This window comes from Streptomyces sp. NPDC048197 (assembly GCF_043202395.1).
Taxonomy (GTDB): domain Bacteria; phylum Actinomycetota; class Actinomycetes; order Streptomycetales; family Streptomycetaceae; genus Streptomyces; species Streptomyces siderophoricus.
Map to the genome: position 1 here is coordinate 172135 of NZ_JBIDAJ010000002.1, position 57671 is coordinate 229805.

Sequence of the window (57671 nt, forward strand, 5' to 3'; positions counted from 1 at the left end):
GGCGTACTCGCGGAACGGGAACTGGAGGACAGCGCCGCGAGCGGCACCTACCAGACTCCGGCCCAACTGGCCGATTTGGCCGCCCGGTTGCTCCCGCGCTCTGTACGCAGGGTCCTGGACCCGGCGTGCGGAAGCGGCACTTTGCTGGAGGCCGCGGCCCGGCACGGCGCGACCGAGCTCTACGGTCAGGACGCCCTCGCCGTCCAGGCCCAGCGCAGCGCGGTCAGCCTGCTGCTGGCGACCCCCCATGCAGAGATCACCGTCCGGGACAGCGACAGCCTGCGTGCCGACGCGTTCCCCGGTCTCACGGTCGGCGCGGTGCTGTGCAATCCGCCCTACGGTGACCGCGACTGGGGCCACGACGAACTGGCCTACGACCCGCGCTGGGCGTACGGCGTCCCCGCGCGCGCAGAATCGGAACTCGCCTGGATCCAGCACGCACTCGCCCACCTCACCCCGGGCGGCTGGGCGGTGCTGATCCTCCCGCCCGCCACCGCTACTCGCGCCTCAGGGCGCCGGGTCCGGGCGGAGCTGCTGCGCAGCGGCGCTCTACGGGCCGTGGTCGCACTGCCGGTCGGGGCCGCCCCGCCGCTACATGTGGGGTTGCAGCTCTGGGTATTGCAACGACCGGAACCGGGCGGTGCGGAACGAAAGTCCGTGCTGTTCATCGACACGGCCGGCGCATCGGAGGGGACCGCCGGGGGCAGCGAGCCCGGCCGCCCGGCGGTCGCGACCCGCACCGGCTCCGCCCGCACCCCCCTGAACTGGACCGCACTCAGCGCACGGACGCTCACCCACTGGGAAGCCTTCGCCACTGCGCCGGACGCCTTCACCGGCGAACCCGCCGTTGCCCGCGCAGTGCCCGTTGTCGACCTGCTGGACGACCTCGTCGACCTCACCCCCGCCCGCCAGGTCCGCAGCTCGCGCACGGACATCGACCCCGCCGAACTGGCCGCCCGCGCGGATACCGGGCGCCGCGAACTGACCGTGGCAGCCCAGTCACTCGTGCGAGCCGCGGGCCCCACCGGCTGGGTCGCGGCGGGTTCCTCGGTCAAGGAGTGGCGTACGGCGACCGCGTCGGACCTCGCACGGGGCGGCGCGCTGACCCTGCTGCGTACGGTGCCGGACCCGAAGACACCGCGAGCCGACGGCGGAGCCGCGTCTTCCCCTGCCACCTCCGTTCTTACGGGGACCGACATCGCCAGCGGCTCGGCCCCGTCGGGCGACCCGGCCGAGCTGCGTGCCGAGGCTGCACCCGCCATCGCCGCGGGCGACGTCCTCGTACGGGCGATCGCAGGCGGCCCCGGCCCGATGGCCCGCGTCGCGGACGAGCGGGACGTCGGCGCGCTCCTCGGCCCCAACGTCCACCTCCTCCGCCCCGACCCCACTCGCCTGGACCCCTGGTTCCTGGCTGGATTCCTCGACTCCGAAGACAACATCGCGGGCGCGTCGACCGGCAGCACGGTGCTGCACGTCGCGCCGGGGCGCCTGCGCATCCCCCTCATGCCCCTCGAAGAACAGCGCCGCTACGGCAGGGCGTTCCGGCACGTACACGCCCTGCGCGCCGAGGCCCGGAAGGCGACGCGGCTCGCGGAGGAGATGGCCGGCCTCCTGGCGGGCGGCCTCACGGGGGGCGCGCTGATCCCGCCACCGCCCCCTCCGGGCTCGTCGACCGCCGATTCGTCCTGATCGCCACCTGAGCGCCCGCCGATAGACCACACTTGTCCGCACCCGCACTCGATGCGCGGAACGGCACGGAAGGAAACCGGGGAACCCTTGAACAGCAGTAAGCACACGGAACTGGCGAATCATGCCTGGTCCGTCGCCGACCTCCTGCGCGGCGACTACAAGCAGTCCGACTACGGCAAGGTCATCCTGCCGTTCACCGTCCTGCGCCGACTGGAATGCGTCCTGGAGCCGACCCGTCAGAAGGTCGCCGAGGAGGCCGCCCGCTTCGAGGGCCAGGACATCGACACGGACCACTTCCTGCGCCGCGCCTCGGGACACTCCTTCTACAACAAGAGCGATCTCACCCTGAAGAAGATCGCCGCCGACCCGCAGAACGCGGCGCAGCTCCTTCAGATCTACGTGGCGGGCTTCTCCGACAACGCCCGTGAGGTCCTCGACAAGTACGAGTTCACCCAGCAGATCAAGAAGCTGGCCGGCGCCGACCTGCTCTACAAGGTCATCGGCAAGTTCACCGACCTCGACCTGCACCCCGAGAACGTGTCCAACCACAACATGGGCTACATCTTCGAGGAGTTGATCCGTCGGTTCGCGGAACAGTCCAACGAGACGGCAGGTGAGCACTTCACCCCGCGCGAGGTCATCCAGCTGATGGTCAACCTGCTGATCGCGCCCGACGGCGACGCGCTCAGCCTGCCCGGTGTGGTCCGCACGGTGATGGACCCGGCGTGCGGCACGGGCGGCATGCTCAGCGCGGCCGAGGAACACATCAAGGCGTACAACGGTGACGCCACGGTGGAGGTGTACGGGCAGGAACTCAACCCCGAGTCCTGGGCGATCTGCCGTTCCGACCTGATGATCAAGGGCCAGGACCCGGAGAACATCGCCTACGGCAACTCCTTCTCCGACGACGGCCACCAGCGCGAGAGGTTCGACTACCTCCTGGCCAACCCGCCGTTCGGCGTGGAGTGGAAGAAGGTCAAGGAAGCGGTCGAGTACGAGCACAACCACCTGGGCGAAGCCGGCCGCTTCGCCGCGGGCCTGCCGCGCATCAACGACGGCTCGCTTCTCTTCCTCCAGCACATGATCTCGAAGATGAAGCCGGTGGACGTGAACGGGCGGGGTGGCTCCCGCATCGCGATCGTCTTCAACGGCTCCCCGTTGTTCACGGGCGCGGCCGGCTCGGGTGAGTCCGAGATCCGTCGCTGGATCCTGGAGAACGACTGGCTGGAGGCGATCGTCGCCCTGCCGGACCAGCTCTTCTACAACACCGGTATTTCCACGTACTTCTGGATTCTGACGAACCGTAAGTCCGCGGACCACAAGGGGAAGGTCGTGCTGCTGGACGCGCGCGACCAGTGGCAGAAGATGCGCAAGTCGCTCGGCGACAAGCGCAAGGAACTCGGCAAGCAGCACATCGCGGACGTGACGCGACTGTACGAGGAAGCGATTGGTGCGGCGGCCGACCCGGACCACCCGTTCCACGGGAAGGTCAAGGTCTTCGACAACGAGGCGTTTGGCTACCAGCGCATCACAGTGGAACGGCCGTTGAAGCTGCGCTTCGAGGTCACGGAGGAGACGCTGGCTGCGTTGGCGGCAGCCAAGCCGGTACAGAGGCTGGCGGACGCGGACGCCTTCGTTGGCGCGGTGCGTACGCTGCTGGGCTCGTCGTGGGCGACGAAGTCCGAGGCGCTGATCGCGCTGAAGGACGCGGTGGTGGGGGCCGGGTTGCTCTGGCCGACCGGTGCGCCGTTCGCGAAGGCGGTACGGGACACGGTGGGCGTCCGGGATCCGGAGGGCGAGGTGCAGCTCGTGAAGGGCCAGCCGGAGCCGGACGCCGAGTTGCGGGACTACGAGAACGTGCCGTTGGGGGAGGACGTCGAGGAGTACCTGAAGCGGGAGGTGCTGCCGCACGTGCCGGATGCGTGGATCGACCACACGAAGACGAAGGTGGGGTACGAGATCCCGTTCACGCGGCACTTCTATGTATACGAGCCGCCGCGGCCGTTGGCGGAGATCGATGCGGAGCTTAAGGCTCTGGAGGCGGAGATCCAGGAGTTGCTGGGTGAGGTGACGAAATGAGCACTGGAGCTCTGGCCGGAATCGCCGCTCCGGCCGGCTGGAAATGGCGCGACCTCTGGTCAGTAGCGCCACGGGTCAAGGAGATGGGGAGCCCGGAATTGCCGCCCCTATCTGTTTATCTGGAGGCCGGTGTTGTTCCACGCAACTCACGCAGCGATAATCACAACCAGCTCGGTGAGGACCTCTCTCGATATCTCGTGGTTCAGCCCAATGACATCGTGTTCAATAAGCTCCGCACTTGGCAGGGTGGCTTTGGGATGTCGAAATTCGAAGGAATCGTGAGCCCTGCCTACTTTGTATGCCGCCCTGCCGGCCAATCAACCTCTCGATTTCTGCACTACCTGCTTCGCTCCAATCCTTATCTGGCTGAGCTGAAGCGTATCTCTAAATGGATGCCTCCGTCTCAGTTCGACATTCCCTGGGACATGCTCCGTAAGCTTCCGCTGCTACTGCCTCCGACGGATGAGCAGCGCCGCGTCGCAGACTTCCTCGATGCCGAGACTGCCCGCATTGACCGCAGCATTGCGGCGGCTATCAAAGGGCGCAATCTGCTCGACGAACGCCGCTGGGGAACAGTGCATGCTTTGAGTGCCGGAGTTGAGACCCCGGGGCCACGTCTCCACACGGGACTCGGATGGATCAAAGAGATCCCCGAGCACTGGAGATTGGTGCCGCTGAAATTCGTAGCGTCACTGGGGAGTGGGCACACTCCGAGCAGAAGAAAGCCTGAGTATTGGGAGAGTTGTACCATCCCGTGGATCTCACTGTTTGATGTGGGCCGCATGCGCGATGTCCGTCAGACAGAGCTTGTCACCACTCAGCAAACGATCAGTGAACTGGGTGTGGCGAACTCATCTGCTAACTTGCACCCGGCGGGGACTGTCGTACTGTCCCGAACGGCATCTGTTGGTTTCTCGACAATCATGGGCGTCGATATGGCCGTGAGTCAGCACTTCGTCACGTGGACCTGCGGCAAGAGGATCGTCCCGATGTATCTCTTGATGCTCCTTCGATCCATGCGCCAGTATTTCGAGAGTGTCCAGGTGGGGACCACGAACGTGACGGTATTTATGCCTGATCTCTATGCGATCAAGATTCCCCTACCTCCGGTTCCGGAGCAGCATCAAATCGTCAAAAGGATTCAAGAGGAAACCAGCAGGATTGACGTCCTAGCTGAACGCTTCGACCGGCAATTGGTCCTACTCAAAGAACGCCGCCAAGCCCTAATCACCGCAGCCGTAACCGGCCAGTTCGACGTATCCACCGCCAGCGGACGCAACGTAACGGACGGAGTCACTGTATGAGCCCCATCCACAACGAGTCCGCATTCGGCTCCGCCATAGTCGCCGCCATGACCGCGCCCGAGCGAGGGTGGCGCGAGGCGCGGCCCCAGGACTACACGGCTGATCTCGGGCTCGACACCAACGAGCTGTTCGAGTTCATCAAGAACTCCCAGCACGATGAGTGGTACGAGCTCTGCACCGTCTACGGCAACGTCGACGAGGCTGAGCGCGGCTTCGCCAGGCGCCTCGACAAGGCCATCGGTGATGACGGCCTGCTGCACGTCCTTCGTAACGGCGTCAAGGACCGCGGCGTCCGCATCCGCCTCGCCTACTTCAAGCCCAACCTTGTGCCCGATGACTCCGTACTCAAGGGCTATCGCGCCAACCGCCTCACCGTCGTCCGCGAACTCCGCTACGCCACCAAGCAAGCGGACTGGGGCAACGAGCTCGACCTGACGCTCTTCCTCAACGGCATCCCCATCGCCACCGCGGAGTTGAAGAACCCCCTCACGGGGCAGGGTGCCGAGCAGGCCAAGGAGCAGTACCGGACCGACCGCGACCCTACCGAGTTGATCTTCACGCGCCGCGTTATCGCGAACTTCGCCGTCGACCCGGACGTGGTCTTCGTCGCCACCCAGCTCAAGGGGAAGAACACGCGCTTCCTTCCCTTCAACACCGGCTCCAAGGGGCCAGGTCTCCCCGGTGGCGCCGGCAACCCCGCCCCTACCGGCTTCGGCCAGTACGCGACCTCCTACCTCTGGGAGCAGGTCTGGGAGCGGGAAAACTGGCTCGACCTGCTCCAGCGGTTCGTTCATCAGCAGAAGACCAAGACCGAGAAGACGACGATCTTCCCGCGCTTTCACCAGTGGGACGTGGTCAAGAAGCTGACCGCCCATGCCGCCACCCACGGAGCCGGGCAGGACTACCTGATCATGGCCTCGGCCGGTTCGGGCAAGTCGAACACCATCGGTTGGCTCGCCCATCGCCTCTCCGACCTCCACGCGGACACCGACCCGCGCGCCCTCGACACCAAGGCGCTGGCCGCGGGTCTCATCAAGCCCGGTGAACCCGTCTTCGACAAGGTCATTGTCATCACCGACCGCCGGAACCTGGACGCCCAGCTCCGCGAGACCGTCGGCAGCTTCTCGCAGACCGACGGTCTGGTCGTGAAGATCGACGAGAAGAGCGGTGCCAAGAGCGAGCAGCTCGCCCGCGCCCTGTCCCGCCACACGGGCAAGATCGTCACCGTCACCCTGCACTCCTTCCCGGCGCTCCTCGACTACATCCAGCGCAACCCGACGGAGATCAAGGGCACCACCTTCGCGATCATCCTCGACGAGGCCCACTCCTCCCAGTCCGGCGACGCCGCCACGGCCGTCCGCGCGGCCCTGCGGGATCTCGGCCTGGACTCGGACTCGGAGGACCCTGGTGCGACCACCCTCACCGTCACCGAGCAGCTGATGAAGAAGGCGGAGGACCGGTCCAAGGCGGCCAACCTCTCCTACTTCGCCTTCACCGCCACCCCCAAGGCCAAGACCCTCGAACTCTTCGGCACCCCCGAGCAGATCGACGGCAAGACCACCTACCGGCCCTTCCACACGTACTCCATGCGCCAGGCCATCGAGGAAGGCTTCATCCTCGACCCCCTGCGCAACTACGTCACGTACAACACGTACTGGAAGCTGGTGAACAAGAACCCCGACGAGAAGGAAGTCGACCCCTCCAAGGCGAACCCGCTTCTCGCCCGGCACGCGCTCACCCACGACTCGACCGTCTCCCAGCACGCCCAGGTGATCGTCGAGCACTTCGTCAGCCACACCCGCGGACGCCTCGGCGGACGCGCCAAGGCGATGGTGGTGACCGCGTCCCGCCAGTCCGCCGCCCAGATGGCACGGGCCATCAAGAGCTACATCAAGGACCGGGACTACGACACCAAGTTCCCGGACCTCGGCGTCCTGGTCGCGTTCTCCGGATCGCTCACCATCGACGGTGAGGAGACCACCGAGACGAAGGAGAACGGTGGGCTCGCCGAGAGCGCGCTCCCGAAGGCGTTCGGCTACACCCGCGCCGACGACAGGGCCGTGAAGGCCGGAGCGAAGGGCAAGCAGGAGTACAAGATCCTGGTGGTCGCCGAGAAGTACCAGACGGGCTTCGACCAGCCGCTGTTGACCACGATGTACGTCAACAAGAAGCTGACCGGTATCTCCGCCGTGCAGACCCTCTCCCGGCTGAACCGCACCGCCGAGCGCAAGGCACAGGCCGACCTCGCCGTCCTGGACTTCGCCAACGAGGCCGAGGACATCAAGGACGCCTTCCGCCCGTACTTCGAGGAAGCACAGACCCTCCCCTCGGACCCCAACCTCCTCTACACCGCGCAGAGTCGGGTCATGTCCGCGCCGATCATCTCGGAAGCGGACATGGACGAGTTCGCCACCGCCTTCTTCGAGGCGAAGCAGAAGGCCGCAGGATCGCAGGCCCGGTGGGAGAAGCTGCACGCCGAGCTGTACCGCATCCTCTCCCCGGCCGTCGTGCGTTACGAGGCACTGCGAGATGACGACGAGGACGAGGATCACGTCCAGACGGCCGAGGACTTCCGCGCCGATCTGCACGACTACGTGCGCAAGTACGGCTTCCTCGCCCAGATCGTGCCCTACCGCGATGCCGACCTGGAGCGACTGCACCTCTACGGCCGCTACCTCCTTACCCGACTGAGGGGCCGTACCGACGGAGGAGTGGACATAGGCGACGTGGACCTCAGCCACCTGCGGGTGGAGAAGACCGGCGAACACGATGTGTCGCTGACGGCCGAAGGCCCGGCCCTCATGCAGGGGTTCGGTGAGGGCACGGGCGGCGCCAAGGAGGCGGAGAAGTCTCTCCTGTCGGAGCTGATCGAGAAGTTCAACGCCAAGTTCGGCACGGACTTCACCGAGGAAGATCTTGCCAAGCCGTTCAATGAGGCCAAGGCCGACGCCAAGGTGAAGGCCGCGGCCCTCGTCAACGACGAGGACAACTTCGGCAAGGTCTTCGACAAGGTCTTCGCCGACAAGATGGCCGACCACATCGACACCATCGCCGGCATGGGCCGCCAGTACTTCGGCGCCGACCGGAGCTTCAAGTCCAACCTCGACCGCAGCGCACGCCGCGCGGCATGGCGCATGATCCGCCGTGAGGCGGGCGTGGACGACGAGGACTGAGACGGAGGCGGGGCCCGCGTACGCCACTGAGGTGTACGCGGGCCCCGCCCGTTTGCTACGCCTGCGTACCGGAAGCCATTTTGATGAACCCAGCCCACGCCTCGCGCCCTACGATCAGCACGGGCCCTTCGAGTCGCCTTTTGGAGTCTCGAACGTTCACGGAGTCGGCAGTGGCGGCCACCTCAACGCACTGACCGCCCTCGGCACCGCTGTAGCTGCTCTTGAACCAAGCGAGTTCCGGCCGCGCAGGCGAGGTCTCTCCGGTGTTCATAGCTCTCCCAGCAACTTCTCGATAAACCGCAGTGACTCTCGTGGAGCGAGAGCCTGGCTCCGGATGATCCCATAGCGGGCAGCCGCCAGCCGTGTCTCGTCGCGATCAGTCAACAGGCGGCTGCGGCCCTGTACTTCGGTGTACATGAGCTGTTCGCCGCCCTTGCGAGTGATCACGGTGAACGGTCCATCCACTCCCGCATTGTCCTCGCGGTCGAGCGGCATCACCTGAAGCTCCACGTTCCGGTTCTGGCCAACCAGCAGGAGCTGTTCCAACTGGCCGCGAAGGACAGACTTGCCACCGAGCGCTTTGCGGAGGACGGACTCCTCCAACACAAAGCTCAGCAGAGGGGCCGGCCATCGATGGAAGATGTCGTGTCGCGCGAGCCGAGCTGCCACGCGCAACTCGATGGTCTCCTCGTCCAGAAGCGGCCGACGCATCCTGAGCAGCGCCCGCGTGTACTCCTCGGTTTGCAACAGCCCATTGACCACGTTCGTGTCGTAGACACATAGTTCGACCGCCTCCGCCTCCAGCCGAGCCATGTCCCGGAAGAACGCCGGATACTGCGCCCGCGCCACCTCCTCCTTCAACGCGATCAGCACACCTCCCGCGCCCAGCACCTCGTCCGCCTGGTCGATGAACCGCGGCGGGGGGATACGCCGCCCTTGCTCGAACGAGGCGATCGGCTGGGCCGCGTACACCACCAGCTTCCCGAACTCCGCCCGTTCGAGCCCCGCTCGCACCCGCAGTAACTTCAACTGGCGCCCGAACGCCGTCACTACACCCGAACCGGGTTCGTCCTCAGGGCGCTGCCCCACCAGCTCCCGCTCGCCCTGGTCCTCGTATTCCATCGCCGCCGCCTCTCCCCGCCACGTACAGCACGCCTGCCGCCCGCGTACAAGAGCATGGCGACGGCGCGTCACTCATGGTCACGCTACGCCACCACGCCTCACCGTGGAGACATGACGAGCAACCCCGTGGGCGACACCCAGACCGCGCAACTCAGCCACGCCAGCCACCATTTCGAGATGAGGTTCAGCTCCACTCCGCGGGGCGCCCGCCTTGCCCGTCGCCTCTGCGCCGAGCGTCTGCACGCCTGGGGTATCCCCTACGCCACCGAGGCGCACGACACGCTCGCCCTGCTTGTCGCCGAGCTCGCCGCGAACGCCGTCCGCCACGGGCGCGTGCCCGGCCGGGACTTCCTTCTGCGGCTCACCGCCCACGCCGAGACCGTACGCGTGGAGGTGATCGACACCCGCGGCGAACGGCTCCTGGAGCCGACGGCAGGCCCTCCGGCACTCGACCGCCCCGGCGGACGCGGCCTGCTGCTCGTCGAGTGCCTCGCCGATCGCTGGGGCTGGTCCCCTCGTGCCGGTGGCGCGCCCGGTAAGACCGTGTGGGCCGAGTACGACTGGCCGCGGGCTGGTGCGGTGAGGGGCGTATCTCAGCCATAACTGCCGAACTCCGCGCACTTTCTGGACGGAAGATCGTCCCGCCCGCAAGACTTGTTCTCGGCCATGTCGAGCCGGCCGACGCCACCACCGTGTACGCGTGCCGGCGCAAAGACGCGACGGGGGCGGGCAAGGTGCCGCAGCAGAAGATCGCCGGACGTTACGAACTCCTGGAGGAGCTCAGTCACGGCGGCATGGGGGACGTGTGGCGCGGCTATGACGCCGTGCTCGACCGGCCCGTGGCCGTGAAGCTGATACGGCAGCAGGCCATCAGCTCACCGCAGCTCGCTGAGGAGTTCGCCAAGCGGTTCCGGCGGGAGGCGCGGATCACCGCCCGGATCCAGCACGCGGGCGTGCCGCAGGTGTACGACGCGGTGCTCGACGACTCGCTGGAGCGGCTGTTCCTCGTCATGGAACTGGTCGACGGGGTGCCGCTGTCCGCGTACGTCCAACCCGGCCGTCCCCTCCCGGTGGCCTGGGCGGCGGCCGTCGTCGCGCAGGTGGCGACCGTCCTCTCGCACGCCCACGTGGTGCCGGCGATCCACCGCGACCTCAAACCCGGCAACATCCTCGTCGCCCGCGACGGGACGGTGAAGGTCCTCGACTTCGGGATCGCGGCGATCCTGCGGACCGACGTGACCAAGCTGACCGCCACCGGTACGCCGATCGGGACCTACCAGTACATGTCGCCGGAGCAGGTGCGCGGCGGGCGGATCACCCCGCAGACCGATCTGTACGCGCTGGGCTGCATCCTGCACGAACTGCTCAGTGGGCAGCTCCTGTTCAGCGCGGACAGCGAGTACGTGCTCATGTACCAGCACGTCAACGCCGCCCCCACCCCGCTGCGCGAGCTGCGGGCGGACGTCCCGCCCGCACTGGAGGAACTCGTCCTCCACCTGCTGCGCAAGGCGCTGGAGTCGCGGCCCGCCGATATCCAGGACGTGTACGAGCGCCTGCGCCCCTTCCTGCCACCGCCCGGCGCGGCACCCGCACCGGCCGGGGCCGGACCGACCGGCGTACCCGACCCGACCGGGCTCTTCCGCAACCCGTACGCGCCGCGCTCCCGAGCCCAGACCGGGCCGCGCGTCCCCGGCACGGACGGGCAGTCGCCCGCACCCCTCGCTCCCGCCGCGGTGCTGGGTGCGTTCCGGGAGGAGATCAAGGAGGCGTACGCGCACTCGGATGCCCTCCTCGAAGAGGAGCGGTTCGCGCAGGCCGCCGAGGTGCTCGGCGAGATCATTGAACCGGCCGCCCGCGCACTCGGCTCCGAGAGCCGGCAGGTCCTGGAGCTCCGGACCCAGCGGGCCGCGATCCGACTGCTGGGCGGTGACTACCGCGCCGCACTGCCCGAGTTCGACGCGCTCGCCGACGCCTACGGCCGCATCCACGGCCCCACCAGCGAACACGCCCGCGCCTGCCGGGCCCAGGCCGCGCGCTGCCGCGCCGAACTGGGCCAGGTCACGGAGGCTCTCGCTGCGTTGCAGGGCATTCTCTGTGTTGTGCGCTCCGTCGACGGTGACGTGAGCGAAGAAGCCGTCGAACTGCGCCGCGACATCGGGATGCTGATGCTCGCTCAGGGGCGGGCGGCTGACGCCTGGCACATCCTGGAGCCGCTGCACGAGGACCTGTGCGTGGTCTACAGGCCGGACGACGAGCTGACCGCCGAGATCGCGGAGGCGCTGGCGTTGATCCGGCTGGACCTCGACGGGTCGGCTTCCTGAAAGGCGCCGCGCAGCACGCGGCGCCCGTGGGACGATCTTGACCGGGGCCGGTCGTTCCACAGCACAACCGACGGCCCGGGGAGGGCGGGAAGCCATGACCACTGCGCACGCCGGAAAGGGCAAGCAGGAGGTGATCCTGCAGGTCCGTCAGGTGAAACAAGCCCTGAAAACCGTCTACCTGGATTCGGGTCTCATCGACGGGAGTGACCTGGCCGGGAAGACGGATGAGGACTTTGAGAAGCGCATGCTCTCGCGGGCCCTGACCGCCCAAGCCGTCCGGATCGTCACCGGATTCAGCCCGCAGGAAGCGGCGCTCACGGTGATCGACGGCATCGCGGACAAGGGCATCGACGCCATTGCGGTGGTGGATGGGCCGGACCCGCACGTCTATCTCGTCCAGGCCAAATGGAGCAAGGACGGCAAAGCCAAGGGCGAGCGGGAGACCGTCTGGGAGCTGCTCGCGGGGTTGCGGCTGATCGACGACGAGGACTTCGCCGCGTTCAACCCGCGCGGCAGGCAGCTGGCCGAGTACGCCAAGGCTGTCATGGCGAAGGGACCGACCAAGATCACCCAGGTCGTCGTGCTGATGCGGGCCGACGAGGTGAGTGAGGGCTTCCGTCACGCGCTGATCGACGGCGAGAAGGAGTTCAACCGCCACGGAAAGGTTTTGGGCCACCGGATCATCCTGGGGCCCGAGGTCTGGGAATCCGTACGGAAGGACCTGGCACCCAACCCTGTCGAGCTGACGGCCGACCTGTTCCCGTGGTTCACGATCAGCCTCCCGTACGAGTCGTACCAAGGTGTGATCGAGGCCGAGCAGGTGGCCCGATGGATGGAGCACGGCGCGAACCTGTTCAACCTGAACATCCGCAATCCGCTCGGCCGAACCCCGATCAACAACGAACTGATCAGCACCCTCACCGAAGAGCCCGCCAGTTTCTGGTACTACAACAACGGCGTCACCGTCCTGTGCGAGTCGGTGGAACGGGTACATCAGGCCCTCCGGAATCCCCAGGCCCGCCCGATCACCCTGACCCTGCACAACGCCAGCGTCGTGAACGGCGCCCAGACGGTGCGGTCGGTGGCCGAGGCCGTAGCCGCGGATGACGCGGCGGCGGATGCCCAGGTGGGCGTCCGGATCATCGTCACGGGCAAGGCCGAGGAGTTCGCCAAGCGGACCACCCAGGCCACCAACCGCCAGAACCGGGTGGAAGCACGGGACTTCATTGCCCTGGACCCTGTACAGGCTGCCATTTTGGAGGACATGCGGGCCGAACTCGGTCTGGAATACAGCGTCCGCCGCAGTGAACTGGATCCGACCGAGGACACCGGCTGTTCCGTGGTCGAAGCGGCGTGTGCGATGGCCTGCGCCCACCCCGACAGCCAGTACGCGGCCAGGATGGCCACCACCCTGGATGTGCTGTGGGAACGCGGCTCCCAGGGCATCTACGACGTGCTGTTCCGACCGCAACCCAGCGCCTATCTCCTCTGGAACTCAGTTCAGATACTCCGGGAGGTCCGCCGTACGCTGCATGCCGTGCGTTCGGGGTACGAGGGCCGGGGTGCCGCGCTCACCGAGCACGGCCTCTATCTGCTCACCCATCTCGTCTTCCGTCACCTCGATACCGAGTCGATCGACGAGCCGGACCCGAAGCAGGAGTGGGCGACTGCTGCTGTGCAGCAGGTGCCCGCTCTGGTCAAGGAGCTGCTGCCCGCGGTTGCCGGGGCGATCGACGAGCTCTACGGCGAACGTTCGCAGATCCGGGCCGTATGTGCGGACGTCGCCCGCTGCCGTGAGGTCGCCGGCCGCGTACTGCGCGCCGATGCGGACTCGGAGAGCCTGGCCGCACAGGACAAGTACCGCCGGGTTCCCGCACAGCGCAAACCCCGCCGCCCCAACGCGGTGCACGTCCTCGTCGACAAGGGGACACTCGAGGAGGGCGCCCCGCTTGTCCTGTCCACCGCTTATCCGCTCGAGGCCGAGGCTCTGAAGGACTGGTTGGCCCAGGACGACAAACGGGGCCGGGCCAGCTGGACCCCGCACCGCACCAAGCCGATCCTGTGGGCCGCCGACGGAAAGCAGTACTCACCGTCCGGTCTGATCACCCGGATGTGGGAACTCGCCGAATGGGAAAAGCGGCCTGTGGCCAACCAGGGCACCGCCCGGTGGGTCACCGAAACCGGCGAGACCCTCGCCGATCTCGCCTGGCGGGTCCTCGGCGAACTGGAAGAGCCGGACGAGGACGAGCCGGTGCACACACCACGCGACTGACGAATGCCCGACGGGGCGCGGCCGCGGCGCCCCTTGGAACCGCTTGAGGAGAACCGCTCGCCATGCCCCGACTCGCCTTCGACATCTCCTTCTGCGCTCAGCTCGGCAAGCTCCAGGGGTCGGTGAAACAAGGTGTCTTCGACGCCTGGGAGAAATTCCAGGACCTCACCCTGGAGCAGTTGTTCAAGGATCCGGGGTTGAAGCTGGAGTCCCTCAAGCGGGCCCGTGATCCTCACATTCGGACCATCCGCATCGACCAGGGCACCCGTGGTGTCCTCCTGGCTCCCGAAAGCGGAGACACATACGTCCTGTTGAGGGTGATGCCGCACGACAAGGCCATCGCCTGGGCGGTCAAGCAGAAGGCGAGCATCAACACGGTCACTCAGGCCGTCGAGATCCGCGACATCGCCATGCTCGACGAACTCACCCCGGCCTACGAACGCATCGCGCCCGCCCGTGAGGAGCGACTGTTCGCCAAGTTCTCCGATGGTGACCTGGCAGCACTCGGGGTCGACGGCACCACTCTCCGCCAGGCCCGCGTCCTGACGACGCCGGAGCAGCTGGAGGTGTTCGCGCCGTTCTTCCCACAGGACCAACGGGAGGTACTGGAGTATCTGGCCGCCGGATTCACCGTGGAAGACGTGTGGCGCGACGTGGTCGCCGTCAACCTGGCCGACCGGACTGCAGAGCCGGTCGATACCACCGATTACGAGACCGCCATCCACCGCTCCCGTACCCGGATCGCCCTCGTCACCGCCTCCGACGAGCTCCGCGACATCCTCGACAAGCCCTTCGCCGCCTGGCGCGTCTTTCTGCACCCTTCCCAGCAGAAAGTGGCCTACCGGGCTTCGTACTCCGGGCCGGCCCAGGTCACCGGAGGACCCGGCACGGGCAAAACCGTGGTTGCGTTGCACCGCGTACGCCATCTGCTGCGGCACCTGCGCGAGGGCGACCGAATCCTGCTGACCACGTACACCAACGCGCTCGTCGCCGCACTCCGCTCCGGACTCGCCGACCTCGTCGAGGACGAGGCGCTGCGCGACCGGGTCGACATCATGACCGTTGATGCGTTCGCGGGCCGTGTCGTCTCGACCTTGCGTCGGCCGCTGCGCAGCGACGAGGAGCAGGGCCGTTGGGAGCAGGCCGCTCACGCCACCGGGTTCACCGGCACCGCCCAGTTCCTTGCCCAGGAGTACAAGCACGTCATCCTGGCGCAGAACCTGCGTACCTGCGAGGAGTACGAGGTCGCCGAGCGGAAGGGGCGAGGGAACGCCCTGTCCGTCCGCGTTCGTCCCTTGGTGTGGCGCACCGTGGAGGAGTTCACGGGCCGCCTCGCCGCGGACGGTCTGCGCACGTACCTCGGGACCTGTGCCGAGGCGGCGGACCTGCTGGACGGATCCGGTCCACGCTACCGGCACATCGTCGTCGACGAGGCCCAGGACCTGCATCCCGCGCAATGGCGGCTGTTGCGGGCCGCCGCCCCCGGCCGGCCCGACGACTTGTTCATCGCAGGAGACCCGCACCAGCGCATCTATGACTCGAAGGTGTCACTGAAGACCATCGGCATCAAAGTCACCGGCCGCTCGACGAAGATGCGCAAGAACTACCGCTCCACGCACGAGATCCTCAGCTGGTCCACCGCTCTTCTTCACGGCCGTCCGTTCGAGGAGCTGGCGGACGGCAGCCGCCATGAAACGCTGCTCGGCTATCGCTCGGCGTTGCACGGCCAAGGGCCGGAGACCTATGCGGCTCAGTCCCAGAGCGCAGAGCTGGATGCACTGGTCACGCGGGTGCGCAGCTGGCTGGACAGCGGCATTCCGTGCGCTGAGATCGGTGTGAGCGCTCGTTTCAACAAGACCTGTGAGCAGGCGGCCGAAGCTCTTACGGCCGCCGGTGTCCCCGCCGTCCGCCTGCGTGGGGACGTGGAGGTTGCCACAGACGCCGTCAATGTCGGCACCATGCACGCCTTCAAGGGTCTCGAATACCGGTGTGTCGCCGTCATCGGGGTGCACGACGGAGCCCTGCCGTTCCCCAAAGCGGTGACTCCGTCGGACGTCGACCGTCTGCAGCACGAGGCCGACTTGCTGGCGGAACGTTGCCTGTTGTTCGTGGCTTGCACCAGGGCCCGGGACGGGCTCTATGTGTCGTGGTCCGGCAGGCCGAGTCGGTTTCTTCTGGAAGCGGTTCTGTAGTCAGGTCGCCTCGTGCACCAGCGCCGGATTCGGCCACCGGTCTGTGTCCGTGCGGGCCTCTGCCCGATTATGGACGCTGGCGTCGCGGTGGACCGGTGGTCAGAGTGGCCACGCGTGGCCCCTTACGTTCATTTGACGCTCCGAGAACCCCGACAGCCTGCCCGACGGACCTCGAAAGGCCATCTGAACTGCAGGTTTCTCGACCCGGCGATGTGGGGCGTGATCCCTATGACGCGTCATGTGGAGTGTGTGGTGATTTTGGAGCGGGGGCTAAGGGGGTCTGACACCCAGCCCGCTGGTTTGTGCGGTTGCTTGCCGACCGGACCGCCCTCGCCTGCTGGAGCTTTGCGGCGCTGCGAGAGCGGCCACCTCACGGATTTTCACTTTCACTTAGACGACTGGCCTCCCGGGTCGGCTCACCACGCGCGTCGCTGTGAAAATTCGGCTCCTCACCGTTGTTCGACGCGAAGGTCGTTGGCGGATCGAATCGGTGAAGCAGGTCCTCGGCCGTCTCGTGGCAGTTCTGCTGCTTGATGATGTCGGAGAACTGTTTGGCCAGCATCTGCCGCCGAACGTCTCCCGCCGTGAAGCCCATGGCGTCGAAGAGGCTGGCGAGATGGTCCGCAGCCGTCTGTTCCGGGGAAACAGGAGCGGGACCCTCCTCCTGGAATTCCGGGGCGGCCGGCTCGCCCAGCTCCTGCGACACGAGGGTCTGCAGCCGCTCGGGAATGTCGGTGTCGTTGGCTGCGGACGTGAGCTGGGCGAGCAGGGCCAGGTCTGCCACGGTCCTTTCCACGTGCTCGTCGTTCTTGGCGAGCCACCAGACCACTGCACTGCCGGTGTCCTTCAGCACGTCCTCGCCCAGGTACTGGCGCTTGCTCTGCTCGTACTTGCGCTGGTGCTCCCAGACGGCCTTTTCCTCGCGTACTTCGGCGAGTCTGTCCAAGCGCTCCTGGTCCTGTTCGAGCAAGGCGAGGCTGATATTTTCCGCCATTGCTTGGAGGTGTCCTGTGGGGTCCGGGCACAGACGACTGAGGGCTCCGCTGAGCTCGTGCTGAACGAGTGAAGCCTGGCCCGGCTCACGTTTCTCCGTGATGGTGCGGGCGCGGTTCAGGACCGCTTCGACCGCGAGGCCTGCGGGATTGAGAACGGGGGCGTTTGCGGCTGATCCGATGAGGCACCACCGAACGGTTGCCGTGAAGACGAAGTAGTAGTCGTCCCAGAGGCTGGGCAATACCACTTGTTTGACGCGATATTCCGTGCGTTCCACTGGGGAGGCCGTGCGTTGTTCTTCGAAGCTGACCGGCACGGAGCCACGGCGCAGAGAAGCAATCCGGACGGCCGCGCCGGGGACAGCGACGAGGAGGACGGCCAGCGTCGACCATTTCCATGTGGGCCACCCTTGTGACAGGCCGACGATGGCCAGGAGAAGGCCACATAAGACGGTGAGGAAGACGGTCGTCGTCTTTTGCGCGGTCGTCACGATCGAGTCCCCCTGGCTGACGCTGGCGATGGGGTGGCTGGACCGAGGCCCTGGGCCACACTGATCTTGTGGAGTAGCAGTTCGGTGATTTCGGCGGAGCGCGCGGGGCCTCCCGGAGCAGTGCGCTCGGCTTCGCGGGCGCTCGCGTACAGCGCGGCGAACAACGCACCCCGTCCCTCTTCGCTCCGGTCGGCCGCGCTGATGAGGACGTCGAGCAGTGGTTCACCGCGGTTTCCGGTGTCGTCGGCCGCGCAATGGAACCAGCGCTTCGAGTGCGGCTGCCAGGTTGCCCTCGGCAACTTGGTCAGGGCCGCGTGCCAGCAGTTGGTCAGGGCGCGCTGCACACCGCCTTCGTCGACCAGAGCGCGTGGGGAGTCGGCGGGGTCCGTCAGCGACAGCGGATCGCAGGCATACAGGAAGATGCCGAGGTCGGGCGGTGAGAGGTCGGATCGTGCGAGGCGGTCGAGCAGTCTTCGACGCAGCCGGCGGCTGCTTGCCACCAGGTCGCACAACGCTTGCAGGGCACGCACGGTGTCGTGCTCGCGCCGGGCCAGGTAGTAGAGCCTGAGCAGGGCCTGGTCCGGGTGGCTCGCCGCGAGGACATCGGCGCAGATCTGAACGAGCACCTGGGCGAACTCTCCCCGGAGGCGCCGGTAGGCGCACCACTGATAGATCCGTTCGCGAAAGGCTCGGCCGTGAGCCGGATCGTTGAGACCACAGGTGAGCGCCTGGACAGCCGCCTCCAGCCGTATCCGGCTCGCCGACGCGCAACTCCACCCTTCGGCAAGAGACGCCAGCCCGTCCCCGCGCCCGGTCCGCAGGAACTGATCGGCTATCCGCGCCACCAGATCGTCCCGAAGGGCCGGGGTGACGTGCGGATCGTTCAGCTCCACCACCTTCGTGGCCCAACTGCCGAGGTGGGGCCGTAAGTCAGGCATGTGGTCCCAGAAATGCGCGCGGACGGCGGAGTCGTAGTCCAGCTTCTGGAACCGCACGTGTCCACCCGGGCCGGTAACGGCTGAGATCTCCTTGAACCGCTCGGCGAGGTCCTTGTGCTGGAGCAGCGGGAGCGCGTCCGACGCGGAGCCTAGAGTGCGCAGCAGGGACCGGGCCGCCCGGTGGATGACGTCGGCGTGTGCGCCGTGGAGCATGGAGACGGTGATCAGCAGCGCCGTCTCAGGAGCCTCGCGCAACCGGGCGACGAGATCGGCTACTTCCTTCCGCCGGTCGTCCCGTGCGCCCTTGGCCGTCGCGCACCATTGGGCGAACCCTTCCTCCGGTCGAGCCCTCTCGCGTGCGCGGCGGATCAGGTCGGCGAAGTCCGCGATCTCCCGCATCGGCCGGCCCCCGTCCAAGAACTCGGTGACGGTGACATCGGACTGCATGTACTGCTCGTACGGCACGCCGTGCATACGGAGGTGCCGCCTGAGAACGGGCAAGCCGAGAGGTGGCTGGATCACGACCCGGTAGTGCTGGAGGTCCGGGTCGAGCCCACCGCCGTGCGGCATGACGACGACAAGATGTGCCTGCTGTTCGTGGACGGTCTTGCGGAGGGCGGGGAGGGCGGACCGAACCGCGCGCCACTGGCGGTCGTCGGCGGCGGACAGGTCCAGTAGTAGCTGGTCACCGTTTTCGACCAGGGCAGGGTCCTGGAGCGGCAGTTCCTCTTCCTCGTCGGGGAGAAGTTCATGGAAGGCACCCCGGTCCGGGTGGTATTCGCGCAGGAGTACCCGGGCCGCAGAGGTTCGGCCGCTGCCCGGGGGGCCGTCCAGGATGACGGTGCCGGTGTCGGCGAGCGTGGAGCGGGCTGTGCCCATGTTGGCGGGTGCTACCAACACCCGCCGCAGCCGGACGAGTTGGTCCTCGGCCAGTTGCCGGAAGGCTGGTTTGTCCGACCCCTGTGGTGGGATGCCGACGTTGACGTATATGTGGCCGCCGCCTGTGTGGGTGAAACCCTGCGGGTTCTCGACGCGTGTGGTGCTGTGTGGATTCACCGGCTGTCGTCCTCGCGTCGATCCGGCTCACCGAACCGAGGCTGGATGGGACCGTGGTTGTCTCCGCTTTCGAAGTACGTCATCCCGTTCCCCGAGAAGTGCCGGTCGCCCGAAACGTGGCGGGAGTTCTGATAGATGTGGCCGTTGCCCGTGTGTACAGGGCCGTGGGAGTCCTTCACGAGGGTGCCACCGACGTCTCCGGTGAAGTCATGACTCTGTACGGCCGTTCCGCCCACGTCCCCGATCGAGTTGGTGACGGCGTCCGACACGGGCGGTGTCTTGCCGGCTCGGACCGGGTCGCGCAGTCCTGGAACCATCTCGGCCACAAGGTCACCGATCCGCCTGACACCCGTCTCGACGTCGTGGGTGTCGAACGGAATGGACTGCAGGTCCGCGAGCCGCGCCAGCTCGGGCGGCAAGTCGGTCCTCTTCAGCCGGTTCGTCTTCCGGCCGTCCAGGATGGGAACGACCGGAAGCTCACACGCGAACGCTTCCTCGATCTCCCTGCGCACCCAGTCCTCCGGTTCCTGGAGCCGAGCACGGAAGTTCGTCCAGTCCGGTCCCACAACGGCCAGGAGGAGGGAGCTGCGGCGCAGCGCTGCGAGCAGGGCCTCGGGGTATGCCTCGCCAGGGGCGATGGACTTCGAGGCACGGAAGATGTGCTCCGGGCCGAAGCGGCGCGACAGCTCCTGGTCGATCAGGGCAGCGGTCTTTTCCCCGTCGCCTGTGCGGTAGTTGATGAAGACCTTGCTCACGGTGTTGTCTCCTTCAGGAAGTGGTCGAGCGCGTTAACGTGCTGAGCCGCGGCCACAGCCGACGGACCGACGGGTGATCCAAGTGGCGGGCCAGGACCCGGGCGAGTCGCTGCAGATCGGTCGCGACGGTCGCTGAGCGCACTGCTTCAACGCCGTCGAGCAGCGGCGTCGTCAAGGCACATGCGTGGTCGATCTCGCCGGCCGAGGCATGGGCGAGCGCACGGCGAACCCCGTACCGCACCTGCGTACGCACCGCGTCCTGGCCGACCAGGGCGAGTTGCCGGTCGAGTTCCTCGCTCGCCTCCCGGGGCCGACCGAGATCCACCAGGCACCAACCGGTCACCATGCTGACCGGGTCGGGAAGGTGCATGGTGCCGATCACCGGCTCGTCGGCACCGTCGTCCTGGCGGGCGAGGAGCGTACGAGCGCGCTCCAGGGCGCGCAGACATGCACGGAGATCGCCCGCGAGTGCGTGTCCTTGCGCTTCACGTTGGGCGGCCAGTCCACGGATCCGTGGTGGCAGCGTGCCGCTCTGCGCACGACGGGCCAGAGCAACCGTCTGCTCGGCGTCATCCCGGTACAACGTGACCAGAGCCCTACGCACCAGGGCGTAGCCGGCCAGTGCCTGGTCACCCCCGGCGGCTGCCAGATCGACCGCGCGCTGGGTCCACCACAGTGCGGCACGTTCGTCCCCGGTTTCCTGCACCAGCCAGCCGACATACTCGGCGTATCGGGAGCCGAGTGACAGCAACTGTCCGCGGGTGGTGGAGTCGGCTTGAGCGGACAGTTCCCGCAGGGTGTGCGTCTGCGCGATCAGGACGGGCAGGAGCAGGCCGGGTTCCACGGTCTGGCCGAGTTTCCGGTAGTGCGTGAACAGCGAGCGGGAGGCTTCCAGCATGCCGCCAGCCGCGGTCGAGGAGGCCGGGGCCGTCCCGTCCGACCGCCACGTCATCAGCGATGCGACGCCGGCGCTCACCACTTCTCGCCGGCCCATGGGGTGGAAGCGGTTCGGGCCGCCAGGCGACAACTGCATCAGCCACTCCTCCTCGTTGATTTGGCCCGGCACTGGTTCGGCAGGTGTGTCAGCGGCGGCCTGGGTGACCAAGCCGATCAGTGCTCCGTCAGCACCGAGAGCGGCGTCGCACAGCCGAACGAGGTCACGGCTCGGTGCCTTGATGCCTCGCTCGACCTTGCTCAACTGCGCCTTGCTGTAATGCACGGCGCCGGACAGGGCCGTGAGGCTCAGTCCGGCCTCCAGACGCCGTTTCCTCAGCTCCTGGCCGAACTCGGTGGACGGCTGTGGCACGGGAACCTCCCAAAACCCTGCGTCCGGGCCGAGTCGGTGCTGCACGAAAGCGTGCGGCAATCCCTCCCGGACGGACAAGGCGATCGATGCTGTTTCCCGTTTCCTTCTCCGAGGGCAAGGCGCAGCATTCGTATGGCTGGAAAGTCGTGCGGTCATGGAGCCAGGCACGTCAGGCCCCACCAGATCGGCCCGAGCCACAATCGGTCGGCTCCTGGCGGAACACGACTGGGGTCTGCTGGCGGTGCCGAGCCCATGTGCGCCAGGCGTCGCACGGCCGGTTTTCCGAACTCCCTTGCCTCAACAGTGAATTGATGACCCAGGCAACCACCCCCCTGACCTCCCCCTATAGCTCCCAGTAAGCACCGACGCACCGGTCGTTTTTTTGCTCAATGGTGAACAGGGAGCCGAAGGATCGGAGGTGATTCGGGCTTACAGTCCTGTTTGACCGGCTCAGCGACATTGTTCTGAGGCGAGAGACGTTCTTGAAGGAACGGGGGATCACGGTGCTGGAGGCAGCGCAGTTATCGCAGGTGAACGGCCAGGCGCAGGCAAACGGCCGAGAGTGGGTGAGCGGTCAGGGGAACAACGGCAGCACTCACGGGCACGAGTACGGGCACGGCGGGGGTGTTCAAGGGCATGGACACCGGGGCGCAGGGGTGGTGGGGGAGTTACCCGCCCGGCCCGTGGTGCGGGTCATGTTGGTGGCGGAGCAGTCGGTGACGCGGGCCGGGTTGCGGTCGATATTGACGGCGGCGCCGGAGTTGCGGGTGGTCAGTAGTTTCGGGAATCCGAAGAAGGCCATCGAGGCGTCCCGTGAGGAGCAGCCCGAGGTCATCCTCGTCGGTACGCGGGAAGGGCTGACCGCGGACGCGGCGGCCGCGCAGCGGCTGGTGTCGGTGAACGGGGCGCCGGGGGCGAAGGCGATACTGCTGCATCCCGCGGAGACGAGTGTGGAGGTCTCGCAGGTCCTCACGGGGGGCGTGCACGGGTGTATCGATCCCGCGGTGGACGAGGAGCAGATCATTCGGGCGGTGACCACCGTCGCGCTGGGCGGTGCGGTGTTCCTGCCGGCGCCCAAGGTGCAGCCGGTCGAACTGACGCTGGCGATCGACGGGCCCAGCCCGGGTGAGGCCAGTCTGACCGAGCGGGAGCGGGCGGTGCTGGGCAAGCTCGCGCGGGGGCTGAGCAATGCGGAGATCGCCACGGAGCTGTTCCTGGCGGAGGCCACCGTCAAGAAGCATCTGACGCAGGCCATGCGGAAGATCGGGCAGCCGGACCGGCTGCGGGCCGGGCTGTACGCCTACCAGCACGGGATTTTCGAGTAGTGCACCGTCGGCATCGGGGCGCCTGAGGGGCGTGCCCGGGGCGACCATCGGAGCAGGCGCGGGTGACGATCGAGGAACCGCAAGTCTCCGAAGGTGTGTTCTGTCAGGTGTGTACCAGCGGTTAATTTTGTTTCGCTCTTTCGGTTCGGCCGGCTGCCCGATATCGGTGGCCGGTGGGCCGCAACTCGCCATACAAACAGCGGGGGTCTCGTTGAGCGACTACACCGTCAGTCATGTCGAATTCCATGTCGGGGATGCCCGGCAAGCCGCCTATTACTACCGCACCGCATTCGGTTTTGAAACCCTTGCCGAAGGGGGTCCGGAAACCGGACTTGCGGACCGCAGATCCCTTCTTCTCGGGCAGGGGGACATTCGTCTCCTGCTGACCTCCGATCTGACCTCCGACGGGCCGGTGGCCCGCTATGTGGCGCGCCACGGTGACGGAGTGGCCAATGTCGCGCTGCGGACCGGGGACGCGGAGGGTGTGTTCCGGCGGGCCGTGGCCTGCGGGGCGGAGGTGGTGGCGGAGCCGGCCGAGGTCGAGTACGAGGACGGTTCCGTCGCCGTGTCCGCCGCGGTCAGGGCGTTCGGGGACACCGTGCACACCTTTGTGCAGTACGAGGATGCGGAGCGGCAGTTGCCGCATCCTCGGCTGCGGTGGACGGATGCGGATGGGGGTGCCGGCGCACAATCCGCCGGCGACGCACCGCGGTTGCATTCGCTCGATCATTTCGCCGTATGCCTTCCGGCCGGGGAACTCGCCCGGACGGTGGCCTTCTACGAAAAGGGCCTCGGGTTCGACGAGGCGTTCGAGGAATTCATCGAGGTCGGCGACCAGGCGATGGAATCCAAGGTGGTGCGCAGCCCGTCCGGGGCGGTCACCTTCACGTTCCTGGAGCCCGATGTGCGGCGTAAGCCGGGGCAGATCGACGCCTTTCTCGACGCGCACGGCGGCGCCGGCGTACAGCATCTGGCATTCGGCACCTCGGATATCGCCGCCGCCGTGCCGCACATCGCCTCGCAGGGGGTGGAATTCCTGCACACGCCCGCCACGTACTACGACGCGGTGGAGGACCGGGTCGGCTCCCTCGGGGGTGACCTGGAGGTGCTGCGCGACCTGTGCGTGCTCGCCGACCGTGACGACTGGGGGCTGCTGTACCAGATCTTCACGCGCTCGCCGCACGCCCGCGGGACGTTCTTCCTCGAACTCATCGAGCGGCGCGGCGCGCAGACCTTCGGCAGCGGCAACATCAAGGGGCTCTACGAGGCGGTCGAGCGGGCCCAGGCCCTCACCGGCGCTCCATGACCGACGCCGGAACCGACCGAGCCAACGACCCCGCCAGCGGCACCGACGCCGATCCCGGCCTCCGGCCGCTGACCGTCGGCGCCTACGCCGCGCTCGCCGAGGACCGTCTGCCCCCTGCCACCTGGCACTACATCCAGGGCGGCGCCGGTACGGAGACCACCGTCCGGGCCAACCGTGCCGCGTACCGCCGGCTCCGCCTGCGGCCGCGGGTGCTGGCCGACGTCTCCCGGTGTGATCTGTCGACCACGGTGCTGGGGGACGCGGTCGGCGCGCCGCTCGGTATCGCACCGATGGCCTACCACCAACTCGCCTGCGACGAAGGGGAAGTGGCCACGGTACGGGCGGCCGGGGCACCGGGGCTGCGGATCCCCACCATCGTCAGCATCTTCGCCAGCCGGACCTTCGAGGACCTCGCCGCGCAGGCCACCGGACCGCTCTGGCTGCAGCTCTACTGGCTGCACCGGCGGGACGTGCTGCGCACGGTGGTGCGGCGCGCGGAGGCCGCCGGGTTCCGCGCGCTGGTGCTCACCGTGGACACCCCGCGGCTCGGCAGACGGCTGCGCGAGCTGCGGCACGGCTTCCACCTGCCCCCGGGCATCGTCGCCCGCAACCTGGACGGCGAGGTCACCGGCTTCCTGCACGACCGGCAGGACGGCAGCTCCGCCCTGGCCCGGCACGCCGACGCCTTCATCGACCCCTCGCTGAGCTGGTCCGACCTGGACCGGTTGCGGGAGCAGACCCGGCTGCCGCTCCTCCTCAAGGGCGTCCTCAGCGCCGAGGACGCGGCCCGCGCCGCCGGGCTCGGCATCGACGGGATCGTGGTGTCCAACCACGGCGGACGCCAACTCGACGGCGCCATCGCCACGTTGGACGCGCTGCCGGAGGTCGTGGCGGCGGTCGACGGGCGCTGCCCGGTGTTCCTCGACGGCGGCATCCGCCACGGGACCGACGTGCTGAAGGCGCTGGCGCTGGGCGCGCGGGCGGTCTTCGTCGGCAGACCGGTGCTGTGGGGACTGGCCGCCGGCGGCGAGGCCGGCGCGCGCGGGGTGCTCACCCTGCTGCGGGACGAACTGGAGGACGCCATGGTGCTGGCCGGCCGCCCGTCCCTCGCCGACCTCGGCCCGGAGCTGCTGGCCCGCGGCCCGGCCGCGGCGGCACCGAACGAATCGTACGAGGACCCGGATCTCCGGAAAGGACCATGATGACCACCGAGGCGTTCCAGCTCAGCGACCACGACCGGGCGTTGCTGCCCACCGACGAGGACGTGCTGTTCTACCAGGAGCACGGCTGGTACCTGTCGAAGAAGCTGCTGACCGACGACGAGGTCGACACGCTCGATGCCGCGGCCGACCGGTTCTACGGCGGTCACCGGGACCGGACCCTCCCGGTCCGGCCGCCGCGGCTGGCGTACTGGGAGCCGGAGAAGGGCGACGTCCACCGGCACAACGACTACATCTTCTACGAGGACGACACGGTCCGGAGCATCCTGTCCAAGCCGCTCATCGGGGCGGTCGCCGCGCGGATAGCGGAGACCAGCCAGATACGGCTGTGGAACAGCACCCTGATCCACAAGCCGCCGCGGCCCGAGGACGAGGGCAACATCGTGCCCTGGCACTTCGACCGCCACTACTGGCAGACCTGCACCTCCGACGAGATGCTGACCGCCTTCATCCCCTTCCACGACTGCGACGAGGAGATGGGCACCATCACCATGGTCGACGGCAGTCACCGGTGGAAGGAGATCGGCGGCAACGACGCGACCACCAAGCACTTCGCCGAGCGGGACCGTTCCGAGCTGGACGAGATGCTGGAGGAGAACGCCGCCTTCAACAACGTGTCGGTCCGCAAGGTGCCCGTCGTCATCCCGAAGGGGCACATCAGCTTCCACCACTGCCGCACCTACCACGGCAGCGGCCTCAACCGCAGCGACCGCCCGCGCCGGGCGATCTCGTTCCACCTCCAGGACCGGACGAACCAGTGGCGGCCGTTCGAGATCTCCACCGGCGAGCGGGTCGTCTACAACAACGACGTCCTCGTCCGCAAGGACGCGAACGGCAACCCCGACTACACGGACCCGGACTTCTGCCCGGTGCTCTGGCAGGAGCAGGCGTAATGCCGCGGCCCGGACCGGACGCCGAGCTCAGGCCGGCCGATCTGCACTCGTCCCTCTCGGACCCGCTGCTCGACGTGATGAACTTCCTCAACGAGGTCACGCTGCGGTACCCCGAGGCGATCTCGTTCGGTCCGGGCCGCCCCTACGACGGGTTCTTCGAGGTGGACCGGATCGGCGGCTACCTCGACACCTACACGCGCCACCTGGAGCAGGACCTCGGCCGCTCACCCGAGGAGGTGCGTACCGCGCTGTTCCAGTACGGGCGCACCAACGGCCAGATCCACGAACTGGTGGCCCGGACGATCGCCCACGACGACGGCATCCACACCGACCCGTCGGCCGTCGTGGTCACCGTCGGCTGCCAGGAGGCGATGCTCCTGGTCCTGCGGGCGCTGATCACCGGACCGGACGACGTCCTGCTGGTCACCGACCCCGGCTACGTCGGCATCACGGGCGCCGCGCGGCTGCTGGACGCCGCGACCGTGCCGGTGCCCGAGGACGACACCGGCCTGGACCTCGACGCGCTGCGCGGCACCGTCCGGGAGCTCCGCGCCCGGGGCAAGCGGCCGCGTGCGGTGTACGTGATCCCGGACTTCGCCAATCCCTCCGGGGCGTCGATGCCCACGGAGAAGCGGCACGCGCTGCTCGATCTGGCCGCGGCGGAGGACCTGTTGCTGCTGGAGGACAACCCCTACGGGTTCTTCAGTCGCACCGGGGAGCAGCGGCCCACCCTGAAGTCCCTCGACACCCGGCACCGGGTGATCTACTTCGGCTCGTTCGCCAAGACCTGCTTCCCGGGCGCCCGGGTCGGCTATGTCATCGCCGATCAGCCGGTCATCGGTGAGAACGGCGGGCGCACCCTGCTCGCCGACGAACTGTCGAAGATCAAGAGCATGGTCACGGTGAACACCCCGCCGATCGCCCAGGCGGCCATCGGGGGCATGCTCCTCGAACACGGGTGCCGGCTGCGCGACGCCAACAAGGACCTCATCGAGTTCTACCGCGGCAATATGGAGGCGCTGCTGGCCGCCCTCGCCCGCCATCTGCCGCAGGACCGGTGGGAGGTGCGGTGGAACGTGCCGGACGGCGGGTTCTTCCTCGTGCTGACCCTGCCGTTCGCCGTCGACAACGCCTTCCTGGAGGAATCGGCCCGCGACCACGGCGTCATCTGGACCCCGATGAACTACTTCTACCTGGGTGACGGCGGTGAGCGTCAACTGCGGCTCTCAGCAAGCTACTTGACGCCCGAACGGATCGAGGAAGGGGTGTGCCGGCTGGCCGCGCACATCATCCGGCGGATCACCCAGGGCGCGGGATGACCGCGAACGCACTGCGCACCGCCGCCGTCGTCGGCACCGGGCTCATCGGCACCTCCGTCGCCCTCGCCCTGACGGCGCGGGGCGTCACCACCCATCTGATCGACCGGGACGGCGACGCGGCCCGTACCGCCGCCGCGCTGGGCGCCGGGACGGCCGGCGCACCGCCCGGGCCGGTGGACCTCGCGGTGCTCGCGGTGCCGCCCGGGAGCGTGGCCGGCGTCCTGGAGGAGCACCAGAAGAACGGTCTGGCGCGGGCGTACACCGACGTCGCCAGCGTGAAGGGCCCGCCGCTGGACGAGATCGCGGCCCGCGGCGGTGACCTGGGCTCCTTCGTCGGCGGCCACCCCATGGCCGGGCGGGAACGCTCGGGTCCGCTGGCGGCCCGGGCCGAGCTGTTCGAGGGCCGCCCGTGGGTGCTCACGCCCGATCCGGCGACCGAACCGGCCGTCCTGGGGCGGGCGCTGGAACTGGTCCGGCTGTGCGGCGGGGTGCCGGTCGTCCTCGATGCCGAGCCCCATGACCACGCGGTCGCGCTCATCTCCCACGTCCCGCACCTCCTCGCCACCTTGATGGCGGCCCGGCTGGACGACGGGGAAGAGGTGGCGCTGCGGCTCGCCGGCCAGGGGCTGCGCGACGTCACCCGGATCGCCGCGGGCGACGCCGGACTGTGGACGGACATCCTCACGACCAACGCGGAGGCCGTGGCGGCCGTGCTGGACGGCCTCGCCGCAGACCTGGACACCGTGCGCCGCGCGCTGCGCGGGCCGGACCCGGCGGAGCTGACCGCGCTGCTCGCACGGGGCAACGCGGGATACGCCCGGATCCCCGGCAAGCCCGGCGGAACTGCCGTAGCGTACAGACCGGTTCGGGTGGTCCTGCGTGACCGGGCGGGTGAGCTGGCCCGGCTGCTCTCCGCCGCCTCGGCGGTGGGGGCGAACATCGAGGACGTCCGCCTGGAGCACGCCACGGACGGCTCCGCCGGACTGGCGGAACTCCTGGTGGCGGACGGTTCGGCCGGCACACTCACGGCCGAACTCCGGCGCCGCGAGTGGACCGTCCACGCGTAGCGCGCCGCGTGTGATCCCGAGCCGTACCGGGCCGGACCGGCCCTCGTCGAGCGAATCCAGGAGTACGACCGTGCGGGCAGCAGTGATGTTCGGGGCAGGGGACGTCCAGGTGAAGGAGGTGCCCGACGCCCGGATCGACCGGCCGACCGACGCCGTGGTGCGCATCACCCACGCCGCGATCTGCGGCAGCGACCTGTGGCGCTACGGGAAGATGCCGCCCCACCCCGACGGGGTGCGGCTCGGCCATGAATTCATCGGCGTGGTCGAGGAGACCGGCGCCGAGGTCACCTCCGTACGCCGCGGTGACCTCGTTCTCGCACCCTTCAAGTGGTCCGACGGCAGCTGCGAGTTCTGCCGGGACGGGCTGCCCAACTCCTGCCTGAACGGCGGGTTCTGGGGCGGGGAGCTGGACGGCGGCCAGGGCGAGGCGGTCCGCGTCCCCCAGGCCGACGGCACCCTCCTCCCGCTGCCGATGGAGCCGGAGGACCCCCGGGTGCCGGCGGTGCTGGCCCTGTCCGACGTGCTGTGCACGGGGCACCACGCGGCCCGCGCCGCGCAGGCCGGCCCCGGCCGGACCGTCGCGGTGGTGGGGGACGGCGCGGTCGGGCTGTGCGGCGTGCTGGCCGCGGCCCGGCTGGGCGCGGAGCACATCATCGTCCTCGGCCGGCACACCGCGCGCACGGACCTCGCGCGGCGGTTCGGCGCCGTGGAGGTGGTCCCGGAGCGCGGCGCGGAGGCCGTCGAGCGGGTCAGGGAACTGACCGGCGGCCACGGGGCGCATGCGGTGCTGGAGTGCGTCGGGACCGGCGCGGCCCTGCGGGACGCCCTGGACATGGCCCGCCCCGGTGGTGCCGTCGGCTACGTCGGTGTGCCCCAGGACGGCGACGGCGTCGACGTACGGCGCTTCTACCGCCGCAACGTCACCCTCGCCGGCGGCGTCGCCCCGGCCCGGGCCTATGCTCCCGAGCTCCTGCCCGACGTGCTGTCCGGACGTCTCGACGCGTCCGCGGTCTTCGACCGCACCGTCGGGCTGGACGGCGTCCCGGACGGCTACAAGGCCATGGCCGGACGTGAGGCCCTCAAGGTGCTCATCCGCCCCTGAGGAGCCTCCGGGCGTTGTCGTTGTCGTCGTTGTGCGTTCCTGCGCCCCGCCTCCCGGCCGTACCGGGAAGCGGGGCGCTCGTCCTGTGCCGGCCGCCGGGCGGCGTCAGCTCCCCACCGGGCTCAGCTCCCCGTTGAACACCGTCACCGCCTGCCCCAGCAGGGTCACCCGGTCACCGCGCAGCTCGACGCCCACCCGGCCGCCGCGCGGCGAGAGTTGGAGACCGGCGAGCTCGGTCCGGCCGAGCCGCCGGGACCAGAAGGGCGCCAGTACGCAGTGGGCGGCGCCGGTGACCGGGTCCTCGGGTATGCCGGCGGCCGGGGCGAAGACCCGGGAGACGAAGTCGTGACCGGCGCCCGCCGGGGCGGCCGCGGTCACGATGACCGCCCGGCCGCTGAAGGCGGCCAGCGCGACGATGTCCGGGGCCAGGTCCCGCACCGCGGTGGCCTCCGCCAGTTCCACCAGCAGATCGTGCCGGGCCCGGCCGGTCCACACCGGGTCGGTGCCCAGCGCCTTGGCCAGCCCCAGCGGCACCGGCTCGGCGGCCGGCGGGTCCGCCGGGAAGTCCAGGGTGATGTCACCGCGGCCGTGCCGCCGGGCGGTGAGCACCCCGCTCAGCGTCTCGAAGCGCAGGGGCGCGTCCTGGGCGGCGTCCCGTGTCGTATGGAGCACATGGGCGGTGGCGAGGGTGGCGTGTCCGCAGAGGTCCACCTCCACCGTCGGCGTGAACCACCGCAGGCCGTAGGAGTTCTCCCCGACGCGGTGCACGAAAGCGGTTTCCGACAAATTGAGTTCGGCGGCGACCTGCTGCATCCAGGCCACCTCGGCCGGCTTCTCCAGCAGACAGACACCGGCGGGATTACCGGCGAACGGCCGGTCGGTGAACGCATCAACGATGAAGGTGCGCATGGCCCGAAGCTACTGCCGGTAAGACACCAAGGGGTGAAATGAGGGTACTTGCCGCTGTTGGTACCGCATTCCGGCGCCCATCGGAGCAGGGGGAACGGTCCGAGAGGAGCCTGTTTCCGCCCCCACGCGATCACTAGGATTCAGATCCGATCGTCGAACCGCCGGCCACCGCCACGGAATCGAGGCGGCGGGCCCAGGGGGCGCATTCCGCGTCCGGAAGGGCATGCATGCAGACCACGGAAGCCAAAGTCCCGCCCTTACTCCTCGCGGTGCTCATCTCCTTGAGCGTGGGCGGCCTGATGTCCTCCGACATCAACCTCCCCGGCCTGGCGCAGACCGCCCACGCGCTGGGCACCTCCGTCTCCGCGGTCCAGGCGACCTTCAGCCCGTACCTGGTCGGCCTGCTCGTCGCCCAACTCCTCTACGGCCCCTGGTCCGACGCGATCGGCCGGCGGCGGCTCGTCATCGGCGGCTTCACGCTGTACGCGGTGGCCTCGCTCGGCTGCGCCCTCTCCCCGAACATCGCGGTCTTCGCCACCACCCGGCTGCTCCAGGCCCTCGGTGCGGGCGCCGGGCTCGTCCTCGCCCGGGCCATCGTCGGCGACCTCTACGGCCAGCAGACCGCGGCCCGCGTCTTCACCACGATCATGCCGGTGGTTGGCGCCTCACCGGCGGTCTCCCCGCTCATCGGCGGCTATCTGACCACCTACGTCTCCTGGCAGGCGCCCTTCTTCCTGACCGCAGTGATCGCCGCGGTCACCGTGCTCGCCGTCGTCCTCGGGGTGCCCGAGTCGCTGCCCGCGGAACGCCGCGCACGGCGGCTGCGCACGACGGTGGGGAACTACCGCCGGCTGCTGCTGAGCGCAAAATTCTGGGGCTACGGCCTCAACCTCGGGGTGGGGTACGCCGTTTACACCGGCTATCTGGTCGCCTCTCCGGTGATCTTCCAGCGCCTGGGCATGAGCACCGAGATCAACGGCTACTGCTACATCAGCATCGCCGCCGCGTACATCACCGGCAATCTCGTCTCGCGCCGCCTGGTCAAGCGCCACTCCATCGACCGGCTGCTGGTCCGGGGCCATCTGATCTTCTCCAGCGGCGCCCTGGTGCTGCTGGTGGTGGGCCTGACCGATCCGCAGACCCCGTGGCCGCTGCTGGTGCTGATGACGGCCGTGACCATCGGCAACGGTTTCCTCTTCCCGATGTCCGTGGCGGGCGGGGTGACCTCCTTCCCCGCCATGGCCGGCGCCGCCTCCGGACTGCTGGGGGCGGTCCAGATGGCCGGCGGCAGCTTCTCGTCCCTCGTCGTCAGCAGGATTCCGCCGGACATCAGGTCGTTCGCGATCCTGGTGGCGGTCCTCGCGCTGACCGGACTGACCGCATTCCACTGCCTGCGGGCCGTCACGGCCCGGGCCGCCACCGCACCGAAGTCGGCACCGGCGGCCCCGCCCGCCGCACCGGTGGCCTCCGCAACACCGACCGACGATTGACCACCACGTATTCACCCACGCAGGACCACGTATTCACCTACGCAAGATCGAGGGGAAAGAAGCAATGGGTCAGGTCTCACGCCGTCTGGAAGAACTCGGACTGACGCTGCCGCCGCTGCTGCCGAAGCTGGCGAATTACGTGCCGACGAAGACCGTCGGCGATCTCGTCTTCGTCTCCGGTCACGGCCCGCTGAATCCGGACGGCTCGGTGAAATACCGGGGACGCCTGGGCGCGGATTTCACCATCGACGAGGGCAAGGAGGCCGCCAGGCTCGTCACGATGAACATCCTCTCCGCCCTCAACGCCGAACTCGGTGACCTCGACCGGATACGGGAATTCGTCAAACTGCTCGTGATGGTGCAGTCCGCCCCCGATTTCCAGGAACAGCACGTGGTCGCGGAGGGCGCCTCCGACCTCCTCACCGACGTCTTCGGCTCCGAGCGCGGCTCGCACGCCCGCTCCGCCGTCGGCATGATGGCCCTCCCCTTCGGCATCGCGGTCGAAATCGAGGCCGTGGTACGCATCGAGGCCTGACGCCCGCCGGCCGGCCCTCTTCCGGGGCTCAACCGTCCCGGAAGAGGGTGAGCCACGGCAGCAGGTCCTCGCGGAGCTCGGGGTCGCGGACGCCCAGACCGTCCCGCGGCGCCAGGCAGCGGATGCCCACCTTCCCGCGGTGGCGGCCCGCCCGCACGGCGGACACCGCCTCGGCGGTGGCCTCCAGGGGATGGGTGACGGACAGCGGCGGATGGATACGGCCCTTGAAAACGAGCCGGTTGGCCTCCCACGCCTCCCGGTAGCTCGCGAAGTGCGTACCGAGGACCCGCTTGAGCCCGGTCCACAGCGGGCGGTTGTCGTAGAGGTGCGCGGGGCCCGTGGTGGAGGCACAGGTGACCACGGTGCCGCCGCGCCGGACCGCGTACACCGAGGCGGCGAAGGTGTCCCGGCCCGGGTGCTCGAAGACGATGTCGGGGTCCTCCCCGCCGGTGAGGTCCCGCACATGCCGGGCGAAGCGCCGCCACTCGCCGGGGTCCGGGGTGTCCGGGGCCTTCCAGAACTGGTAGTCCTCGGCCGTGCGGTCGATGACGAGGTCGGCGCCCATGCCGTGGCACAGCGCGGCCTTCTCCGGCGACGAGACGACACACACCGGGGTGGCCCCGCCGGCCAGCGCGTACTGCGTGGCGAACGAACCGAGCCCGCCCGCCGCGCCCCAGATCAGGACGGTGTCGCCCTGCTTCATGGCCGCACCGTTGTGGGAGACGAGCTGCCGGTACGCGGTGGAGTTGACCAGCCCGCAGCAGGCGGCCTCCTCCCACGTCAGATGCGGTGGCTTGGGCATCAGCTGGGTGGCCTTGACCAGCGCGAGCTCCGCCAGTCCGCCGAAGTTGGTCTCGTAGCCCCAGATGCGCTGGGCCGGCCCGCCCGCCGCATCGTCCTGTCCGTCCAGCTCCACCACGAGGCAGTGCGCGACGACCTCGTCCCCGGGCCGCCAGTGGCTGACGCCGGGGCCGGTGCGCAGGACCACGCCGGAGAGGTCCGACCCCAGGACGTGGTACGGCAGGTCGTGCCGCCGTCCGGCCGGTGACCTGCGGGCGTACTCGGTCAGGAAGCGGAAGGTCGGCTCGGGCTCGGACAGCGCGGCCCCGAGGGTGTGGTGGTTGACCGACGAGGCCAGCACCGCGACCAGCACCTCGGCGTGCCCCGGCTCGGGGACCGGCACCTCGTCGAGGTGGAGCGAGGCACGCGGGTCGCGCTCGTCGTGCGGCACCCCGGCGAACAGCGCGGCCTCCGCACGGTGCACGGTCACCGCACGGTACGTCCGCGGCAGGGGCAGAGCGGCCAGCTCCCGGCCCGTGACGTCCGGTTCGAGCAGGGCGGCGACGAGCTCGTGCACGGTGCGGCTCCTTCCTGGCGGTGCCTCCCTCACGCCGCCATGGAAGACCACGCTCCCCGCCCGAGCCAGAAAAACCGCCCTAAACCACTCAAAGGGGCAAAGGCGTTCCGGTCCGGCGGCGGGCCCGCCGTACCCCTGCCCCTCACGGAGCGGCGGCCCCTGGAGTCCAGCGGAGCGTGAGGGCCGGCAGGTTCTCCATGTTGCCGCTGCCGTCGTCGGTGCCCACCACCCGGAACCCGTGGTGTGCGTAGAACGCCCGGGCCTCCGCGTTGAGTTGGAAGACATGCAGGGTCAGCCCGCCCGGGGAGTGCTCCCGCGCCGCACCGAGCAGCCGGCTGCCGATGCCGGTACGCCGCAGGTCCGGCCGCAGATAGAGCTGATCGAGCAGCTCGCCGCACACGGCGGCGTACCCGACGATCTCCTCGTCCCGGACGGCGACGAGGGTGTGGCTCTCCGGCAGCACGATCTCGCGGATCCAGTACGTGACCTCCTCGTGCGTACGACGCTGCGGCGGCAGGTACGGCATGGTGGCCGCCCGGGACGCCTGGTGAACGGCGGCTATCTCCGATGCGTCGCCCGGCCCGGCGGGGCGGATGGTGATGATGGTCGGCCTCCCAGATGTCGTCCGAGCGCGTCCGCGGGCCACTTTCGGTCATCCGTTCGCCCAGGCACTCGTAGGGATGAGATTATGCGGGCGCCGGCTCGGAGGCGCTTCTTTTCCTGCGCCCGAGCCGCCAGTTGACTCCACGACCGATGTCGTCCGTCCCTAGACAGGTCCATGAAACGAATACCGTGGGCGCGGGCCGCCGCGCTCGGAGCTTGTGTGTCTGTTGCGATCGCCGTGCCGGCGCTCGCCGCTCGTGACACGGAGAGCCAGCCCGTTCCCCCTGCGGCTGCCACCGACGCCGCGCCGACCCCGCCGCCCGTGACGGCGCAAGCGATCCGCGACGCCCGCGCGACCGAGCACTACTGGACGCCGGAGCGCATCCGCGCCGCCGTGCCGATGGACGCGGTGCAGGACGGCGGAAAGGGCCGGGAAGCGGCGGCGGCCCCGGGTGCGGGCCGGCGTTCGATGGTGCCGACCCACCGGGCCGACGCGGGCGTGGCCACCGTCGGGGTGTTCCTGATCCGCACCGCCGACGGGTCGGCGACGCCCAACCAGTTCTGCAGCGCCAGCGCCGTGGCGTCGCCGACCAAGAGCCTGGTGCTGACCGCCGCGCACTGCCTCACGGGCGACAAGCCGTACCGCGACGCGGCGTTCGTGCCGGGCTATCGCGCCGGGGCCTCGCAGGCGGGTGAGGCGGGGGAGACGCCGTACGGGCTGTTCCCGGTGCAGACGGGCAAGGTCTGGATCGACGGGCGGTATCTGACGTCGTCGCCCAGCGACGACGTGGACTTCGCGATGGTGCGGGTCGGGCCCAACTCCCAGGGGCAGTTGCTGGAGGACGCGGTCGGCGGCGGTAACCGGCTCACCTCCGTGTCGGCGACGCAGCTGGCGCGCAAGAACGTGACCCTCGTCGGCTATCCCGGCGGCCAGAAGACCCCGTTGCAGTGCACGAACGACACCACGGCGTTCCAGGGCCGGTTCCTGCGGATCCAGTGCGACGGGTTCCGCTCGGGCGTCAGCGGCGGACCGTTCCTGGAGCACTTCGACGGGAGCCGGGGCGATCTGGTGGGCTCCATCGGCGGCTACAAGACCGGCGGGCCCACCGCCGACGTCTCCTATTCGTCGCAGTACGACGGCGATGTCTTCCGCCTCTACCGCCAGGCCGTCGACGACGCGGTGCCGGACAGCGCCGGACAGCTGGGCGACGGCTCCACCTGGCAGCACGCCACGTCCCTGACCGGCGGCCGGTTCCACACCACCTCGGTACGCAACGGCACCGGTGACCTGATCGTGCGCTGGTCCGACGGTGAGCTCTCCCTCTACCCCGGCAACCGGCAGTACGGCTTCGGCAAGGACATCACGCTCGCCAAGAAGAACGAGCTGTGGAAGCAGGCCAGAGCCATCACCGCGGGGGACTTCACCGGCAACTCCACCGACGATCTGCTCGTCCGCTGGGCCAACGGCAAACTGACCCTCTACCAGGACGTCAACGAAACCAACAAGCTCCGCAACGAGATCCAGCTCAAGGCGCCCAACGGGACGTGGACGCACGCCTACGGCCTCGCCGCCGGCCGGTTCGGCGGCGGCAACACCCGCCGCGACGACCTGGTGGTGCGCTGGTCCGACGGTGAGGTGACGCTCTACACCAACGTCGACGGCAAGGGGCTGCACGCCGAGAAGCAGCTCGCCAAGCGGAACCCGACCTGGACGCACGCCGTCGATCTCGCCGCCGGGGACCTCCGGACCGCGGCCGGCGACCAGGACCTGGTCGTCCGGTGGTCGGACGGCGAGGTCACCGCCTACGAGAACCTCGCGGCCAACGGCCTGAAGGGCGACCACCAGCTCCGGCCCGCGAAGTCCGCCTGGCGCAACGGCCGTCTCGTCACCGCCGGGGCGTACGGCGGCGGCACCCGTCAGGACGACCTGATCGCCCTCTGGCCGGGCGGCAAGCTCGCCATGAACGGGGACACCACCCTCACCACCCTGGGCCGGGAACGGGTACTGGTGCCCGCACGGGTCGGCTGACGCCCTGCGCGATGCACGGCGCGAAGCCCCCGGTTCCCGTGGCGGGAGCCGGGGGCTTCGGCGTGCTCACCCTCCGGCCGGTACCAGGCCGTCCGCCACCAGGCCGGCGTACACCGCCTCGCTCAGGGTCTCCACGGCGGAGCGGGGCCGGATCATCACGGTGAACTCCTTGATCCGGCCGGTGGCGTCGTCGAGGTGCAGCAGATCGATGCCGTGGATCTGCCGCCCGTTGACGGTGGCGCGGAAGAGCAGCACGTCCGCGGCGGCCTGGGTGCCGTCGGCGGTGGTCTCGGCCTCGCCGCGGAAGCCGCCGACGTAGCGGAAGTCCTCGAACGTGCGCAGCAGCACCCCGAACAGCCCCATGACCAGCGGCCTGCCCTCGAAGGGGGAGAACTTCACCGGGCTGTAGAAGCGGATGTCCTCGGTGAACAGGTGCTCCAGGGCGGAGAGATCGGCGCTCTCGACGGCGGCACGGAAGCGGTCTGCGGTGGTCACAAGGGTCTCCTCGCTCGTCCTCATACTCAAAAATCTGACTACTCACTTTCTTGAGTATCATGCGCGGGAGCGGTCCGGAAGAGGTGACCGGCAAGGACGACGGAAAGGAGGGCGGCGCATGGCGCTCCGGCATGCCGTCCTCGCGGCGCTGCTGGACGAGGAACTCAGCGGCTACCAGCTGGCCAAGGCCTTCGATCTGGGCGTGGCGAACTTCTGGCACGCGCTGCCCCAGCAGCTGTACGCCGAGCTGACCCGGCTGGAGAAGGAAGGGCTGGTCACCGGGCGGGAGGTGGCCCAGGCCGCTCGGCCGAACAAGCGGCTGTACCGGGTCACCGCGGACGGGCTCGCCGCGCTGGAGCAGTTCGCGGCCGACACCGCCAAGCCCTCCTTCATCCGCGACGACCTGCTGGTCAAGATCCAGGCCGCCGACCACCTCGACGCCGACCTGCTGATCGCGCGGCTGGCGGAGCGCGAGAGGTTCGCCGAGGCCAAGATCGAGCTGTTCGGCGGGCTGTTGCGGCAGATGCGCGGGGACCGCGACGAAGCGGAATTCCTGCGCCACGGCGAACGGATCGGCCCCTACCTGACCTGTCTGCGCGGCCTCGCGTTCGAGCGGGAGAACCGGGACTGGTGCCGGCGCAGCGCGGAGATCCTCCGTGCGCGCCGGCACCCGGCCCGGGACGCGGCGACGGACACTACGAGTCCGTCGTCCAGCTCCCCAGCGCGATCTCGGCGGTGATGCCCGGGCCGAAGCCCGCGAGCAGACCGCGGTGACCGTCGCCCGCACAGCCCTCGTCGAACATCCGGGCCAGGGCGTCGAGGACGACCGCGCTGGCGATGTTGCCGTACTCGGTGAGCGTGGCACGGCTGAAGCGGAAGGCTTCCGGCGGGACGTCGAGGAAGCGGCTGAGGTCGTCCAGAATGCGCGGACCGCCCGCATGGACGAGATAGAAGTCCAGCTTTCCGGCGTCCCATTCGTGCTGCTGCGCAAGTTCGCGCAGGGCCGGGGCGAGCGGTTCCATGGTGCCCGGAACCCGCTTGTCCAGCTGGAAATGGAATCCCGTCGAGCGCACCGCGTAGGAAATCCAGTCCTCGGTGTGCGGAATGAGGTACGAGCCGTTGCGCTCCAGGGAAATGCCGGTGCCGCCGCGCCCCCGGACCACGGCGGCGGCTATCGCGTCGCCGAACAATCCGTTCGACAGCAGCGATCCGACGCCGAGGTCCGTGGGCTGGTAGCACAGCGAGCAGAATTCACAGGCGACCACCAGGACATTGGCGTCGGGATACGCCGTGCAGAAGTCGTGTGCGCGGTTGATCGCGGCACCGCCCGCGGCGCAGCCGAGTTGTGCGATCGGCATCTGCCGGGTGTCCGTCCGGAAGCCCATGGTGTTGATGAGCCAGGCGGTGAGGGACGGCATCATGAAGCCGGTGCAGGAGACGTAGACGATCAAGTCGATCTGCTGCGGCTCCAGTTCCGCCTCGTCCAGGGCCTGGCGCACCACGGAGGGTACCCGGGCCTTGGATTCCTGTTCGTAGACGGTGCTGCGGGCGTCCAGCCCGGGGTGTTTGAGCACCTTGTCGATCGGCTGGATCAGCCGCCGGGTGAGCACACCGGTGTGCTCGATCAGCCGGAGTACCAGTCGCAGCTGCGCGTGGTCCTTGTGCAGCCGCTTGGCCAGTTCGAGGGTTTCGTCCTGGGTGATGACGTATTCGGGGACGGCGATTGCCGGTTTGCACAGTACCGCCATGGGATGCACTCCTTGCAGCAGAACTGTGGTCCGCCCGGTGCAGTTCCTGCTCTGCAGTGTGGAGCCGCACCGGCCGCCGGTTTCAGGAATTCAGCCGGCCGCCGGTATGTCCGGACTCTTGGGAGGATGCGAGCGGGCCAGTCGTCGAAGAATGAACTCGTCCGATAGGAACTCTCCCGATCTCCCCGTGTTTTCGGAGTAGGCGGAACGGCCTTTTTGCGGCCGAGCCGTTCGAGTTAGATACGGTACGCCGGGTGATTGATCTCCGCATGTTGCGGCCGGTACCCGGCACCCGTCGGCACCTCTGCCGGACTCACCACACCACCGGCAATTCCAGCGGATAGCGCCAGATGGAATTCTGGTTCCAGCGGATTTCCTCGGGCGGCTTCGCCAGCGCCAGCTCGGGGAAGCGCTCCAGCAGCGAGCCGAGCGCGACCTCCAGCTCCGTGATGGCGAGCGGGGCGCCCAGGCAGTGGTGCCCGCCCCAGCCGAACGTCATGTGGTTCGGGCCCTCACGGTCGAGGTCCAGCTCGTCGGGCCGGTCGAACCTGCTGCCGTCCCGGTTGGCCGTCAGATACGAGACATGCACGATGTCGCCGGCCCGGATGGTCACCCCGCTCAGCTCCACGTCCTCAAGGGCGACGCGCGGGATGCCCACGCCCTTGCGGAACGGGATGAAGCGCAGCATCTCCTGGATCGCCTGCGGCAGCAGATCGGGCCGGGAGCGCACCCTTGCCAGCACCTCCGGCCGCGAGAGCATCAGGCAGGAGAGGTTGGCGATCTCGTAGGTGGTGGTGTCCTGGCCGGTGATGAGCAGGACCATGGCCATCACGGTGAGTTCCTGCTCGCCGAGCATCTCGTCCCCGTCGCGGGCCGTCGCCAGCACGCTGATCAGGTCGTCGCCCGGGTTCCGGCGCCGCTCGGCGGTCAGCTTGCGGAAGTACTCCCGCATCTCGGCCTTGGACCGGACGGCGTTGTCCTTGTTGTCGACGCGGAGGTTCATCATCGTCCGGGCGTGGGCGCGCAGTTGCGCCTGGTCGCCCTCGGGGATGTCGAGGACCTCGCAGATCGTGATCAGGGGCAGCGGCCCCGCGAGGTGCTCCATCAGGTCGGCCGGTGGACCGTGCTCCGCCATCCGCGTCAGCAGGTCGTCGACGACGTGGTGGGTGCGTTCCCGCATCCGCTCGACGTGCCGCGGTGCGAACGCCTTGGACACCAGGCTCCGCAGCCGGCTGCTGGCGGGCGGGTCCATCACGTTGATCGCCTCGTCCTGGACGATCGGCTCGGGCGTCATCCGCGGGAAGTCGCGGCCGACGACCGCATGGCGGCTGAAGCGCCGGTCGGTCGTCACGGTCCGCACATCCTCGTAACGCGTGACGAGCCAGGCCCAGCCCTCGCCGTGCGGCAGCTGGATGCGGGCGACCGGTTCCTCGGTCAGCAGGCGCTTGAGCGTCGGATCGAACTCCAGGGCCTCGGCGTAGTCGAAGGGACAGTTCCAGACGGTGGAGTCGGGCTCCATGCTGACCTCCAGGAATGGCGGAGACAGGCCTTGACATCTCGATCAGCGTAGAAGCGGCGCGGCGGGTCGGCCCGGCTGCCGGGGGTGCGGGGACGGCGGGAGCAGGCCCCTGGCCGCCGTCCCCCAAGGCCGAGCGGGGTCTCGCGCCGGTCCCTTTCCGCGTTCGTCCGAACGGGTGACGGGGAGCGGCGGCCGGTAACGGTGCGATACCCCCTCAGCCGGCCGCCTCCACCTTCCTGACCTCGGGTTCCGCGGAATTGCGGATGGCGCCCCAGCGGGTAGCGGTCTGCTCGTGGATGAACCAGATGTCGTCCTCGGTCAGGCGCCGGGAGACGACACCGGGGAACGCCTCCTCGAAGAAGATGTACGGCGGCCGGTTCTCGATGTCGGGGGAGTGGTAGTCGAGCCGGTCGTGCATGCCGTGCGCCCGGGTGATCTTGGTGGCCGGGTGGTAGGTGAGGATGTTGGGGCTGGCCAGCATGATCAGCCCGTCGTCCACCAGCCGGCCGACCTCGTAGACGGTCTCCTCGATGGTCTTGCGGGTCTCGCCCTCCAGGCCGAACAGCACCGAGCTGCCGACCGGGATGCCGGCGTCCCGGATGCGCTCCAGGGCCGTACGGACCTTCGCCTTCCACGGGAAGTCGGTGATCCGCCGGATGTTCTTGTGCACATGTTGCATGACGTCCGTCGACATGCTTTCGATGCCCATGTAGAGGTAGGTGCAGCCGGCGTCGCGCAGCGCCACCAGCAGGTCGCGCACCTCGTCCTCCTTGTGCAGGGTGGTGAGCAGGTCGGCGGTGACCTGGCAGCCGAACTGCAGCTGCCGCAGCCGCCGCCAGTCGCCCTCGTCGACGATCCACCGCCGGCAGCCCTCGGGCAGTTTCTCCGGTCCCGCGGCGGTACGGGCCGCCTGCAGCAGGGCGCAGAATTCCCGCATCAGGGGGAACGAACCGGTCCAGAAAATCGAGTCGTCGAAGAAGACCGCCTCGGCACCGTAGCTGACGTATTCGCAGAGCCGCTCCAGCGCGGTCTCGGCCGGCGAACCCCGGAACCGCTTCAGACCGCCGACCACCAGCGCCGATTCGGAACAGAAATCACAGTGGTACGGGCACGCGTTGGACACCGTCATATGGGCGGTACGGGCCGGCGAACCGTCCGGCAGGGGAAAGACCGGGAAACGGGAGCGGATGGCGAAGCCCTGATAGGGGGAGGGGAGCGCGGCCAAATCGAGCTTTTCGCCGGCTACCGGAAAGGCGTGCACGGTGTCCAGATCCAGCGCGCACACCAGGGAATTGCCCGGCACCCGGATGCCGGCGGCGCCGAAGAGCCGCAGGATCCGGACCACATCACCGACCGTGGCCCGGGTCCGGTCCAGGTCCATGGCCAGGGCGATCGCCTTCATCAGCAGGTCGAGGGCGAACTGCCCCTCACCGCTGACGCAGAAGTCCACCACCGCCTCCGCCCGCCGGTCGTCGATGGCCCGGAGGGTCGAGCTGTATTCCAGAACGACGGACCGCTTCGCCGGGGCGTACCGCATCGTCTCGTCCATGTGGCGCCCGCCGAACACCACCAGGCAGTCCGGCAGTTCCTGCTTGACGATGCGCGCCATTTCCAGGGCGTACCGGTGTCCGGGGGAGACCGTGCTGACGAGGAACACCCGCGGCCGGTGCCGGCGGAGTTCGGCCCGCAATTCCGCCCGGGCCTCCGCGTCCCACACCCGCGGGTCGAAGACCGTGGCGTCGGACGTCCCGGTACTCGCACGCTGCGACGGCAGTCCGTGTTCCGCGCTCAGCCGGTGCACTTTCGACGGCGGCTTTCCCCAGCTGGGGCAGAGGTCGCTGAACGGGACGTCCGTTCCGGCGCCTTGCCGGGCGGAACGCAACGCACTGTCGACCGGAACGCTCAATGCCGCATAAAGGCACATCGGGTCGCCCGGATAGGTGATTTCGCCTTCCGGTGACGTCATGACCGGGGCGAGCGCCGCGAGCACCGGAAAACTCCGGGCGTGCCAGGGCACCTCGGCGGGCCCGGCGCAGTCCGCCCGCGCGACCAGTTCGGCGATCCGCGACTCGCGCAGCAGCGTCAATTCCCGGGCGGAATCCGCAGCCATGTCCGCGGCGGTGCGGAAGTCATCGTGAACGACCGTCTGGCGTATGAGCATGCGTAACTCCTGATCGGTGGTCAACTCGGAGGAAGAAGCTGAAGGAGTTCTCGGAGCACTCGGTGCGCCGGGCCTGGAGCGGTAAGGGGAAGGCCGGCCGGTGTGCCGGGGCGCGCGAGGGAGAAACGTAATGCCGTTCCCCCGAGGGGGAGCAAGACTTTCGCGGTACGGCCCGGCCGACCGGTTCTTTATGGGCGGGCGGCGCCCTTCCGCCTTGTCCGCCATTTCCGGCCCGCCCTACAGTCCGGGGATGGCAGCCCACACCTATCGCGCGCTCCTGACCCGGCACGTGCTGAGCTGGGCCGGGGTCGCCGCCGCGGCGCGCATGCCGGTGGCGATGGCCCCGCTGGCGCTCGTCTTCCTGGTCCGGGAACGGCCCGGCGGATATGTGCTGGGCGCCGAACTCGCGGCTGTCTACGTGGTGGGTGAGGTTATCGGCGCCGCGCTGCTCGGGGCGAGACTGCGGCCCGACCGGGCCCGGCGGCACCTCGCGGGCGGACTCGGCGCGGGCGCCGCGGCGTTCGCCGGCCTGGGACTGCTGCCCGGCGCCCCCGACCTCCTGCTCGGCGCGTTCGCCCTCGTCGCCGGGGCCGCCCCGGGCGCGTCCCCGGGCGGTCTGCGCACCCTGCTGACCGAGCACGTCGACCCCGGCCTGGTCACCAAGGCGCTCAGCGCGGAGGCCACCCTGTCGTACGCGGTCTGGGCCGTCGCGCCCGCCGCGGCCGGCGGCCTGGCCTTCGGGGTGGCCCCGTTCGCCCCGTTGCTGCTGGCGGCGGGCCTGATGGCGCTGTCCGTCGCCGGACTGTGGGCGCTGCCGCCCGGCTGGCGATCGGACCCCGCCGACCGCGCCGGCGTCCCGATGCTGCGCACCCTCGCCGCGGCCTGGCCGGTCTACGTGTCGGGCGCCGCGGCCATGTCGCTGCTCGCGCTGGCCGAACTCGTCCTGCCCGCCCTGCTGGAACAGCGCCACCTCGCGGTCGGCTGGTCCGGTCCGCTGCTGGCCGGGTACGCCCTCGCCTCCGCGGCCGGGTCGCTGCTGTACGGGCTGCGCAGCTGGCCCGGCCGCCTCGGCACCCAGAGCCTGGTCCTGCTGCTCGCCGTCGCCGCGTGTGTGGCCGCCGCCGGGGTGGTCCCGCTGCTCGGCGTCATCGCGGCGGCCCTGTGCCTGGCCGGGCTGTTCCAGGCCGGACTGCAGGTGACCCGGGCGCTCGGGCTGCGTGCCGTACTGCCGCCGAGTGCCCTGGCCGCGGGCTACTCGATGATGTACTCCGTGGTCGGCGCCGGATACGCCGCCAGCGCCTCGCTCTCCGGAGCGGTGCTGGGGCTGGCCACGCCCAGCACCGCGATCCTCGCCGGGGTGCTGCTCACCCTCGTCCTCACCGCGGCCGCCGCGGCCGGTGAACTCCGGCTGGTCCGGGCCGGGGAGTTCGCACCGGCCGAGCGCTGAGGCCCGCACCACCGCCCCCACCGTCCCCGCCCCCGCCCGGGCCGTCAGGCCGCCGGTGTCCCCAGCGCGGCGATCCGGGACGGCAGGGTCTGCCACACCTCGGGGGTGTAGAAGTGCCCGCCCGGCAGCTCGTCGTGGCGGAACGGGCCGGCCGCCAGCTTCCGCCACTGCTGCGCCGTCCGCGGATCGATCACCTCGTCGACCGCCCCGGTCAGCACCTGCAGCGGTGCCCGCACCGTCGCGCCCGCCCGGTGGTAGAAGGAGTCGCGCACCCGCAGGTCGGCCCGCATCAGTTCCACGGCGATCTCGCACAGGTCCGGGTCGCCCAGCACGTGCCCCGGAAGCAGCCCGAACTCCCGCATCCAGTCCATGAGTTCACCGTCCGACTGGTGCTGCGCCGGGAACATGTCCTGCGGGGTGAGCCCCCGGCTGGGCGCGTTGGCCGAGGACACCACGACCGCCGCCGGGGCCGGCCCGCCGCGCTCCTCGATCCGTGCCGCGACGTCGAAGGCCATCCAGCCGCCCATGCTGTGCCCGAAGAGCACATAGGGCAGTCCGGCGGCGGACAGCACCGCGGTGACCGCGTCCTCGGCCAGCTCGTCCCAGTCCAGGGCGCAGTCCTCGGCGAACCGGCCCTCCCGCCCCGGATAGCAGACCGCCGCCAGCTCCGTGCCGGGCGGCATCGCCTCGGTCCAGGCGAGGTACGAGCCGGCCCCGCCGCCGCAGAAGCCGAGGCAGACCAGCCGCTGCGCGGCGTCCGGGACCGGCTGGGGGCGGACCACGATGGTGTCCTGCATGGGTCGTCTCTCTTCTCGGGAAGCGGAAGCGCTGCTCGGCGGTGTCCGGCCGTACCCGGACGGGCGGGGCGGCGGCGGCTCAGCCGGCCGGTGCGGAGGCGTCGTGGTGGCGCTGGACGTGCTGGGCGAGGTCCCGCAGCCGCGGGTGGCGGTAGACCTCCTTGACCGAGATCACCAGGCCGAGGTTCCGCTTGAGCCGCCCCACGACCCGCAGCGCCATCAGCGAGTGCCCGCCCAGCGCGAAGAAGTCGTCGTCCGCGCCGACCCGCTGCCGGCCCAGCACCTCGGACCAGACCTCGGCGATCAGCTTCTCGTAGGGGCCGTCCGGCTCGGCGGACGCCGGGTCCGCCGCCGGGCCGTCCGGCGGCGCCGGCAGCGCGGCCACGTCCAGCTTCCCGTTGGCCGTCAGCGGCAGCGCGTCGAGCAGTACACAGTCCGACGGCACCATGAAGTCCGGCAGTACCGAGGCGAGATGGTCCCGCAGCCGGGCGGGGTCGGGCGCCGCCCCGCCGGCCGGCACCGCGTACGCCACCAGCCGCTCACCGGCCGGCCCGTCGTCGCGGACCACGACGGCGGCGCTGCCGACGCCCTCGTACGAGACCAGCGCGTGCTCGATCTCGCCCGGCTCGATCCGGAAGCCGCGGAACTTCAGCTGGCGGTCGGCCCGGCCCAGGAAGGCGAGCAGGCCCTCGGCGGTCCGCCGGACCCGGTCGCCGGTGCGGTACATCCGCTCGCCGGGGCCGCCGAACGGATCGGCGACGAACCGCTCCGCGGTCAGCGCCGGGCGGCCGGCGTAGCCGTGGGCCAACCGCGGCCCCGCGACGTACAGCTCGCCCTCGGCGCCCTCGGGCACCGGGCGCAGCGCCTCGTCGAGCACGTACAGCCGGCCGCCCGGGAGGGCGTCCCCGAGGTGCGGGGTGCCGCCGGTCATCCAGGTGGCCGTGGCGTCGACCGTGCATTCGGTCGGGCCGTAGAGGTTCAGGGCTTCCGGGCCGCCCGCACCGGCCGCCTCCGCGAGCTCCCGCCAGGTCCGTGCCGGCACCGGCTCGCCGCCCATGAACAGCCGCAGCGTCCGCCCGTCGGTCCGCGGCGCGGTCAGCGTCCCGCGTAGCAACTCCCAGTGGGACGGGGTGAGATCGAGGTCGGTGACCGCGTGCGCATCGAGCACGGCGGCCAGCCGGGCCGGGTCCTTGCGGTCCTCCTCGGTGAGCACGACCACGGTGTCGCCCCGGCAGACCCGGGCCCACTGCTGCACCGACGCGTCGAAGGACACGCTGGCGTTCCAGGCGACCACCCGGGGCGCAGCCGCGTAGGCACCGGCCTCCTCCAGCCCCGCCAACAGGGCGGCCACCCCGCCGCGGGACGCCTCCACGCCCTTGGGGCGGCCGGTCGAACCGGAGGTGTAGATCAGGTAGGCGGGGTCGAGCGGAGTGCTGTCCGCCGGATCCGCGGGAAGGCCGCCCTCCGGCGCAGGCGCCTCGCCCGGGACGTCCGGATCGAGGACCAAGGCCCCGGCCGCCGTCCCGAGCGGGCCGTCCGCCTCGGCGAGCAGTGCCGCGATGCCGGCGTCCCGGGCCATGAACGCGAGCCGCTCCCGCGGATAGTGCGGATCGAGCGGTACGTACGCGGCACCCGCCCGCCACACCGCCAGCAGCGCCACGACGAGCCGGGCCGTACGGGGCAGAGCCACGCCGACCCGGGCGCCGCGGCCGACGCCGCGGACGGTCAGCGCGCGGGCCAACCGGGCGGTGCGGCGGTCGAGTTCGGCGAAGGTCAGGGAGCCCTCGCCGTCCCGTACCGCGATCCGCTCCGGGTGGTCCCGCACCACCCGGGCGAAGCGCCGGACGGCGTCGACCGGCTCCGGACGGACGTCAGCCATGAACAGACTCCTTGTGCCGCGCGGGGGCGTCCCGCGGAGAGGGAGGTGAAGGGAGTAAGGAGAGGGAGGGGAGCGCGGTCCGGCGGGCCGTGCGGCGGCCGGTCAGCCGAACGCGGCGGCCGGCGGCACGGTGGGCCGGCAGTCGGCCAGTTCGACCGGCGCGCCCATCGACACCGCGATCCGGCGGTCGCCGCGGAACGGGTCGCGGCCGTGCGCGGTGAGGATGTTGTCGACCAGCAGCAGATCGCCCGGCTGCCAGGGCTCCCGGACCGTCGCCGCGTCGTACGCCGCCTGGACGGCCGCCAGGTCCTCCTGGGTCAGCGGGCTGCCGTCGCCGAAGGCCGTACGGAAGGGCAGTCCGTCCGGTCCGAACTCGTCGAGCAGGATCTCCCGCAGTTCCTCGTCCAGCGACCACTCGTTCCAGAAGACCAGGTGGTTGAACCAGACCTCGTCCCCGGTCACCGGGTGGGTAAGGACGCCGGGCCGCACCTGGCCGGTGCGCAGGTTGCCGTCCTCCTGCCAGGCGTGCGCGATCAGGTTGTCCGCGCAGTAACGCTCCACCGCCGCCCGGTCGTCGGAGCCGAACGCGCTGCGCCAGTCGGTGGAGATGTGGTCGGAGTAGCTGCGGCGGAGCAGCCAGCCGGTCTGCCGCATCTTCGCCACCAGGGGCGCGGGGATGCCGGCCAGCACCTTGCGGCAGTCGGCGACCGGGGTGGCGCCGCCCTCCTCGGGCGCGCTCAGGCAGGCGAACAGCAGCAGGCCGGGGAAGGTCAGGGTGTAGCTGTTCTCGTTGTGCATGTGGATGCGCTGGGACGCCGGCAGGTCGGTGGACGAGTAGACGCCCTGGCCGAAGTCGCTGCGCGGGGTGGCCTTTTCGCGGTACGGCGTGGACTCGGGGATGAGCACGTCGCGGACCGCGGCGACATCACCGACCTCCGTCAGGGGCAGGCCGCGCAGGTAGACGGCCCCGTGGGTGTGCAGCGCCCGGGTCAGTTCCGGGCGGGCGGCGGCGAGCCAGGCACGGGCCGCGGCCATGTCCGCCAGGCCGGGTATCCGGGCCAGGGCGGGCTTTCCCGGGGCGAGTTCCCAGGCGAGCGACCGGGAATCCGGCAGGTTTGCAGGACGCACGTTCAGCACCTTTCACTCAGCGCCTTTTCGGGTACGGCATTCCGGGGGCACCGTCAGGTCAGCCGCTGTAACTGCCGAGCGCATTGTTGGCCGCGAGGTCCAGCCGGTCCACCATCCAGGTTTCCAGGCTGCTGTCGCTGCGTTCCGCGGCTGCGCGGTACCGGGCGATGCGTTCCGGGGTGAGCTGAATTCCGACGGATGCGGTTTTGCGGGTGGCGGACGGTCCGGTTTCCCGGGCGGCCCGGACGTTCGCCCGTAATTGATTGCGCGACCAGCCCAGTTCCTCGGCCCGGTTGAGCCAGTAGTCTTGCTCATGGGGCGGCAGCGACGCCACCTCCGCGTGGTGGTGGAAGCTGAGGCTGTCCCGCCGGCGGGACACCTCGAACCGCCTGGCCACCCAGGCGTAGTTGCGCAGGGTCTGGTAGTCGAGGCCGACCGCGTCGACCGCCCTGCGGTAGCGGTCGGTGTAGCGCCACTGGCCGTAGATCAGCCAGTCGCCCAGGCACCAGGCCGACGAGTTGGCGACGGCCGAGATCCGCCGGCCCGCGCTCTTCCAGGTGTCGTAGCTGACCGCGGCCGGTATCTGGAGGCCGACGCGGGTGACGAAGACCCCCCGTGCGGCGTCCTCCGGCGTGGTCTGCCGGGGCGGTACGGCGGGGAGTCCGGTGATTTCCTTGCCCGACCCGGCGCGCGGAGCGGTGCCCAGGGCTGCGGACGATGTGCTCAAAGCTTCTCCTCGGTGCGGTCGCTGCGAACCGGACGGGTTCCGCGCACCGGCCGGACCGTGCCTGCGGTCCGGGTGCGACGGCCGCCCGTCGGAAAATGCTCGGCCCGGGGCGCTCAGAACGGCCCGGTGTGCGGGGCGGGAACGCGGCCCCAGGCCGAGTCGCCGAGGACGACGCCGGAGGCGTCGGAGGTGAGGTGGCCCGCGCGCTCGACGGACGGAGCGGAATGGTCAATTCCATATCCGACGGCGGTGGCCAGGACGGCGGCGATGGTGAAAACGCGCAGGATGCGAGGCATCGTGGTCCCCCATTGTGCGGCCAAGGATGTGGCTGGCGCCGCTTATCCTCTTCGGCCCGCCAAGATCATTGGACTGCGGACGGGGTGCACAAATGTAACCTGCATAGTTGTGAACGATGAAGAACTGGGTCGATGTCGGTGCAATGGGGGTGAATTACCCTCAGGTCGGGTATGCGGCGATGCGCTGAGCTACTACCGGCGCATTCTCCGTGACGGAACGGCGGGCCGCGAGACCGCCCCGCCGTGCCTGCGCGCACTCGGTCTCGTCACCGACGATCCACGGACACCCGGCGCCACCACCCCCGTCCCGCCCGAGGCCGCGGCGATCGCCGCGCTGCGCCCCATAGAAGAGGCGATCGCCGACCAGCAGCGCACCTACCGCTCCGTCCAGGCCACCCTCTCCGTCTTCACCCGGACCTACGACGACGCCAGGAAACGGGAACAGCCCACGCTCACCGTCCTCAACGGCGCCACGGTCATCAGCAACGCCCTGGAAGCCGCCGTGAGCGGCTGCCGCGAGGAACTGCTGACCACCCAGCCGGGCGGCGGACGCCCGGAACACCTGCTGAGCGAGGCGCTCGACCGGGACCTGCGGATGCTCGAACGCGGCGTCCGGCAGCGGACCGTCTACCAGCACACCGTCCGCTCGCACGCACCCACCCTGGCCTACATCGAGAAGGTCACCGCCGCCGGGGCCGAAGTGCACACCCTGGTCGAGGTGTTCGAGCGGATGATCATCTGCGACCGGCAGGTGGCCTTCATCCCCACCACCGAGGAGCGCAGCGACAGCGCCCTGCAGATCCGGCACCCCGCCCTGCTCCGCTTCCTCGTCGCGCTCTTCGACAGCGCCTGGTCCCGTTCGGTGCCGGTAGGACCGGGCGGCGTACCGGCCCGCTCCCCGCTGATCACCTCCGACGTCCAGCGGGCCATCCTGCAGGCCGTGGTGTCCGGCGAGACCGACGACTCCATCGCCCGGCGGATGGGCATGAGCCGCCGCAGCGTGGCCAAGCACATCAGCCGGGTGTCCCGGCAGCTGGGCAGCAACAGCCGCGCCCAGCTCGGCTATCTGCTGGCCACCTCCGGTCTGCTGTGGCTGCCGGAGCCGCCCGGCGGCCCTCCGCCGGAACGGACCTTCTGACCGGCCCGGACGCCGACCGGACGGGCGCACCAGGCCTCCTCACCGGGTCGCGTCCGACCGGTTCTCCTGCAACTCCACCGCCTCGTACAGCGCCTTGATGTTGCCGCTGCCGAAGGTCCGGGCGCCGAGCCGCTCGATGACCTCGAAGAACAGCGTGCCGCGCGGGTGCCCGGACCGGGTGAAGATCTGCAGCAGCTGGCCGTCCTGGTCCTGGTCGGCGAGCACGTTCAGGTCCCGCAGCTCGTCGACGGAATGCCGGGAGAGCGTCAGCCGGCCCGGGATCAGGTCGTAATAGGTGCCGGGGGTGTCCAGGAAGCCGATGCCGCGCGCCGCCAGCAGTCCCACCGAGCGCACGATGTCGTCCGACGCGAACGCGACGTGCTGCACGCCGGCGCCGCCGTGGGAGGCGAGGAACCGGTCGATCTGGCCCGGCGCGCGGCCGGTGTCCGGCTCGATCAAGGTCAGCGTGACGCTCCCGGCGTCGTTCTGCACCACGATCGAGTCCATCGCCTGCGCGCCGACGACGATGCGCTCGGTGAACACCGCGGCGAAGCCCAGCGCCCGTTCGTAGTACTCGACGGTCGGTCCCAGCCGCCCCGGCTCCAGACACACCGCCAGGTGGTCGATCCCGTGCAGCCCGGTGGCCGCCGGGCCGGGGACACCGGCGGCCGGTCCCGGCCGCTGCACGAAGGTGTGCACCACGTCCCCGAAGCCGGCGATCGAGGCGGTGACCACCCCGTCCCGCTCGGCCGGACCGGCCACCGGTTCGGCGCCCCGCCGCACCGCCTCGGCGAACGCGGCCGCGGCGTCCGGGGTCCCGAGCGCGATGTCCCGGACCCCGTCGCCGTGGCGCGCGACGTACCGGGCGGCCGGATGCCCGGCGTCCTGCGCGGCGGTCAGCACCAGCCGGATGCCGCCGGCACCCACCGCCACCGTACGGACCCCGTCCCCCGGGGCACCCGAGGCGGTGGGAAAGCGGTCCAGGACGCCGAAGCCGTAGCACGCGGTGAACGGCTCCGCGGCCGCTGCCAGGTCACCGACCGCGAAACCCAGGTGATCGAGGCGGAGTTGACGGAGCGGTCCGGCGGGGACCGAGGTCGTCGCGGACATCCCGGGTCAGCCCCTGCCGTCCTGCGCCGCGGCCATCGCCGCCACCAGGGAGGCCGGCCGCAGATCCGTCCAGTGCTCCTCGATGTACGCGGTGCACTCCGCCCGCCCGCGGTCGTCCAGCCGCACCTCCCAGCCTTCCGGGACCTCGGCGAACGCCGGCCACAGGGAGTACTGGCCCTCGGCGTTGACCAGGACCTTGAACGTACCGTCCGTGTCGTCGAAGGGATTCATGACGATGACCTTTCAGGAGGATCGAGGGGGAGTGCGCCGAGCCGCCGGTCGGGATCGGCGGCCACCTCGCGCAGCAGCCGGACGTAACGGTCCGCCAGCCGCTGCACGGTGGCACGGTCGAACAACTCGGTCGCGTATTCCAGGCTGACGTCCAGCGCACCCGGCGCACCGTCCGGCGCCGTCCGGCTCACCAGGTCGAAGGCCAGGTCGAAGCGGGCCGCGCCGGAGCCGGCCAGCCGCCACTCATGGGCGGTGCCGTCCAGCACCAGCGCCGACCCGGCGGTGTTCAGCAGCCCGAACGCGATCTGGAACACCGGGTGGTGGGCCAGGCTCCGCGGCGGGTTGACCGCCTCCACCAGCAGGTCGAACGGGACGTCCTGATGGGCGTAGGCGGGGATCCACGCCTGCCGCACCCGGTGCAGCAGCTCGCCGAACGACGGATCGCCGGAGGTGTCGGTGCGCAGCACGACGGTGTTCACGAAGAAGCCCACGAGATCGTCCAGCGCCTCGTCCGCGCGGCCCGCGGTCGGGGCCCCCACCACGATGTCCTCACCACCGCCCAGCCGGGTCAGCAGCCCGGCCAGCGCGGCCTGCAGCACCACGAACAGCGTGCAGCCGCTGGTCCGGGCCAGCTCGTCCAGCGCCCGGCGCAACTCCGCGGGGATCACGAACTCCACCACGTCGCCCGCGCCGCCGGCCACCTCCGGGCGCGGCCGGTCACCGGGCAGCGGCGTGCACTGCGGGATCCCGGCCAGCGCGGCACGCCAGTGGGCCAGCGCCTGCGCGAGCGGGCTGTCCGGATCGTCGCGGTCGCCGAGGACTTGGTGCTGCCAGGCGGCGTAGTCCCGGTACTGGACCGGCAGCGGGGGAAAATCGGGCACCGTGCCCGCGCGCCGGGCGGCGTACGCCCGGGACAGATCGCGGAAGAGCGGGGTGAAGGACCAGCCGTCGGCGGCGATGTGGTGCAAGACCACGAGCAGTACGTTCTCCTCGCCGGTGCGGAACAGCACCGAGCGCAGCGGCAGCTCGCATTCCAGGTCGAACGGGGCGCGGACGGCGCGGGACAGCAGCCCGTCCACCTCGGCCGGCCGGCAGTCGGTGACGGTCAGTCCCGGCCGGGCGTCGGCCGGGTCGAGGACCATCTGGTAGGAGGTCTCGCCGTCGGCGGGGAAGACCGTCCGCAGACTTTCATGACGGGCCGTCACATCGGTCAGCGCGGCGCGCAGCGCATCGGTGTCCACCGGGCCGGGCAGCCGGAGCACCAGCGGGATGTGGTAGCCCGGATCGGCGTCCCCCATCAGCTGGTAGAGCAGCCACAACCGCCGCTGCGCGGGCGACAGTTCGGCGCGGCCCGCGCGCGGGGCGGGCACCAGCGGGACCCGGGCCGCCGGCCCGGCCTCCTTGCGGTGCTCCAGCCGCGCCGCCAGCCCGGCGACCGTCGGCGCCGCGAACAGGTCCTCCAGGCCCGGCCGGACGCCGAGCGCGGCCCCGATGCCCGCCGCCGCGCGGGTCGCGGTCAGCGAGTGCCCGCCCAGCGCGAAGAAGCTGTCGTCGATGCCGACCCGGTCCACGCCCAGCACGTCCGCGAAGACCCGGCACAGCAGCCGCTCGGTCTCGTTGCGCGGGGCCCGCCCGGCACCCTCGAACACCGGCGCCGGCAGCGCCCGCACATCCAGCTTGCCGTTGTTGGTCAGCGGCAGCCGGTCCACCACCACACAGGCGGCGGGGACCATGTGCCCGGGCAGGGCCAGCCGCAGCGCGTCCAGCAGCCGGGCCGGCCAGTCCTCCCCGACGGTCGCGGCGGTGGCCGGCGCGGCCGGGACGACGTACCCGACCAGGTTCTTGCCACCGTGGTGGTCGGGCAGCGGAACGACCGCCGCCCGGGCGACGTCGTCACGGCGGGTCAGCTGGTGCTCGATCTCCCCGAGCTCGATGCGGAATCCGCGCAGTTTGATCTGGTTGTCCTCGCGGCCGAAGTACTCCAGCAGCCCGTCCGCGCGGCACCGCACCAGATCACCGGTGCGGTACATCCGGCTGCCGTCCCGCGCGAACGGGTCCGCCACGAACCGGCCGGCGGTCAGCTCCGGCCGCCCCCAGTAGCCCCGGGCCACGCCCCGCCCGGCGAGATAGAGCTCACCCACCTCGCCCGGGCCGACCGGCCGCAGCCGCTCGTCCAGCACATGGGTGCGCACGCCGGCCAGCGCCGTGCCGATCGGGACCGGCCCGTCGCCCACCTCCGTGACCAGGTGCCGGGTGGCGAAGACGGTCACCTCGGTCGGCCCGTACACATTGACCACCGACCCCGGGCCGGAGGCCACAAGCGTCCGCGCGACCGCGCTGGGCGAGGCCACCTCGCCGCCCATCCACACCTGGCAGCCGTGCCCGAAGGCGTCCGGGGACTCCTCCGTCATCAGGTTGAACATCGACGGGGTGATGAACGTGGAGGTGATCCGCTCCGCGGCGAGGGTCCGCACCAGCGTGGCCGGATCCAGCCGCCCCGGCGGCGCGACGACCACCGTCCCGCCGCGCAGCAGCGGCACCAGGATCTGGTACACCGACGCGTCGAACTCCAGCGGCGACTGCAGCAGCACCCGCGCGTCGATACCCGCCCAGCAGCCGTCGGCCGCGAACTCCACCACGTCCCGGTGGCTGATGGCCACGCCCTTCGGGCGGCCGGTCGAGCCCGAGGTGTGGATGACATAGGCGAGTTGCTGCGGCAGCACCGGCGGCGGCGGCGCCACGGCGTCCGCCGGCGCGCGGTCCAGCAGCTCCCCGACGACCCGGACCGCCACCCCGGCGAGCGCGCCGGTGGGGTCCTCGGCGCAGCTCGCGCGCAGCGCCGCGGCCCGCTCCGCGGTGTCCACCAGCACCAGGCGGGTACCGCACTCGCCGAGCACCGTCCGCAGCCGGGCGGCGGGGGAGCGGACGTCCAGCGGGGCGTAGGCGCCACCGGCCTTCAGCGTGCCGAGCAGGGCGACCACGACGTCCGGGCCGCGCTCCATCAGGATGCCGATGCGGTCCTCGGGCCGGACGCCGCAGCCGGCCAGCGCGCGGGCGAGGGCGTCACTGCGTTCGTCGAGCGCACCGTAGGACAGCGCGGCACCGCCGCCGCCCCCGACCGCGGGCGCGTCCTTCTTCTCGCCCACCCGGGCGGCGAATACCGATGTGATGGTGCTCGGCGCTTCCGGCAAGCCGAATCCCCTTTCGGCACGGATGAGTTGACCCGGATCGGCATTCGGCTTCCACCGCGGTCCGGCGACGGCGCTCGGCAACGTAGGTCGGTGCCGGAAGGGGTGTCAAGGAACCCTCGGTGTCCCGCCGGCGGGACACCGGACCTTGCTTGTGCGGATTCCCCGCGGCCGGTTGAATGACCGCCGCATCGCCTTTCCACACATTCCTTTTGCAATTCCGGAAGAGCGCAATGGGATGAGGTCTTCCCGATGACACTGGACGGCACCGGCGCCGCCCCGCACGGTCCGCGCGGCGCGCGCGAGGAGATCCTCCGGGGTCTGTTCGCCGAGATCCTCGACGCCCCCGACATCATGGCCGACGACAACTTCTTCGCCCGCGGCGGGACCTCGATGCTCGCCGTCCGGCTGATCAACCGGATCCGGGCGGTGCTCGGCATCAAGATCGGGGTGCGGGCGCTGTTCGGCGCCCAGACGGTCGCCAAGCTCGCCGCCCACCTCGCCGCCGACGACCCCGTGCACCACCCCGTGACCCGGGTGACGCCCCGCCCGGACCCCGTACCGCTCTCCTCCGGCCAGCGCGGCCTGTGGTTCCTCGACCGCCTCGCCGGCCCCGGCGCCACCTACAACATCCCGGTCGTCACCCGGATCACCGGCACCCTCGACCACCGCGCACTGGCCGCCGCACTCGGCGACGTCGTCACCCGCCACGAGGCACTGCGCACCCTTTACGGCGAGCGGGACGGCGAGCCGACCCAGCGGGTGCTGCCCGCCGACGAGGTGCGCATCGACCTGCCGGTGACCGACCGCACCCCGGACACCCTGCCCGCTGCGGTGGCCGCCGCGAGCGCCCACGTCTTCGACCTCACCGCCGAAATCCCGCTGCACGCCGAGCTGTTGCGGACCGCGCCGGACCGGTGGGTGCTCGTCCTCGCACTGCATCACATCGCCTGCGACGGCTGGTCGGTGAGCCGGCTCGGCCGCGACCTGTCCACCGCGTACGCCGCCCGGCTGCACGGCCGGGCCCCCGACCTGCAGCCACTGCCCGTCCAGTACGCCGACTTCGCGTTGTGGCAGCGCGCCGCACTCGACGAGGAGTCCGTGCCCGGCTCCCCGGTCGCCCGCGGACTGGCCCACTGGCGCACCGCCCTGCGCGACCTGCCCGAGGAACTGCCGCTGCCCGCCGACCGCCCCCGCCCGGCGACGGCCGGCACCGCCCACGGCACCCTGCGCCTCCCCGTCGACGCCGCCACCCGCGCCGGCATCCGGCACCTCGCCCGCACCGGCCACGCCACCGAACTCATGGTGACCCAGGCCGCGTTGGCCGCCCTGCTGACCCGGATGGGCGCGGGCACCGACATCCCGCTGGGCACCGTCGTGTCCGGTCGCACCGACGACACCCTCGACGAACTGATCGGCTTCTTCGTCAACACGCTGGTGCTGCGCACCGACACCTCCGGCGACCCCACCTTCGACGACCTGCTGGCCCGGGTACGGGACACCGACCTCGCGGCCTTCAGCCACCAGGACGTGCCCTTCGACCGGCTCGTCGAGGAACTCCAGCCACCCCGCTCGCTCTCCCGGCACCCGCTGTTCCAGGTGATGCTGTCCTGGGCGTACGGCGGCGACCTCGGGCTGGAACTGGCCGGCGCGACCTGCGTCACGGACCGCGCGCAGGCCCAGGGCGCCAAGTTCGACCTGGAGTTCGCCTTCGACGAGCGGCCCGACCAGGACCTGCTGGAACTCTCCCTCACCTACAGCACCGCCCTCTTCGACGAGCCCACCGCCCAGGCCCTGGGCGAGCGGCTGCTCCGGCTGCTCGACCGGGCCGCGGCCGACCCACAGGCGCACATCGGCGCCCTCGACCTGCTCTCCGCCACCGAACACGAGCAGGTCGGCCGCGACTGGCAGGGCACCGTCCGGCCGTCCGCACCCGGCACCGTCGTCGGGGCCTTCGACGCCCGGGCCGCCGCCGCACCCGACGCCCCCGCCGTGGTCCACGGCGACACCGCGCTGACCTACGCCGAACTCGCCCACCGCGCCGAGCAGTTGGCGCGGCACCTGGTCCGTGCCGGAGTGGCCCCCGACACCGCCGTCCCGCTGCTCATGGAGCGGTCCGCCGACCTCCTGGTGGCCCAGCTCGCCGTCCTCAAGGCCGGCGCCGCCTACCTGCCGCTGCACCCCGACCACCCGGAAGCCCGCCTCCGGGCGGCCCTGGCGGAGGCCGGCAGTCCGGTGCTGCTCGCGGACCCCGCGCACCGGGACCACCCGGTGGCCACCGGCCACACCGTCCTGACCCCCGGCGCCCGCCCCACCACGGACCGCGGCCGGCCCGCCGCACCGCCCGCCGTCCACCCCGACCACCTCGCCTACGTGATGTACACCTCCGGCTCGACCGGCGAGCCGAAGGGCATCGGCACCACCCACCAGGGCGTCCTCGACCTGGCCCGCGACTCCTGCTGGGGCCTCGGCCCCGGCGACCGGGTGCTCTTCCACGCCCCGCACGCCTTCGACGCCGCCACCTACGAGATCTGGGTGACGCTCCTCAACGGCGGCTGCGTGGTCGTCGCACCCCCGGGCGCACTCGACGGACCGGCCCTGACCCGGCTGATCACCCGCCACCAGATCACTCACGTCCATCTGACCGCCGGGCTGTTCCGCACCGTCGCCGAGGACCACGCGCACTGCTTCGCGCCCGTACGCGAGGTGCTGACCGGCGGCGACGCGGTGTCCGGACAGGCCGTCGCCCGGGTCCTGGCCGCCTGCCCCGACACCGCCGTCCGCGCCCTGTACGGCCCGACCGAGACCACCCTGTGCGTCACCCAGACGTCCTGGCAGCCCGGCGAACGCGCCGACGGCACCGTCCCGTTGGGCCGCCCGATGGACAACACCCGGGCCCACGTCCTGGACGAGGCGCTCCGCCCGGTCCCCGCCGGCGTCGTGGGCGAGCTCTACCTGGCCG

The 57671-nt window shown here is 70.2% G+C and carries 43 protein-coding genes (2 of these 43 only partly in view); 22 read left to right on the forward strand and 21 right to left on the reverse strand.

The genetic code is table 11. The annotated features are described in order from the left end of the window. From ACGF4C_RS03930 to ACGF4C_RS03945, 4 genes are all read left to right on the forward strand, one after another. Positions 1-1689: the 3' portion of an N-6 DNA methylase gene (locus ACGF4C_RS03930; RefSeq protein WP_393563018.1), read on the forward strand. The gene continues 489 nt to the left of window position 1, outside the view; 1689 of the gene's 2178 nt are visible here — the last part of the coding sequence; the start codon falls outside the window, past its left edge; the stop codon is at positions 1687-1689. Between the two features lie 87 nt (positions 1690-1776). Beyond that, complete coding sequence (locus ACGF4C_RS03935; RefSeq protein ID WP_393563019.1) at positions 1777-3768, forward strand: N-6 DNA methylase; 1992 nt, start codon at positions 1777-1779, stop codon at positions 3766-3768. Further along, complete coding sequence (locus tag ACGF4C_RS03940) at positions 3765-5072, forward strand: restriction endonuclease subunit S (protein WP_393563021.1); 1308 nt, start codon at positions 3765-3767, stop codon at positions 5070-5072. The genes ACGF4C_RS03935 and ACGF4C_RS03940 overlap by 4 nt, the downstream gene beginning before the upstream one ends. Beyond that, a complete protein-coding gene (locus tag ACGF4C_RS03945) occupies positions 5069-8245 on the forward strand; it encodes a type I restriction endonuclease subunit R (protein WP_393563023.1) in 3177 nt (1058 codons plus the stop codon). Before ACGF4C_RS03940 ends, ACGF4C_RS03945 begins: the two co-directional genes overlap by 4 nt. Positions 8246-8300: 55 nt before the next feature. Here the strand turns inward: ACGF4C_RS03945 and ACGF4C_RS03950 are convergent, their stop codons facing one another. Both ACGF4C_RS03950 and ACGF4C_RS03955 read right to left on the reverse strand, forming a co-directional pair. Next, positions 8301-8516, reverse strand: coding sequence for a DUF397 domain-containing protein (locus ACGF4C_RS03950; protein ID WP_393563025.1), 216 nt, complete (start codon positions 8514-8516; stop codon positions 8301-8303). After that, positions 8513-9367 (reverse strand): helix-turn-helix domain-containing protein, encoded by an 855-nt coding sequence (locus tag ACGF4C_RS03955; RefSeq protein ID WP_393563026.1) that lies wholly within the window; start codon positions 9365-9367, stop codon positions 8513-8515. The genes ACGF4C_RS03950 and ACGF4C_RS03955 overlap by 4 nt, the downstream gene beginning before the upstream one ends. A 111-nt stretch (positions 9368-9478) precedes the next feature. Here ACGF4C_RS03955 and ACGF4C_RS03960 point away from each other — a divergent pair, with 111 nt between their 5' ends. From ACGF4C_RS03960 to ACGF4C_RS03975, 4 genes are all read left to right on the forward strand, one after another. Beyond that, on the forward strand, positions 9479-9970 hold the full coding sequence (locus tag ACGF4C_RS03960; protein WP_393563027.1) for an ATP-binding protein: 492 nt from the start codon (positions 9479-9481) through the stop codon (positions 9968-9970). A gap of 131 nt (positions 9971-10101) precedes the next feature. Further along, entirely contained in the window at positions 10102-11688 is a 1587-nt protein-coding gene (locus ACGF4C_RS03965; RefSeq protein WP_393563029.1) for a serine/threonine-protein kinase, read from the forward strand. A gap of 94 nt (positions 11689-11782) precedes the next feature. Further along, a complete protein-coding gene (locus tag ACGF4C_RS03970; protein WP_393563031.1) occupies positions 11783-13960 on the forward strand; it encodes an AIPR family protein in 2178 nt (725 codons plus the stop codon). Between the two features lie 62 nt (positions 13961-14022). Continuing rightward, the gene (locus ACGF4C_RS03975; protein ID WP_393563033.1) at positions 14023-16152 is read left to right on the forward strand and encodes a UvrD-helicase domain-containing protein; all 2130 of its coding nucleotides are present in this window, start codon (positions 14023-14025) and stop codon (positions 16150-16152) included. Between the two features lie 370 nt (positions 16153-16522). Here ACGF4C_RS03975 and ACGF4C_RS03980 read toward each other — a convergent pair whose 3' ends face one another. The 4 genes from ACGF4C_RS03980 to ACGF4C_RS03995 are packed head-to-tail and all read right to left on the reverse strand — an operon-like array spanning position 16523 to position 21690. Next, a complete protein-coding gene (locus ACGF4C_RS03980; RefSeq protein ID WP_393563035.1) occupies positions 16523-17635 on the reverse strand; it encodes a hypothetical protein in 1113 nt (370 codons plus the stop codon). After that, complete coding sequence (locus ACGF4C_RS03985; protein WP_393563036.1) at positions 17632-19629, reverse strand: hypothetical protein; 1998 nt, start codon at positions 19627-19629, stop codon at positions 17632-17634. The genes ACGF4C_RS03980 and ACGF4C_RS03985 overlap by 4 nt, the downstream gene beginning before the upstream one ends. Further along, on the reverse strand, positions 19626-20384 hold the full coding sequence (locus ACGF4C_RS03990) for a toll/interleukin-1 receptor domain-containing protein (RefSeq protein ID WP_393563037.1): 759 nt from the start codon (positions 20382-20384) through the stop codon (positions 19626-19628). The genes ACGF4C_RS03985 and ACGF4C_RS03990 overlap by 4 nt, the downstream gene beginning before the upstream one ends. A 13-nt stretch (positions 20385-20397) precedes the next feature. Beyond that, positions 20398-21690: a helix-turn-helix domain-containing protein gene (locus ACGF4C_RS03995; protein ID WP_393563038.1), complete on the reverse strand. Its 1293-nt coding sequence runs from the start codon at positions 21688-21690 to the stop codon at positions 20398-20400. Positions 21691-22385: 695 nt separating this feature from the next. Here ACGF4C_RS03995 and ACGF4C_RS04000 point away from each other — a divergent pair. The 7 genes from ACGF4C_RS04000 (at position 22386) to ACGF4C_RS04030 (ending at position 29922) form a co-directional block, all read left to right on the forward strand. Further along, on the forward strand, positions 22386-23015 hold the full coding sequence (locus ACGF4C_RS04000) for a LuxR C-terminal-related transcriptional regulator (protein WP_393563039.1): 630 nt from the start codon (positions 22386-22388) through the stop codon (positions 23013-23015). A gap of 211 nt (positions 23016-23226) precedes the next feature. Continuing rightward, a complete protein-coding gene (hppD, locus tag ACGF4C_RS04005; RefSeq protein ID WP_393563040.1) occupies positions 23227-24321 on the forward strand; it encodes a 4-hydroxyphenylpyruvate dioxygenase in 1095 nt (364 codons plus the stop codon). After that, a complete protein-coding gene (locus ACGF4C_RS04010) occupies positions 24318-25523 on the forward strand; it encodes an alpha-hydroxy acid oxidase (protein ID WP_393563042.1) in 1206 nt (401 codons plus the stop codon). The genes hppD (ACGF4C_RS04005) and ACGF4C_RS04010 overlap by 4 nt, the downstream gene beginning before the upstream one ends. Further along, positions 25523-26434, forward strand: a complete 912-nt coding sequence (locus ACGF4C_RS04015; RefSeq protein WP_393563447.1) for a phytanoyl-CoA dioxygenase family protein — start codon at positions 25523-25525, stop codon at positions 26432-26434. Before ACGF4C_RS04010 ends, ACGF4C_RS04015 begins: the two co-directional genes overlap by 1 nt. Next, complete coding sequence (locus ACGF4C_RS04020) at positions 26434-27753, forward strand: PLP-dependent aminotransferase family protein (RefSeq protein ID WP_393563044.1); 1320 nt, start codon at positions 26434-26436, stop codon at positions 27751-27753. The genes ACGF4C_RS04015 and ACGF4C_RS04020 overlap by 1 nt, the downstream gene beginning before the upstream one ends. Before the next feature lie 11 nt (positions 27754-27764). Continuing rightward, entirely contained in the window at positions 27765-28820 is a 1056-nt protein-coding gene (locus ACGF4C_RS04025) for a prephenate dehydrogenase (protein ID WP_393563449.1), read from the forward strand. Between the two features lie 70 nt (positions 28821-28890). Further along, on the forward strand, positions 28891-29922 hold the full coding sequence (locus ACGF4C_RS04030; RefSeq protein WP_393563045.1) for a zinc-binding dehydrogenase: 1032 nt from the start codon (positions 28891-28893) through the stop codon (positions 29920-29922). Positions 29923-30027: 105 nt separating this feature from the next. Here the strand turns inward: ACGF4C_RS04030 and ACGF4C_RS04035 are convergent, their stop codons facing one another. Then, on the reverse strand, positions 30028-30831 hold the full coding sequence (locus ACGF4C_RS04035; protein WP_393563047.1) for a PhzF family phenazine biosynthesis protein: 804 nt from the start codon (positions 30829-30831) through the stop codon (positions 30028-30030). Positions 30832-31058: 227 nt separating this feature from the next. Between ACGF4C_RS04035 and ACGF4C_RS04040 the strand changes: the two genes are divergently transcribed. Both ACGF4C_RS04040 and ACGF4C_RS04045 read left to right on the forward strand, forming a co-directional pair. Further along, on the forward strand, positions 31059-32321 hold the full coding sequence (locus ACGF4C_RS04040; RefSeq protein WP_393563049.1) for a multidrug effflux MFS transporter: 1263 nt from the start codon (positions 31059-31061) through the stop codon (positions 32319-32321). A 64-nt stretch (positions 32322-32385) separates the two neighbouring features. Next, the gene (locus ACGF4C_RS04045) at positions 32386-32856 is read left to right on the forward strand and encodes a RidA family protein (protein WP_393563051.1); all 471 of its coding nucleotides are present in this window, start codon (positions 32386-32388) and stop codon (positions 32854-32856) included. A gap of 28 nt (positions 32857-32884) precedes the next feature. On the opposite strand, the gene ccrA is transcribed toward ACGF4C_RS04045, so the two are convergent. Beyond that, positions 32885-34213, reverse strand: a complete 1329-nt coding sequence (gene ccrA / locus ACGF4C_RS04050) for a crotonyl-CoA carboxylase/reductase (protein WP_393563053.1) — start codon at positions 34211-34213, stop codon at positions 32885-32887. 142 nt (positions 34214-34355) lie between these two features. Further along, a complete protein-coding gene (locus ACGF4C_RS04055) occupies positions 34356-34739 on the reverse strand; it encodes a GNAT family N-acetyltransferase (RefSeq protein ID WP_393563054.1) in 384 nt (127 codons plus the stop codon). Between the two features lie 297 nt (positions 34740-35036). On the opposite strand from ACGF4C_RS04055, the gene ACGF4C_RS04060 reads away from it, so the two are divergent. Further along, a complete protein-coding gene (locus ACGF4C_RS04060) occupies positions 35037-36845 on the forward strand; it encodes a trypsin-like serine peptidase (protein WP_393563055.1) in 1809 nt (602 codons plus the stop codon). 66 nt (positions 36846-36911) lie between these two features. Here ACGF4C_RS04060 and ACGF4C_RS04065 read toward each other — a convergent pair whose 3' ends face one another. Then, positions 36912-37364: a nuclear transport factor 2 family protein gene (locus ACGF4C_RS04065; RefSeq protein ID WP_393563057.1), complete on the reverse strand. Its 453-nt coding sequence runs from the start codon at positions 37362-37364 to the stop codon at positions 36912-36914. Between the two features lie 94 nt (positions 37365-37458). Here ACGF4C_RS04065 and ACGF4C_RS04070 point away from each other — a divergent pair, with 94 nt between their 5' ends. Further along, complete coding sequence (locus ACGF4C_RS04070) at positions 37459-38079, forward strand: PadR family transcriptional regulator (RefSeq protein WP_393563058.1); 621 nt, start codon at positions 37459-37461, stop codon at positions 38077-38079. Here the strand turns inward: ACGF4C_RS04070 and ACGF4C_RS04075 are convergent. From ACGF4C_RS04075 to ACGF4C_RS04085, 3 genes are all read right to left on the reverse strand, one after another. Then, positions 38036-39088 carry a type III polyketide synthase gene (locus ACGF4C_RS04075; protein ID WP_393563060.1) on the reverse strand — a complete coding sequence of 351 codons (1053 nt, stop codon included), beginning with the start codon at positions 39086-39088 and terminating at the stop codon, positions 38036-38038. The two genes, ACGF4C_RS04070 and ACGF4C_RS04075, sit on opposite strands and share 44 nt — an antisense overlap. Positions 39089-39401: 313 nt before the next feature. Next, complete coding sequence (locus ACGF4C_RS04080; RefSeq protein ID WP_030412356.1) at positions 39402-40607, reverse strand: cytochrome P450; 1206 nt, start codon at positions 40605-40607, stop codon at positions 39402-39404. Between the two features lie 214 nt (positions 40608-40821). Then, the gene (locus ACGF4C_RS04085) at positions 40822-42768 is read right to left on the reverse strand and encodes a B12-binding domain-containing radical SAM protein (RefSeq protein ID WP_393563061.1); all 1947 of its coding nucleotides are present in this window, start codon (positions 42766-42768) and stop codon (positions 40822-40824) included. Positions 42769-43018: 250 nt separating this feature from the next. On the opposite strand from ACGF4C_RS04085, the gene ACGF4C_RS04090 reads away from it, so the two are divergent. Continuing rightward, the gene (locus tag ACGF4C_RS04090; RefSeq protein ID WP_393563063.1) at positions 43019-44215 is read left to right on the forward strand and encodes an MFS transporter; all 1197 of its coding nucleotides are present in this window, start codon (positions 43019-43021) and stop codon (positions 44213-44215) included. Positions 44216-44259: 44 nt separating this feature from the next. Here ACGF4C_RS04090 and ACGF4C_RS04095 read toward each other — a convergent pair whose 3' ends face one another. The 5 genes from ACGF4C_RS04095 to ACGF4C_RS04115 all read right to left on the reverse strand — a co-directional run bounded on the left by ACGF4C_RS04095 (position 44260) and on the right by ACGF4C_RS04115 (position 49042). Beyond that, complete coding sequence (locus ACGF4C_RS04095; protein ID WP_393563065.1) at positions 44260-45012, reverse strand: thioesterase II family protein; 753 nt, start codon at positions 45010-45012, stop codon at positions 44260-44262. Between the two features lie 79 nt (positions 45013-45091). After that, positions 45092-46891, reverse strand: a complete 1800-nt coding sequence (locus ACGF4C_RS04100; protein WP_393563067.1) for an amino acid adenylation domain-containing protein — start codon at positions 46889-46891, stop codon at positions 45092-45094. A 102-nt stretch (positions 46892-46993) separates the two neighbouring features. Then, positions 46994-48019: a TauD/TfdA family dioxygenase gene (locus ACGF4C_RS04105; RefSeq protein ID WP_393563068.1), complete on the reverse strand. Its 1026-nt coding sequence runs from the start codon at positions 48017-48019 to the stop codon at positions 46994-46996. A 58-nt stretch (positions 48020-48077) separates the two neighbouring features. Beyond that, positions 48078-48746: an LmbU family transcriptional regulator gene (locus tag ACGF4C_RS04110; RefSeq protein WP_393563069.1), complete on the reverse strand. Its 669-nt coding sequence runs from the start codon at positions 48744-48746 to the stop codon at positions 48078-48080. Between the two features lie 113 nt (positions 48747-48859). Then, positions 48860-49042, reverse strand: coding sequence for a hypothetical protein (locus tag ACGF4C_RS04115; RefSeq protein ID WP_393563071.1), 183 nt, complete (start codon positions 49040-49042; stop codon positions 48860-48862). 109 nt (positions 49043-49151) lie between these two features. Between ACGF4C_RS04115 and ACGF4C_RS04120 the strand changes: the two genes are divergently transcribed. Further along, on the forward strand, positions 49152-50180 hold the full coding sequence (locus ACGF4C_RS04120; protein ID WP_393563073.1) for a LuxR C-terminal-related transcriptional regulator: 1029 nt from the start codon (positions 49152-49154) through the stop codon (positions 50178-50180). 39 nt (positions 50181-50219) lie between these two features. Here the strand turns inward: ACGF4C_RS04120 and hppD (ACGF4C_RS04125) are convergent, their stop codons facing one another. From hppD (ACGF4C_RS04125) to ACGF4C_RS04135, 3 genes are read right to left on the reverse strand one after another with little or no spacing between them, the layout of a single operon-like run. Next, on the reverse strand, positions 50220-51290 hold the full coding sequence (gene hppD / locus ACGF4C_RS04125; protein WP_393563075.1) for a 4-hydroxyphenylpyruvate dioxygenase: 1071 nt from the start codon (positions 51288-51290) through the stop codon (positions 50220-50222). A gap of 6 nt (positions 51291-51296) precedes the next feature. Beyond that, the gene (locus ACGF4C_RS04130; protein WP_393563077.1) at positions 51297-51521 is read right to left on the reverse strand and encodes an MbtH family protein; all 225 of its coding nucleotides are present in this window, start codon (positions 51519-51521) and stop codon (positions 51297-51299) included. After that, the gene (locus ACGF4C_RS04135; RefSeq protein ID WP_393563078.1) at positions 51518-54712 is read right to left on the reverse strand and encodes an amino acid adenylation domain-containing protein; all 3195 of its coding nucleotides are present in this window, start codon (positions 54710-54712) and stop codon (positions 51518-51520) included. The genes ACGF4C_RS04130 and ACGF4C_RS04135 overlap by 4 nt, the downstream gene beginning before the upstream one ends. 249 nt (positions 54713-54961) lie before the next feature. Here ACGF4C_RS04135 and ACGF4C_RS04140 point away from each other — a divergent pair, with 249 nt between their 5' ends. Further along, positions 54962-57671, forward strand: partial view of an amino acid adenylation domain-containing protein gene (locus tag ACGF4C_RS04140; protein ID WP_393563080.1) — the 5' portion only. 1514 nt of this gene lie beyond the right edge of the window; only the first 2710 of its 4224 coding nucleotides appear in the window; it begins with the start codon at positions 54962-54964; the stop codon falls past the right edge of the window.

Excerpts from the sequence above, each read along its gene's own strand:
- ACGF4C_RS03960 (WP_393563027.1), top strand. The coding sequence starts at position 9,479 with ATGACGAGCAACCCCGTGGGCGACACCCAGACCGCGCAACTCAGCCAC.
- ACGF4C_RS03950 (WP_393563025.1), bottom strand. The coding sequence starts at position 8,516 with ATGAACACCGGAGAGACCTCGCCTGCGCGGCCGGAACTCGCTTGGTTC.
- ACGF4C_RS03945 (WP_393563023.1), top strand. The coding sequence starts at position 5,069 with ATGAGCCCCATCCACAACGAGTCCGCATTCGGCTCCGCCATAGTCGCC.
- ACGF4C_RS03975 (WP_393563033.1), top strand. The coding sequence starts at position 14,023 with ATGCCCCGACTCGCCTTCGACATCTCCTTCTGCGCTCAGCTCGGCAAG.
- ACGF4C_RS04015 (WP_393563447.1), top strand. The coding sequence starts at position 25,523 with ATGACCACCGAGGCGTTCCAGCTCAGCGACCACGACCGGGCGTTGCTG.
- ACGF4C_RS04130 (WP_393563077.1), bottom strand. The coding sequence starts at position 51,521 with ATGAATCCCTTCGACGACACGGACGGTACGTTCAAGGTCCTGGTCAAC.
- ACGF4C_RS04115 (WP_393563071.1), bottom strand. The coding sequence starts at position 49,042 with ATGCCTCGCATCCTGCGCGTTTTCACCATCGCCGCCGTCCTGGCCACC.
- ACGF4C_RS03940 (WP_393563021.1), top strand. The coding sequence starts at position 3,765 with ATGAGCACTGGAGCTCTGGCCGGAATCGCCGCTCCGGCCGGCTGGAAA.
- ACGF4C_RS04040 (WP_393563049.1), top strand. The coding sequence starts at position 31,059 with ATGCAGACCACGGAAGCCAAAGTCCCGCCCTTACTCCTCGCGGTGCTC.
- ACGF4C_RS04085 (WP_393563061.1), bottom strand. The coding sequence starts at position 42,768 with ATGCTCATACGCCAGACGGTCGTTCACGATGACTTCCGCACCGCCGCG.
- ACGF4C_RS04055 (WP_393563054.1), bottom strand. The coding sequence starts at position 34,739 with ATGCCGTACCTGCCGCCGCAGCGTCGTACGCACGAGGAGGTCACGTAC.
- ACGF4C_RS04100 (WP_393563067.1), bottom strand. The coding sequence starts at position 46,891 with ATGGCTGACGTCCGTCCGGAGCCGGTCGACGCCGTCCGGCGCTTCGCC.
- ACGF4C_RS03970 (WP_393563031.1), top strand. The coding sequence starts at position 11,783 with ATGACCACTGCGCACGCCGGAAAGGGCAAGCAGGAGGTGATCCTGCAG.
- ACGF4C_RS04000 (WP_393563039.1), top strand. The coding sequence starts at position 22,386 with ATGTTGGTGGCGGAGCAGTCGGTGACGCGGGCCGGGTTGCGGTCGATA.
- ACGF4C_RS04075 (WP_393563060.1), bottom strand. The coding sequence starts at position 39,088 with ATGGCGGTACTGTGCAAACCGGCAATCGCCGTCCCCGAATACGTCATC.
- hppD (WP_393563075.1), bottom strand. The coding sequence starts at position 51,290 with ATGTCCGCGACGACCTCGGTCCCCGCCGGACCGCTCCGTCAACTCCGC.
- ACGF4C_RS04065 (WP_393563057.1), bottom strand. The coding sequence starts at position 37,364 with ATGAGGACGAGCGAGGAGACCCTTGTGACCACCGCAGACCGCTTCCGT.
- ACGF4C_RS04035 (WP_393563047.1), bottom strand. The coding sequence starts at position 30,831 with ATGCGCACCTTCATCGTTGATGCGTTCACCGACCGGCCGTTCGCCGGT.
- ACGF4C_RS04080 (WP_030412356.1), bottom strand. The coding sequence starts at position 40,607 with ATGGAGCCCGACTCCACCGTCTGGAACTGTCCCTTCGACTACGCCGAG.
- ACGF4C_RS04095 (WP_393563065.1), bottom strand. The coding sequence starts at position 45,012 with ATGCAGGACACCATCGTGGTCCGCCCCCAGCCGGTCCCGGACGCCGCG.
- ACGF4C_RS04010 (WP_393563042.1), top strand. The coding sequence starts at position 24,318 with ATGACCGACGCCGGAACCGACCGAGCCAACGACCCCGCCAGCGGCACC.
- ACGF4C_RS04020 (WP_393563044.1), top strand. The coding sequence starts at position 26,434 with ATGCCGCGGCCCGGACCGGACGCCGAGCTCAGGCCGGCCGATCTGCAC.
- ACGF4C_RS04090 (WP_393563063.1), top strand. The coding sequence starts at position 43,019 with ATGGCAGCCCACACCTATCGCGCGCTCCTGACCCGGCACGTGCTGAGC.
- ACGF4C_RS03955 (WP_393563026.1), bottom strand. The coding sequence starts at position 9,367 with ATGGAATACGAGGACCAGGGCGAGCGGGAGCTGGTGGGGCAGCGCCCT.
- ACGF4C_RS04070 (WP_393563058.1), top strand. The coding sequence starts at position 37,459 with ATGGCGCTCCGGCATGCCGTCCTCGCGGCGCTGCTGGACGAGGAACTC.
- ACGF4C_RS04045 (WP_393563051.1), top strand. The coding sequence starts at position 32,386 with ATGGGTCAGGTCTCACGCCGTCTGGAAGAACTCGGACTGACGCTGCCG.